Origin of the sequence: Bdellovibrio sp. NC01, from assembly GCF_006874625.1 — a bacterium.
Taxonomy (GTDB): Bacteria; Bdellovibrionota; Bdellovibrionia; order Bdellovibrionales; family Bdellovibrionaceae; genus Bdellovibrio.
In genome coordinates this window covers 807,043-864,713 of the sequence record NZ_CP030034.1, presented here as the reverse complement: position 1 = coordinate 864,713, position 57,671 = coordinate 807,043, and the positions used below count along the sequence as shown (strand labels likewise).

Below are 57,671 nucleotides of genomic sequence, written 5' to 3'. Positions count from 1 at the left end.
AGAACTTCACTGGGGAACATCCCACGTAAAGTCCGACAACAAAGGACATAGCTGCGAATTTAGTAAGCGCTTTCATAAGACACCTCTCCTGCCTTCTTATATCCAACCTTGATGCCAGATTTTAACGATACGGCTAAGTTATTGAATTCATTAGATATGTCACAGGTTACGAAAAGGAAGGGTGACGAACAGAACTGTAGATCCTTTAGACAGCAGCCCTCAAAAAGGCCCTTTTACTTAAGAATTTCAACTGCTTAGATTTTTAAGAGGACCTAGCCCGAAGGAGCGATTTTGGGCTAATCTGCGAAAGCCTTTGAGCGCCTCCTCTTTGTTTCTAATAATATTCCTACAGCCACCAGCGAGGACATCATGCTTTATAAACTCATCGGCGCCTTAGTTATCATTTCAGCAGCAGCCATTGCATTTCTAACGTTGAACGAAGAAGGCATGCAAATCGCGAAGAAAAAAATCATCGGCAAAAGCGCCGCTACCTGCGTGCAACTAACTCCCGCAGAACAATTAGTAAAACTGATCGATGACGATTTGATCGCCTTGGGAAAAGCAAAACAACTTCCAGCTCAATGGAGCCACATCGCGACTGTAGAATATAGAAATGGTTCTGAACTTGCGCGCGCCATCTTAGGAAAAGCAAAACCCGGCATTCAAAGAGTTAAAGAAGGAACTGCTTACCTCGAAGTAGAAATCATGGATCTACCAGACGAAGAAAACCCAGGCATCATTTTGCAAATGAGTTTGTTCGACATCAAATCCAAAAACAAAATCTTCGAAATCGGTCGCACATACACAATGAACGACCTGAATCATCAGACTCCACCACCAGAAGCCCAACAACAAGGTGGAAACAAAGTTCAACAAGGACAACAAGCACCGACACAAAACCAGCAAGCAAATCCACAACAAAATGCTGCTGAAACAAATCAACAAGTGCAACAACCACAAGCAGCCCAACCACCTCAAGGTATGCAACCAAACCAACAGGGCAATCAAAGTGGCGCTCAAGTAGGTCAACCACCAAACACTCAACAAGCTCCAGCGAACCAAGCACCACCAACACAAAGACAGCAGCAACAACCGAATCAGCAAACTCAGCCGGCACAACACTAAGAAATAAAAAAGGCGCTCGTTGAAGTGCCTTTTCTTTTCCCACGAAAAAAACGATCTAATAAGAACGAAGAAAATCTTTGCTTGAGAGGTATTTCAAGTGAGTAGCGGTTCTCTTCAATGATCAATACTTAAAAAAATCCCAGAACTAATCACCAAGAGACATAAATAATATTTTATTTATAAAAAGGATAATAAAAAACCCGATTAGTTTTAAGGCTAATCGGGTTCGAGTAAAAAAGAGCTGGCGTCGTGCTACTCTCCCACACGGTTGCCCGTGCAATACCATCGCCGCAAGAGGACTTAACTTCTGAGTTCGGAATGGGATCAGGTGTGGCCCCTCTGCTATAAACACCAGCAAAGCGTTTATTAATCAAAGTGGAAGCATTCTTAGTACTTCCTTTTTCGTTTTGCAACTTTCTTCCAATCCAAATGGAGAAGTTACTTTCTTATTTTGATAACTGAATGATTGATTTAGCTGATTTTTAGCGATCGTCTGCACTCTAACTTCGTTAGAGTAGATCGGTTAGTTCCAGATTTAGCTCTCTTACTTATTCAGAGAGATAGTCTCTATTTTCCCGAAGGAAAAGTCTTTGAGACGAAAACTTCGTTAACAATGTTAAGAAGAAAATTTTTTTAAAAAAGCCTCACGACCTATTAGTACGGATCAGCTGAATACATTACTGTACTTACACCTTCCGCCTATCAACCTCGTAGTCTCCAAGGAGTCTTTAGGGGGCCGAAGCCCCAGTGAGATCTAATCTCGTAGTCTGCTTCCCGCTTAGATGCTTTCAGCGGTTATCAGTTCCGAACATAGCTACCCTGCATTGCTCTTGGCAGAACAACAGGAACACCAGAGGTTCGTCCATCCCGGTCCTCTCGTACTAAGGACAGGTCTACTCAAATCTCATACGCCCACAGAAGATAAGGACCAAACTGTCTCACGACGTTCTGAACCCAGCTCGCGTACCACTTTAATTAGCGAACAGCTAAACCCTTGGGACCTGCTCCAGCCCCAGGATGTGATGAGCCGACATCGAGGTGCCAAACTCCATCGTCGATATGGACTCTTGGATGGAATAAGCCTGTTATCCCCGGAGTACCTTTTATCCGTTGAGCGATGGCCCTTCCACGCGGGACCACCGGATCACTTTGGCCTGCTTTCGCATCTGCTCGACTTGTAGGTCTCGCAGTCAAGCCCCCTTATGCCAATGCACTCGACGCCTGGTTTCCAATCAGGCTGAGGGGACCATCGCGCGCCTCCGTTACTTTTTGGGAGGCGACCGCCCCAGTCAAACTGCCCACCAGACAGTGTCCCTCTGCTCGTAAAGAGCAGCAGGTTAGATTTCAAAGGTGCCAAGGGTGGTATTTCAAGGTTGACTCCACAAGGGCTAGCGCCCCTGCTTCAAAGTCTCCCACCTATCCTACACATGCCAACTCTAAAATCACTGCCAAGCTACAGTAAAGGTTCACGGGGTCTTTCCGTCTTTCTGCGGGTACTCGGCATTTTCACCGAGAATTCAATTTCGCGAGGCATTTGGTCGAGACACCGGAGAAGTCGTTACGCCATTCGTGCAGGTCGGAACTTACCCGACAAGGAATTTCGCTACCTTAGGACCGTTATAGTTACGGCCGCCGTTTACTGGGGCTTCGATTCTCAGCTTCGCTTACGCTAACTAATCCTCTTAACCTTCCAGCACCGGGCAGGCGTCAGCATGTATACTTCGTCTTGAGACTTTGCACATGCCTGTGTTTTTGATAAACAGTCGCTACTCCCATTTCTCTGCGACCCGAAAAAGCTTGGGGAGTAAATCCTTACACTCTCGCGGGCACACCTTTTCCCGAAGTTACGGTGTTAAGTTGCCGAGTTCCTTGACCAAAATTCACCCCATCGCCTTAGGATATTCACCCCACTCACCTGAGTCGGTTTACGGTACGAGCTAACAAATCTAAATTTACGAAACTTTTCTTGGATACATGGCTTTTCTCACTTCCGGGACAAGTCCCTCGCATTCACGCCTCAGTGTTATGTGCCGCGGATTTGCCTACGACACCACCTACACGCTTACACCTCAATCCAATAAGAGGCTGAGATAGCCTATACCGTCATTCCTTAAACACAATCTGTTAGGTAACGGAATATTAACCGTTTTGCCATCGATTACGCCACTTGGCCTCATCTTAGGTCTCGACTAACCCTGGGAGGATTATCCTTGCCCAGGAATCCTTGAGTTTTCGGCGCCCGGGTTTTTCACCCGAGTTCAACGCTACTTATGTCAGCATGATCACTTCTAGTTCGTCCAGCTGTCCTACCGGTCAACCTTCATCCTACGCTAGAACGCTCCCCTACCACTAAAATATAAAATATCTTAATCCAAAGCTTCGGTAACACGCTTAGCCCCGTTGTATCTTCCGCGCAGAGTCACTAGACTAGTGAGCTATTACGCTTTCTTTAAAGGATTGCTGCTTCTAAGCCAACCTCCTAGTTGTCAAAGTAACTCCACAACGTTCTCCACTGAGCGTGCATTTAGGGACCTTAGCTGTTGGTCTGGGCTCTTTCCCTCTCGACTCATGACCTTATCACCCTGAGTCTGCCTGCTGAGGAACATATCTGTGGCATTCGGAGTTTATTTGGGTTTGGTAATCCGGTAAAGACCCCTAGCCCATTCAGTGCTCTACCTCCACGATACTTTTTACTCAACGCTATACCTAAATATATTTCGGGGAGAACCAGCTATCACCCAGTTTGATTGGCCTTTCACCCCTAATCACAGATCATCAAAAGAGTTTTCAACCTCAACTTGTTCGGTCCTCCACGAGGTGTTACCCTCGCTTCAACCTGTCCATGATTAGATCACCGGGTTTCGGGTCTATGCCTGCAAACTAAACGCCCTATTCAGACTCGCTTTCGCTACGACTACACCTTCAACGGCTTAATCTCGCTTGCAAACATAACTCGCTGACTCATTATGCAAAAGGTACGCGGTCGCGCATATAAAGCGCTTCCACTGCTTGTAGACTTACGGTTTCAGGTTCTATTTCACTCCCCTCTCGGGGTTCTTTTCACCTTTCCCTCACGGTACTTGTTCACTATCGGTCACTAAGGAATATTTAGGCTTAGAAGGTGGTCCTCCTAGATTCCCACGAAATTTCACGTGTTTCGTGGTACTCGGGATGCCACTAGCGCTTCTGAGGTTTTCGAACACGGGGCTATCACCCTGTCTCGCCAGACTTTCCAGACTGTTGTTCTAACCTCTCGAGTCGCACATTGTGGTCCCACGACCCCTCAATCAAATAAATGATTAAGGTTTAGCCTCTTACCCGTTCGCTCGCCACTACTAGGGTAATCTCGGATTTGATTTCTCTTCCTGAGGGTACTGAGATGTTTCACTTCCCCTCGTTCGCTTCAGACACCTATGTATTCAGTGAATGATACCATTAAATGGTGAGTTTCCTCATTCGGACATCTTCGGATCAAAGTGTGTGTGCCACTCCCCGAAGCTTATCGCAGCTTACCACGTCCTTCATCGCTTCTTAGTGCCAAGGCATCCACCGTAAGCCCTTTGTAGCTTTAAAAAATGGAACTAACCTCGCTAAAAATCAACTAAATCAATCTATTCAATTGTCAAAGAACGAAAAACGTTCACAAGCAAAAATCCTCAAAACATTCCAACAGTCCAACTGATCAATTAGTTGGTGGGCCAGGGAAGACTCGAACTTCCGACCCCACGCTTATCAAGCGTGTGCTCTAACCAACTGAGCTACTGGCCCGTGTTAGATGCTTCGAAGAGTTTTCACTCTTTCAAAACTAAATAGCTAGAAAAGATTTTTGGGACTCACGCTTCCTCGGGAAGAGGAGCGTTGACCTAAGATTGGGTCGTTTTGACTTATCAAGATCAAGTCTTGATGAAGATCGACCGGATAATCCTTAGAAAGGAGGTGATCCAGCCGCAGGTTCCCCTACGGCTACCTTGTTACGACTTCACCCCAATCATCGACCATACCTTGGGCGCCTGCCTCCTTGCGGTTAGCGCAGCGACTTCTGGTACAGCCGACTTTCATGGTGTGACGGGCGGTGTGTACAAGGCCCGGGAACGTATTCACCGCGGCATTCTGATCCGCGATTACTAGCGATTCCAACTTCATGGTCTCGAGTTGCAGAGACCAATCTGAACTTAGATAGCTTTTCTCCGATTAGCTCCATCTCGCGACTTCGCTTCAGTTTGTGACTACCATTGTAGCACGTGTGTAGCCCTAGGCATAAGGGCCATGAGGACTTGACGTCATCCCCACCTTCCTCCGGTTTAACACCGGCAGTCCATCTAGAGTGCCCAACTGAATGCTGGCAACTAAATGCAGGGGTTGCGCTCGTTGCGGGACTTAACCCAACATCTCACGACACGAGCTGACGACAGCCATGCAGCACCTGTGTACCGACCCTTGCGGGCGACGGCGTTTCCGCCAATCTTCCAGTACATGTCAAGCCTAGGTAAGGTTCTTCGCGTTGCATCGAATTAAACCACATGCTCCACCGCTTGTGCGGGCCCCCGTCAATTTCTTTGAGTTTTAATCTTGCGACCGTACTCCCCAGGCGGGATACTTAACGCGTTAGCTTCGTCACTGAAGGGGTCAATACCTCCAACAACAAGTATCCATCGTTTATGGCGTGGACTACCAGGGTATCTAATCCTGTTTGATCCCCACGCTTTCGGGTCTGAGTGTCAGTGCTTGGCCAGTTACCCGCCTTCGCCTCCGGTATTCCTCCTGATATCTACGTATTTCACCACTACACCAGGAATTCTAGTAACCTCTCCAGCACTCAAGCTACGCAGTATCAAATGCACTTCTGGGGTTGAGCCCCAGGCTTTCACACCTGACTTACATAGCCACCTGCACCCGCTTTACGCCCAATGATTCCGAACAACGCTAGGATCCCTCGTCTTACCGCGGCTGCTGGCACGAAGTTAGCCGATCCTTTCTTACAGGGTACATTCATTGTGTTATTCCCCTGCGACAGAGCTTTACGACCCGAAGGCCTTCATCACTCACGCGGCGTCGCTGCATCAGAGTTTCCTCCATTGTGCAATATTCCCTACTGCTGCCTCCCGTAGGAGTCTGGACCGTGTCTCAGTTCCAGTGTGACTGATCATCCTCTCAGACCAGTTAAAGATCGTCGCCTTGGTGAGCCATTACCTCACCAACTAGCTAATCTTACGCGGACTCATCTTAGAGCGAAAAACCTTTGACCCCTTGAACCGCAGTTCTTGTGGTCTTATGCGGTATTAGCTAATCTTTCGACTAGTTATCCCCCACTCTAAGGCAGATTATCCACGCGTTACTCACCCGTGCGCCACTAGTACTCATATTGCTACTTTCCCCGTTCGACTTGCATGTATTAGGCACGCCGCCAGCGTTTGTTCTGAGCCAGAATCAAACTCTCCAGTTTAAATTCTGTTTCATCCCAAACAAGCTAGCTTTTACGCTGTTGTTTGTTCGAATATTTTTTTGAAATTGTGTCCTATCATTGCTGATAGAACTAAGAGCCCAAAAATCTATTATATCTAGCTATTCAGTTTTCAAAGAGCGAACTTTCAAAATTTCTCACCGCTTTTCAGCGGCGCGAGGAACAGATATTACTCTGTATTTTGTCCTCGTCAACATTCTTTTTTATTTTTTCGTCATTTCGACAAAAGTCTTAAAAAGAAAACTTGGTGGAGGTAACAGGGATCGAACCTGCGACCTTCTGAATGCAAATCAGACGCTCTCCCAGCTGAGCTATACCCCCGAAGTGGGACTGGTTTTCGCTCAGGCCCTCAAAAAGGTCAATAGCTTTTTTTCGAAAGTTTAATGAGAACCCTGAAAATGCCCAATAAATAAACGAGGCTGGCTGCCTCGTTTATTTGCAATTTACTTTTAAGTTGTCGATTTTATTTAAATTTAAGCGGAAGCCTTAAATTTTGACGCAAGAAGTCTGTTTAGCCACTTACGTTCTGTCGTTAGGTCAAACCCAACCTTCTCACCACCAGAAATAATCGCCAAATAGACCTTTTTAAGGATCTCAACCTCTGTATCAAGGCCGTTATCAGCGCCCATAGACTCTTCGATAGCTTCAAACACACTTACTAGATCTGGAGTTGTCACTACTTTAGGAATGCGACCCATATCTAAACCAAGTGTTTCGATTGGTTTGAAACCTACGAGAGTTTCAGTCAGCAATACCTTTGAGCCATTCTTGAAATTCACCTGAATGAAGGGCTTACCTTCAGAGTCTGCACGGTGAAGGACTTCACTCACTTCTTGAGAGCTAAACGTAAATAGTTTGCCATCAAGATCTTGGCGAATTTGCACTCGACCCGACTCATTGATCTTCGCACGAAGACCTTTCGATGAATCGACAAAATTCAAGATGTGATCTAGTTCCGCATGTGTCGATTTAGATTTAGAATTGCTCAAAATATCCCTCCCCTAATACTTAGGGTCCTTCCAACAATAGAGGTATCGACAATCTGTTGTTGGACTTAATGAAAAAACATAAAAAGATGTTGAATCAGGTCTCTTGCCCGGCAGAGGTTGTCTCATCACGAGAACATCCGCGGTGTGACTTGTTTCTCGCGTTTCGATTTGAGATAGTAAGTCCGAAAGCGAAGGCGAATATTTATGATCATCACACGTTGGCAAGCACCTATCATTCCGAGCAAAGCACAAGTAAATCTGATTCTTGAATCAGAAGGTCTTGAGCCGTACGAGGAAGTGTATGAGCCACAAACGAAAATTCCAGATCATCGTCATCCGTTCGCTGAAGTGCGTATCGTTGTAGAAGGCGAAATGCTCTTTAACATCTCAGGGAATCAATTTGTATTGAGACCCGGTGATCGCGTAGAGATTCCCGCTAATACAAAACACGCACATACCGCTCATGGAACTGTTCCATGTGTCTGCATCTGTGCTCAAAGAGCTATATAATAGAAAATCTTTTTCACATTCGCCGTTGAAATACGACATTTGAAGAAATCTTGAGGCCGCTGCTGGCCTCTTCACTAGTTTTTATTCTGATTTGCGGTTCTTCATCCAATTGAGATATTCACGAATGGTTTTTTCAAAGCCGTGAGTCGTTGGCTCATAGAGTTTTGCGTCTTTAACTTCTTCAGGAAGATAGCTTTGCTCTGTCCAACCGGTTGGATAGTTGTGTGGATACTTATAGTCTTTGCCGTAACCAAGATCCTTTGCCAGAGCTGTTTTTGCAGATCTTAGATGAAGCGGCACTGGCAGAGTACGCGTTTGCTCAACTAAGGCGCGCGCATTATTGAGAGCCATGTAAGCCGCATTTGATTTCGGGCATGACGCTAAATACGTCGTTACTTGCGCAAGCGTGATTGCGCCCTCTGGAAGACCGATCGCTTCGACGGCTTGTAAACCCGCGATGGCTACGGAAATTCCGCGGGGGTCGGCATTACCGATATCTTCGGAGGCAAGAATGATAAGTCTTCTTGCGATGAAGATTGGATCTTCGCCGCCATCAAGCATTCTTGCGAGATAATAAACTGCTGCATCTGGATCGCTGCCTCTGACACTCTTGATGAATGCGGAGATCAGGTCGTAGTGCATCTCTGAGGCTTTATCGTAGCCCAGTGGATTTTGTTGAAGGAGCTCGCGCATTTCTGCCATGTCCATCAACTCGCCATCCATGTCTTTAGAGAAGTTGTACAGGATTTCGAGACTGTTGATCAGTCTGCGCGCATCGCCGTCTGAATACTGCAGTAAATTTTCAATCGCCTCTGGAGTTAGAATTTGATCGATGGATTTTTTGTAGTGAGCGCCGGCTCTTGTTAGAATTTGTCTTAAGTTTTCCTCTGTCAGGCGTTCAAATACGACGACACGACAACGGCTAAGCAAGGCGCGATTTAGCTCGTAGCTTGGGTTTTCTGTCGTTGCACCAATCAGGACAAGATCGCCTTTTTCCACGAATGGCAGAAGGACGTCTTGTTGGGATTTATTGAAACGATGAATTTCGTCTACGAAAAGAACTGTCTTTTGCTGGAATTGAATGCGACGGTCGCGACCTTGCTCGCCCACTTCTCGGAGTGCTTTGGCACCTGTGTCTACGGCATTGAGATTTACGAAGTGTGCGTTAAAGTGTTGCGACAGAGCCAGTGCAAATGTCGTTTTGCCCGTGCCCGGAGGCCCCCAGACAATGAGACTTGGCAAATAGCCTTTGCGGAGCATTTGTCCCAGCTTTGATTGCGGGCCCAGAGTTTTTTCTTGGCCAATAATCTCGTCGAGATTTTTCGGGCGAAGAATCTCGGAAAGTGGCGAAGAACTGTGGGCTGCGGCAGAGGCTGAGAATAGGTCCATGCCTGGTTTTATAGTCGATGAGCCCGCAAAAAGATACTGTCCTCGCACAAATACATTGCCTATTTAATGCGCATTGTTGCGACCAATCTGGCAAAATAGATTGTGAGGAATTTACTGGGAGGAATTATGAAGTCACTCTTATTTGCTTTGTCTATTGCTGGAATCGGTTCGCTAGCTTCCGCTGCTGGGAATACCGTTACTTTTTCAGATAATACGAAGGTGGAAGTGTTGGCGCTGCCTACAGGTACAGGAATTCCAACATCGACAAGCGTTGTACAGATTAAACAAGCTGACGGAACTGTTTGTTATTCAATTACTCAAAGCGGAAACTCAGCAAGCTTTCCCAATTCGATTTCTTGCATCAAGCCATAAATAAAAAAGGCGCAATTTCTTGCGCCTTTTAAATTCAGTTTTACAAATCCGTTAATCGTTGATGACTGTAAAATACGTTGTCGTACGAACTGGATTTTGTTCATCGCTGCCCGGAGCTTGTTCGTACCCACGGATCTCCATCGTTGCTGTAGCAGAAAACAATTGAGTTGTATCAATACCACCACAATAAAGCGCACAATCCGTCGTCATGCTTTCAGTTCCTGCAGGAATATAAGCTTGATGGCCCGAAGTGTTGCTTCCGTACCAAGTAGCGTTTAAGGCCGCCAAGGCATCACCACCCACAGTACAAACATACTGACTTGAGATTCCTGGGATATCGACCGTGATCCTAACCAGGTCAATATACATGTCATTTGCTTTATTCTTTTTCGTAAACGTCAACTTAGCTACACGGAAGTAAGACGCGCTTACATCCGAAGTTGGCGTCGTTCCCGTGCTTGCCTGACGTTGAGCTAAACAACTTGTTGCAGAGGCAGGAATCAATGGCACTGATTGAGCTGACGCAGCCACTTCCAAGTTTTGTTCTCCGGGACTGCACGAAAATAGGTAAGGTACTGTGAGTAATACAAAAATTAACTTCTTCATACTTTACCTCTCCTTAGATGTCTTTCGAAACGCTGTCTACTTGCCCCATAATTCTTGGAGTTAAGAAGATCAACAATTCCGATTTCGTTTTACGAATCGTTTTAGTCTTAAACAACCAGCCCACAACAGGCACTTCACGGAACCATGGAACACCCGTTTCGCCATCTTGGATATCGTTTTGATAGATACCACCGATAACCGCCGTCTGACCGTTTTTCACTAGCACACGAGTATTCGCTTCACGAGAGTTCACTTGGAAACTTCCCAATTGAGCGTCCACAACCGCGCCTTGGAACTGTCTGTTCACGGACACCTTCATTATAACAGATCCATCAGACGTAACTTGTGGAGTTACCTCAAGTTTTAACGTCAATGGCTTAAACTGGAACGAAGTCTGGTTGGACGTACCATTTACAGTCACTTGTTTAACTGGAACTTCAGTCGTTTGATTAATGTCAGCTTTTTCATTACTCATAGTGAAGATACGTGGGGAAGCCAAGACCTTCACTTTATTCTCAGATTCAGACAATGCCAAAGCCGCAGAGATCGAACCGAAAACATCGAGCGTTCCGATATCTAACCCGAAGTTGAAGTTAGTACCACCAGTGCCTTTGCCTGGGTTCACACCAAACTTAGGTGTCATGTTTACTGGGCCACGGCTACCGTTACCCAACTTAACCGTCGAACCGCTTGCTGACCAACTCACACCAATATCGCGTGCGAAGTCTTCTTGAGCCTCTACGATCTTACCTTCGATCAAAACTTGCTGTGGTTGCGTATCTAAACTCGTGATCAATTTTGCGATACGATCCAAGTTATCTTCGATGTCCGTTACGACTAAAGCATTCGTGCGCAAGTCACCTACAACTTTACCGCGATCACCCAAGAAATCTTTGATTTTCTTTTCCAATTCATCCACTTTCGCGTAGCTGATTGGAAACATGCGTACTTTAAGTGGCTCTAGATTTTTACGAGCAACCGCTAGTTTATTTGCATCATCTTCTTCGGCCTTCAAATCTGCCAAAGGAGCGATACGAAGAACGTTTCCTTGGCGAGTGTAACCAAGTTTACGTGCGCGCATGATCACAACAAGAGCTTGGTCCCAAGGCACTTGGCGAAGCTTTAAGCTGACATTGCCTTTTACTTCGTCCGAAAGAACCATATTCACGCCGCTTTCTTCTGTGATGAAGTTCAAAGCGTCGCGGATATCCATACTGTTTGTTTCGATCGAAATTTTCTTACCGTAGAACTGACTATTGCCGGCCAAAAATTCAGTCAAGTTTTGGCTTGGAAGAATTTTTGATTCTGTTGTTTCTTCAGTTGCGGCAAGAGTTTCAGGAGACGGAGCACCGGCTCCTGATGCTACGATCAAAAGACTATTGCCCTCTGACTGAACTGCTGGTTCGGAAGAACCCTCACGCATTTGAATTACAAATCGCGCTGTCGTTGATCCCGGATTTTGATAAGCATCGATCGCGCCAACCGCCCCTTTGATGTCGCGAGTGTTTAACGATCTTTTTAATTTCTCAGGCAGAATAGCATTATCAACTTCTACGATATATTGATGAAGATCTGGATTCGCGCGCGTTGTGAACGTCAATGGACGGTCACCTTGAACGATCACAGTTCCACCCGTCTCATTCGCTTTAAATTTTAGATCCGTGATGTTGGCTGGAGATCCTGCCTGTGCAACTTCGTGAACGGCCGGAGCAGATTCTTGCATTGGAGCAGGAATTGTTTCAGCTGGAGCAGCTTCTGGAGCCGGAGCTGGCGCATCCGCAATACCACTGTTCGCAAACGGATCTTCTGTTGGAGAAGTTTCGGCCGGAGGCGCTTCCGCAGCAGGCGGAATTGTCTCTGCAGGAGGAGTTGCAGCCTGTTGACCATTAGCTTGGTTCAACTCATCTTCAATTGCTAAATCTTGGTCGCCAGCTGGCGCCGCAGGAGCAGCTTCTTTCGATGCTTTTGCTTGTTTGTCTGCCGGTGTTTCATCGAAATCAGCAAACTCGTCAGAGTTGCCCGAAGCAGGTGCCGCCGCAGAGTCAGTTGAAACTTCTGCTGAAGCTTCATCATCTAAAGATAGATCATCACCACTGCGAGAAGGATGACTTGCACAAGAAGTCAAAGTGGCAATCATTGCACTTACAATCATTAATCTAATGAATCCGTTCATTAGCTCCTCCTTAAACGTACCCCGAAAAATCAGAGTGTAGGCCTACTTTTTAAATTCCATCACGCGAGTTTCTTTAACAGGTTTTCCTTCTTCGTATTTTGTTTCTACGACGACGATTTCACCCTCGCGAATTGCCGCAACAAATCCTTCGTTACGACCGATTTTAGAGTTCTTAGTAACAGTATACACAGCTCCATCTGGATCACGAACCATCGCTCGTGGAGTTTTGACGTCCCACAAGATTCCGACGATTTGCAGACGATCAACTTCAAATCTTTGTAGTGGTTCTAAAGGGATTTCCGTCTTTTCGTTTTTTGCAATAGGACGAAGTACTTTGAATGGTTTGAAAGGATCCCTTTTACCAGTTGGATCGTAAATATATTCATCTCTCGGCATCGTGTTTGTACCTTGAGACGCTTGCGGCGCAGTCATCGAGTCACCCAATGGCATCTCATCACCCATCGCTGGTGGAGGTGGAGGAACTTGCTGCTGAGCCGGCTGCGTTGGTTGCGCCGCAGTCGAAGAAGGATTGCTTCCCATTTTCGGAGTAGCCGCTGGTGTCGTCACTGGTTGCGCTGATGGCGTTGCACTTGGCGCCGCTTTGCCGCTCGGCACTTGAGTGGCTTCAACTTCCTTCATAAATTCCGGAGGAAGATCGCCATTGCTTGGAGCCTCTTGAGAATGCGCGGGCGCCATGAACTTCATACTCACCGCAAAGGCGAGCCAAAGTCCAAGACTGGCAACTAGAATGTAAGACATCATCCATCTTACAGATTTCACTTAGTCGTCTCCGCTTTCGGTTTTTCAGGAGCAAGCTTGTAACCTACAACTTGTCCTTTAAAACTTAATTTTCTTGATCCACCCGTTGGGGAAGAATCACTGATAGTAATATTCTTAACACGCGACATACGTTCCGCAGATGACACAAGATATACAAATTGAGCCAGCTCGCCGTATGATCCTTCTAATTCAACCTCAACAGGAACTTCTTCAACGACTTCCTTTTTAAGGTTTTCACCAGGTTTCTTCGATTTAATGTTTACGCCTGCATTTCTTCCAAAGCCATCAATAGACTTATTGATGTCGATTGAAAATAAAGCTGAAGGTAAGCGACGTGAAATTTCTTGATACTGCGTACTCAAGCGTCCGACTTTGTCCTGCATCTCTCGTACTTGCTTCAAAGTAGCATCAGTATCTTTTTTCTTAGCTTCTTGCTCTTGTAACTGCTGGTTAATCGTCACCATTTGTGCGTCGATCGAAGAACCGTCATCATAAATCGTGAAATAATAGAAGGCACCAATCGCTAAACCGATTATGAATGCTTTACCAATCGTGTATCCGGAAATTGTCTCAAAGAATTTATTCATTGTGGACGCTCCAGAAGACAACTAATTTCAAACTTCTTCAAGCTAACACCATCGACCGACGTTTCGCTCGAACTTACAAGATTTACGTCCATCAAGAATACACTCTTTGTCAGAGCCTCTAAGAAACTTGAAACTTCAAAATCACTAATCGCGAGACCTTGGACAGTGACTTTTTCAGGAGTGATCTTGATTTGAGTTAACCAAGCTTTCTCTGGGATCACCTGTTGCAAAAGATCCAAGACGCGAATTTCACGATGACGATCTTTAGAGATCTTATCTAAAGCTGCAATACGCGCTTCAATAAGAGCCTCGTCTTCTTTAAACTTTTTAATCTCTGCAACAGAGGCCGCTTGTTTAGAATTGTAATTGCTCAACTCTGCAAGCATTTGTTGTTTCGAATTAAACTCCGCTTGTTTTTGCGGAACATTTTGCTGCTGGTACGCATACAAACCGATTGCTGGAATCAACATCACGATAAGACGCTTAAGAGCCTCTTTACGTACTTCATCTGGCGAAAGATAACCATCAGACGAAATACCCAAAGATGCATTGATTGAAGCGGTTGAGCCGACGCCGGAAGACGCTAGATTGATTTTAATCATGTGTCGTCTCCCATCTCGCGGATGGCTAGGCCGGTTACTACGCCTGCGAATGAGCTGATTTGATCCAAGTATTCTTGAGAGAATTTTTTTGGATTCGCTTTTACTTTGATAAATGGATTGAATTGCTCCATTTGGATGCCTGTTACGCGCGAAACCGTTTCAACCAGTCCCGATGTGACAGAGCTTCCGCCTGTGTAGAAACAGCGATTCAAGATCAAACCGTTCGTCGTTGCACTTAAGAAGTCCAAGCTTGAACGAATCTCTTCAGTCACGGCTTCGTTGGTTGCGCTGATGATCGCATGAACGTCGTCAGGCACTTCGCGTTTTGAAACCGCGCTCAATTTAAGTGCTTCAGCTTCAGGAACTGTCACGCCCATCGCTTTATGGATTTCATTTGTGTAGTTTGCGCCACCCACTGGAATGTCACGACAGAAAATCACTTCGCCATTTTGCAAGACCACGAAGTTTGTGATCGATGCACCGAAGTTAAGGATACCAATGACTTCACCGGGAATGCGGCCATAGTTCATTTCAAACGAGTTCGCCAAAGCGAAACCGCTGACATCTAAAACGCCACAATTCAACCCGCTGACTTCAATAACTTGTGTGTATTGAGTGACAAGTTCGTTTTGGGCAGCAATCAATAACACATCCATCGTGTCAGGAGAGCCGCTGCCCGCAAGAATATGATGGGCCAAGCTGATGTTATTGATATCGAATGGAATATATTGTTCTGCTTCGAAACGAATTTGGTCACGAATCAGTTTTTTATCCATCTTAGGAATTGTGATTTTCTTAACGATAACCGCAGTTCCCCACATCGCTGTGGCAATATTTTTTCTTTTGGATTGAACTTCATTAACCAGTTGTTGAACCGCGACACCGACAGAGGCGATATCGACAATTTCACCACCAGATACGGCGTTGGCAGGCGTTGGTGCAAAACCAAAAGATAGCAGTTGGGCTCCTTTTCCACTGAAGTCCATCTCTGCTAATTTTATAGAGCTCGTTCCGATATCGAGCCCGATAACTTTCTTTGATTTAAAAAACATTCCTAAGTTGCTTTCTCAAGTGATGCCTAAATGCACTCTACAACGACCAACGTCTTTAGACACAGGTCTAACATATTAAAATTATTAGGTGTGTGGGATAGAATGTCAAACGTGCGGTCTAGGCGTTGTCATATAAATTTAGCGCAGCTAAATCCTAAAAACAGTTCGCTTTAAACTTTGATTTATCCGAGGCGAGAGGAGGAAGGCGTACTTTTAGTACGTCGACGACGAACAACGAAGGAGAAATCAAAGTTTAAACGAACCTAACTAATACCTGGGAGAAAAAGGTCTAGGTACCACAGTGCGATTGTCTGGCCACCGAAAAGATAAATAACCGCGCCCAAAGCAAGGTAAGGTCCGAACGGAATCACAGTCTTTAGTCCAGCCTTTTGTTTTCTGGCTGCGACCAAACCAACGACACTTCCGATGATGGCAGAAGACATAATCACGAACGGAATTGCTTTCCAACCAAGAATCGCACCGATCCACGCAAGGAGTTTGATATCTCCCCCACCCATGCCTTCTTGTTTCGTCATCAAATAATAAACGTAAGCCATGCCCCACAAAAATCCGCCGCCCATCAGAACGCCAAAGAAAGCGTCCATGAATTCGCGCTGAGGATTCAACCACGCTCCGATCAAGCCAATCACAATACCTGAAAGAGTAAATTCATCCGGCAAAATCATGTGATCAAGATCAATAAATGTGCACACGACGAGGCCAAAACAGAAAATCAAATATTCAAGCAAAGACCAAGTAAGACCTGCATAATGATAGCTGAGTGCGAACAAAACCCCCGTAATGATTTCAACCATGGGATAGCGGAACGAGAATTTCGCGCCACAGTTGCGGCATTTTCCGCGCAAGATGAACCAGCTTAAAATAGGAATATTATCGAACCATTTGATAGGTTTTTTGCAGCTGTAACAATAACTGCGAGGTTTCACGATACTTTCTTCTTTTGGTAAACGCAGAATAATGACATTACCAAAGCTGCCAAAAATGGCGCCTAAAACAAAGAAAAGAACATAAAATGTGGTATCGAGATCAAACAATGTCTTTTCTCCTAAAGAAGAAGTTCGTAAATACAAGATAGATCAAGAACCAACCCAGCATATGTCCTAACATCCACAGAATTTGGTTACCCGGAATTCCATTTTGCAGGAAGTATTCTGATTTCCAGTTCAGACGATAAAGATTTGGTACCAACCAGTGCAAAACTTTAACGGCCATCACGAAAAATTCTTCTTTGCTTTTTTCTGCGAAGAAGGCCAAGTCAGAAAGCCAGTGTCCTAGAAGAAAGATCACAAATCCAGATGAAAGAGCAAGGACCGGACGAACTACCAAGCTCAGTCCAATCACCAGACATAAAACGACAGCACTTTCCATCCACAGACTGAAACAAATTTCGAAGAAACTTAAAATTTGTGCAGGCGTATTCCACAATCCCAACAGCAGCGCTAATAACACACCCAAAGAAGCGACCAAAATAACGTTCAACGCCAGAACGCCCAAAATTTTTCCTAAGATAAACTGATCACGACTGACCGGTCTTGAAAGAATCAATAAGCACGTCTGCTTTTCAATTTCTTTCGCTAACAAATAAGAACCAGAAAAGAGCGATACGCCTAAGACGGCAACTTGAATTCCCAAGAAACCAAAATCGGCCAGGATTTTTCTTTGCTCTGCTAACGACAATGCTCCTAAAAGAAAACTCAAAGCAAAAAGCAGAACCGCAATCACTACGACAACGAGGAACACTCTTTCTCGGAGCATTTCACGCAATGTTGTTTTTGCCAGAGTTAAAACCTTAGCCACGCGAAGCCTCGCGATTCTTTTGCACTTGGAAGGCTTTTTCAAGACTGTGGAATTCAGACATGAAGGCTTGCAATGCGCCTGTATAAAGAATTTGTCCTTTATTAATAACGACAAGATCTGAGCACAGCTCTTCCATATCTTGCAGCAAGTGACTGCTGAAAAATAAAGTGACTCCCCGCTTTTGCTCTTCTTTAAGGATGTCCTTAACCATCGCGCGACCATCGGGATCTAATCCCGACATCGGTTCATCTAAAATAAGCAAATCAGGACGAGTCAGAATCGCTTGCGCAATTCCAATTCTTTGCAACATACCCTTAGAATAGGTACGCAAACGACGGTCTTTCGCTTCCATGAGGTCGACTTTGCGCAGACTTTCTTCTGCCCGCGCAGAGAAGTCTTTCATATTCGAGCCATAACACAGATTCCAGTGAAGCTTCAGAAACTCGACACCCGTCAGGAATTCGTAGAGGTAAGGACGTTCTGGCAAATAACCAATTCGCGTTTTGACATCACTATTGATCGACTGACCAAAAAATTTAATGCTGCCTGAATCGGGATGGATAAAGTCGAAAAGACATTTAATAGTCGTCGTTTTACCGGCGCCATTGCTGCCCACAAAACCTGTCGTTTTGCCTTCTGCCAAAGAGAAATTAATGTCGCGCAAAACCTGACGGTCTTTTTCAAAAAGTCCGCCACGAAATGTCTTATTCAATCCTTCGACAGAAAGAGCTGCCATTAATAATTTATGGTTTTAACTCGATATTTAGAGCCTTCACCATCTCCTTAACAGGATCATACTGTTTAGAAGTGGCTGGCATCAAGGTTTGAGTCCCCAAAATTTCAGAATATGCGTTTTTGTCTTTCGCCTGATCCATAATATCGATCATCGCGAACATCAAAGTGTGGGTGATTTTAGGATACTCTTCGTAAAAATCTTGGCGAACACAGAATGGATCATTAGGGATCGGTGCACTCATCCAAATGCTACGGTACTTGTCTTTGCCATTACCAAAATGAATCCAGGCACCTTGCGTCCCTTTTTCATCATCACTAAAGACTGCTGCTGCATCGACCTTTTTTTGCTCTAACAATTCGATCGAAGCTTTGTGATTGCCGCTGAAAATAACTTGCTTGAAGCTTTTGTCATCAATGTGCTTCTTTTGTAAAGCTACTTTTGGATACAAATAACCTGAAGAAGATTGCTCATCGACGAAGGCAATCGTTTTACCCTTTAGGTCCTCTAACTTTTTAATCTTAGATTTAGCAGGAACGATGATCGTCGAATAATAGAAAGGGGCATTCCACACTTTCTTCAATAAGACTTTGGCATTCGCTTGTTGTTCCGCAAACACGTAAGTTGATGAAGTAAAGAAAGCGAAATCCACTTTCTTAGATTTCATTGCATCAACTAGGCCCGCATAATTTTTAGAGATATAAATATTTACCGGCAAACCGATTTTTGCCTGCAATTCTTTAGCAAGTTCTACACTTTGCGTTTTTAGAACCTCTGGATTACCGCCGGGGATCAACCCGATCGTAATTTCATTCGGAGCTTTCTCGTTGGCGGCGACAGTTTGCGCCTGACCAACTACAGAAATAAGCAAAGAGGATACAGCTAAAAGAACGAGCTTAATCAAAAGGCCTCCATCGACGGTAATGCTTCGACTGATGATGACTCATTTCTTTCATTTTTCAAAGCAAGAACAAACGCCTCGGCTGCATCACTTTCAGTAATGCATGGAATATTATAGTCCGTACAAGCTCGACGAATGTCGAAGCTAGCCTCGATCGCACGTTTACCCGATGTTGTATTGATAACGAACGCCACTTCACCCGAGCGGATTTTATCCACGCAGTGCGGACGACCTTCATCGACCTTACGAAGTGACAAACAGTTCACACCTTTATCGTTAAAGAATGAGGCCGTACCCGTTGTTGCAGAAACGCCGTAACCCATGCGTTGTAACTCACGCACCAAAGGCAACATCGCTTCTTTATCTTTATCACGTAAAGAGAAGAACACTTGGCCTGTTTTCGGCAAACGAATATTACTTGATAAGAACGCTTTCGCCAAAGCTTCAGAATAGTCTTTTCCGCGCCCCATGCTTTCGCCTGTCGATTTCATTTCAGGACCCAGGATAGAATCTGCCTCTGGGAATTTTTTGAATGGGAAAACAACACCTTTCACGGAAACCGCTGGTGCGTTTCTCCAATTCATATTGTCGAGATGCAAGTCTTTACGTTTTTTACCAAGCATCGCAGCGACACCGAGATCGATCAATGGAATGCCGGTTGCTTTGGCAACAAACGGAACCGAACGCGAACTTCTCGGATTTGCTTCAAGCATGTAAACGATATCGTTTTTCACTGCAAGTTGCAGATTCAAGTGGCCGATCACACCAATACGATTTGCTAATAAAATGCTGAGCTCTTCAATGCGTGCTGATGTTTCTGGTTTCAAACGTTGTGGCGGCAAAACCCCCATCGAGTCGCCCGAGTGCACTCCGGCAGCTTCAATATGTTCAACAACGCCACCAATCAGTGTCCAATCATCTCCACGAATTAAATCTACGTCGACTTCAAGGGCACCAGCTAAGAATTGATCCATCAAACATGGTTTATCTGCAGAGATAAAATCAGCATGACGTTGGAAATATGAAATCAATTCATCACGATTTTCGATCACTTCCATACGACGGCCACCCAAAACATAACTTGGACGACAGATCATTGGATAACCGACTTTTTTCTCGTGAATTAAGGCGTCCTCAAGAGCCCCCGCCATGGCCGAGTTTGGAATCGCAAAATTCAACTCTTGGCAGATCTTTGTGAATAAACCGCGGTCTTCCGCTAAGTCGATTGTTTGCAAAGAAGAACCAAGCAGAGTGTATCCCGCCTTCACCAATTCAGGAGCCAAATTGATTGGCGTTTGACCACCCAATTGAGCAACAAAACCACGCGGCTTCATGAAACGCATGATTTCGCCAAGACTTTCTGCAGTCAGCGGCTCAAAGAACAATACGTCTGACGTGTCATAGTCCGTTGAAACCGTTTCTGGATTCGAATTGACCATGATGACTTTCGTGCCGCTTTTTTGAAAAGCTTTTACACCGCGAACACAGCTATAGTCGAATTCGATACCTTGACCGATTCTGTTCGGGCCACTGCCGATAATCACAACAGCGTCTTTTGCGTTATCAATTGTCGCAGAAACTTGTGACCAATATGTCGAATAGAAATACGGCGTCGAAGAAGCAAATTCCCCCGCGCATGTATCGACTTGCAAGAAGGCCGGGAACAATTTGAACTGCTCGCGCAATTCGCGAATATAGCTTTCACTTTGACCAATCAAGGCGCCTAAGCGCGCATCAGTAAAACCTTTGCGTTTTGCTGCTCTTAGAAGGTCTTCGTTGGATTCTTTAAATTCCGATTTAAATTTTCTTTCAAACTTCACCAAAGCTTCAATGTGCTCTAGGAAGTACGGATTAATCCCCGTCAGATCTTCGATGTCAGCAATAGTTTTTCCATCGCGGAACGCTTGGAAAAGATGGTAGATGCGCTGACTGTTTGGATAAGAAACTTTACCAGTTTCTAATTCAACTTCGCGAATCGCTTCCGGATCTTTTTCAAGACTTGCAAGAGCCTTCATCAAAGATTCTTGCAAAGTGCGACCGATGCCCATCACTTCGCCGACACTTTTCATTTGTGTCGTTAAAGAGTCTTTGGAACCTTGGAATTTTTCGAAAGCAAAACGTGGAATTTTTGTGACGATATAATCAAGTGCCGGCTCGTAACAAGAAGGTGTCACTTTCGTGATATCGTTCGTGATTTCTTCAAGACTATAACCTAAACACAACAACGCTGCGATTTTTGCAATCGGGAAGCCGGTTGCTTTACTTGCAAGTGCTGACGAACGGCTTACACGTGGATTCATTTCAATCACCACGCGTTCACGAGTTGTCGGATGAACAGCGAATTGAATATTCGCGCCACCTGTTTGAATTCCAACTTCGTTAATAATCTTGCAAGCCTCATCACGCATCGCTTGATATTCGCGGTCGCTTAGAGTTTGTTGCGGAGCCACCGTAATACTGTCACCCGTGTGGACACCACACGGATCTAGATTTTCGATACTACAAACGACAACAAATGTGCCTTTGTAATCGCGCATGACTTCAAGTTCGTACTCTTTCCAACCAAGAATGCTGGCTTCAACTAATACTTCCGATGTCGGGCTTTCGTGAAGTGCACCCACCAACATCTTTTTATATTCTTCAGGAGAGTACGCGATACCCCCACCACCGCCACCGAGTGTGTAGTTCGGGCGAAGGATCAACGGGTAACCTAACTCTTCAGCGATCTGCATGCCGTGCTCGAAAGTACGGATCATGTAGCTTTTCGGATAACCCGCACCGATTTTATCAAGAATGCCGCGGAAGATTTCACGATCTTCACCGGCTTTGATCACTTGTGGTGTCGCTCCTAACAATTGCACTTTATATTTTTGTAAAATGCCTTTGCCGTGCAGATCTAACGCCAGATTCAATGCCGTTTGCCCACCCAATGTTGGGATAACAGCGTCGGGTCTTTCTTTATCGATAATTTTTTCGAGATAGTCGACTTTGAGCGGTTCCACATAAACGCGTGTTGCGATTTCTGGGTCCGTCATGATTGTTGCGGGATTGGAGTTCACCAAGATAACCTCAAGGCCCTCTTTCATCAGAGCCTTGCAGGCTTGAGTGCCGGAGTAATCAAACTCACAGGCTTGCCCGATAACGATAGGTCCAGAACCAATAATCAAAACCTTCTTAATATCGGACTTACGCGGCACTCTTCACTCCCTTGTTTTTAAATGCCCAATTTACCTTCGTTCGAGTAAATCATTTCGGGCCTTACGTGTTTATACTGTTCAAATTTATAGCGCATCTTGATCAGACGAAGCATCATCACGTCTGGATCCAAATCCGGATCTTTTCTGTGACGTTTTACTTCGCTCAAGATGAACTTCTTCGCGCTTTCTGGATGGAAGCAGAAGCCGCGTGTGAAGATGAATGAGTCCCCTACAGGAATCAAACGCACTTCAAAAATTTCATCTGGATCAAAACCGAATACATATGGAGATTGCTTCACAATAAGTTTTTTATTCGCAAGCAAGTCTTTGATGTAAACGTCGCCATTCTTAATTTTGATGAACTCAAAAAGAGAATGACGGTGCTGTTTTAGAATCTCAATGATGTCCATTTCTTCTGGAGTGAAACGTAGTTCACGCACCAAGTGACAAGCTTCCAACGGAGTTTGCTTGTAACCCACAAGTTCTCTGGTGAAGAAGTACCAGTCATAGAACTGCGCCATACGAGATTCGTAGTGTTGGGCATTTTCATCCAAAGTTCCCGCATTTTCGAAAAATTCCTTTTTCGCCAATGCTAGTTCGTCCTTAAACGCATCACTTACAAAGTGATTGAGAATCTTTTCAATTATCTTTTCGTATTCGTTCATATCATCCGCTCTACAAAGAAACTAAATAACCCGGACGCTTCATGCGGTCCTGGGCAACTTTCCGGATGATATTGTATTCCCAAACACTTTCTTTTTTCACTATAAAAACCTGCCACAGTGCCATCATTTAGGTTGATGTGAGTGACTTTAACGTCCTCTGGCAAAGTGCTTTGCTCAACAGCGTAGCCATGATTTTGACTGGTCATGTAAATTTGCTGTAAAATCGAGTCCTGAATCGGGTGATTGCTACCGCGATGACCGAATTTCATCTTGTATGTCTTCCCGCCCAAGGCCAATCCCAAGATTTGGTGGCCCATGCAGATGCCAAAGATCGGTTTCACACCCAAAAGTTCGCGAACTGTGCCGATCGCCACTTTGACATCGGCCGGATCGCCGGGACCGTTTGTCAGCATGATACCATCGGGATTGTAGTCCATGATCTCTTGCATGGAAGCGCGGCTATTGAAGATCTTAATTTCTGAGCAGCGCGATTCTAATTCACGCAGAATGTTTTCTTTGCTACCGAAATCTAGTACCGCCACACGCGGCCCCACCATGTTTTGACCTTGGCGAGTTTCCGTTTCCTTACGTGAAGCCAAATAGACCCAGTCTTTATCCAAAGTTTTCTTAGCAGCGATCAATTTTTCAGCTTTTTGTTTCGCTTCTGTTTCACTAGCAGCTTGAACTAAAGCGCCCCAGGGAGTGCCACCGCTACGCAAACGCAAAACCAATTGGCGCGTATCGATTTCAGTGACAAGCGGAATACCGTTATCAGTCAGGCGTTTTTTCCAAGAATGATCGCGTTCTGAATCTTGCAGTTCCAAACAAATGAATCCTTCGATCCATAAACGTTTTGATTCCCACACGGCATCTTCTACGCCATAGTTCCCTTGCATCGGCGCTGTCATCACCACAATTTGAGAAAAATAAGAAGGATCTGTCGCAATCTCTTCGTAACCAGAGTGCGAAGTATTAAAGACAACTTCACCAGCGCGATCTTCACCGCCCTGCCAAACGCCTTTATAAGTTTCGCCACTTTCTAGTACAAGATATGCCGTCATAACTTTCCTTCCAATAAACTATAAAGCAGTGCTTGGCGGACCAAAACCCCGTTAGAGACTTGATCTAAAACTTTGCAGCGCGGATCGTGAAGAACATCGCTGTCCAACTCCGTGCCCTGATTGATGGGGCCTGGATGCATAATTAACGAGTTTGCAGATAAGTGTTGCAGATTCTTTTTCGTAAATCCAAAAAGATCGCGATATGTCTCTAAAGAATATTTTTGTTCGTGACGCTCAAGTTGTACACGCAAGGCCATCGCAGCAGTTGCCCACTTTAAACCTTCATGAAGGCTGGCAAATACTTTTTGTGAAGGATGTTCTGGTAAAAACTCGGAAGGCCCACAGAGCGCCACTTCATATCCAAGTTTTTTCGCAAGCTCGAAGTGAGACGCCGCCACTCGACTGTGGCGAACATCTCCAACGATCAATAGTCGCTGACCTTCACAAGTGCCAAGGTGTTTGCGAATTGTATAAGCATCTAGCAACGCTTGCGTTGGATGCCCTTTCTTTCCCCAACCTGCATTGATCACAGGCATCGAAAGTTTTTTACTTAGATCATTGAAATCAAGTTCGTCACCACTGCGAATAACAATGAACGACGGATTCATTGCCGCGACATTCAGAACTGTGTCTTCGAAAGTTTCGCCTTTTTCCAAACTGCTGCCTGATTTTCCATCAAGCAACAAAGGATAAATTCCCAAGCGCGCAGCCGCCGTTTCAAAGCTCATTCGCGTACGCGTGCTAGCTTCAAAAAACAAAAGGGTTCCGGTTTTGCCGAAGCCCTTTGGGATTTGTAGCGTATTCAAAGAAATCTGGTCCGCAAAAGAGAATAGAATATTGATTTTTTCTTTTTCGAGGGAAACCAGATCAATAAGAGAGTTTGTAGTCCTAGATAACATCTAGAACCTTAGCCTATGGATGCGACCCGATCTTGTCAATGGACTGAAGAAAAAACTCTGCTCCAACGCACTGAAGGATAACGGTTTCCGCCCCATTTCTTTTGCCAATCCAGCGAAAGCCAAATCAAAACGACTTTACCGAGGACTTGAGTGGCAGGAACCGTGCCCCAATAGCGCGAGTCGTCACTTGCATCACGATTGTCACCTAAAAGGAAAACCTCTCCAGGAGGCACAACGATGGGACCAAAATCTTTGTCTTCCGCTTGTTTTTGGAAAATCACCGGCCAGCTAGAGAGTTTGCTCTTCTCGGTATAAATATCGAAAAGTTCTGAGTTGGGATTATCGCGTTTTGCGAGTTCCGCTTTTTCATACTCAAACGGTTCTTCATTTAAAATCAAGCGACCTTGTTTTACCTGCACGCGATCACCAGGCAAACCCACCACGCGTTTCACATAATTGATTTCAGGCTGATTCGGGTAACTGAACACGACAAGATCGCCACGCTCTGGAAAAGAGGTATCAACTTTTTTGGAAGTAAACGGGATCTCTAAACCATACGACATGCGCGAAGAGAAAATAAAATCGCCCGGCTTCAACGTCGGTTGCATCGAACCAGTTGGAACTTTATAAGCTGTGACCACGTACGTGCGCACAAACAATGCAAACAGCACTGCAATTAGCAATGTTAGAAAATACTCACGCCATCGGGTCATAAAGAAAATCTTAACTAAATTTTTATCAAGTAGACCAGAGAATCTTTGCGGTAAAGACACTGGTCCATAAGGTCTAGGTGGGACATCAAACGTGAGGATTCTAAAGATATCAATAAATCGTATTTACCAGATTCATCATGTTGTGAATTTGATTGGCGTTAGCTTTATAAAGAAGGCCCATAAAGCTGTCTTTAATATAGTACTCGACCGGCTGCCCGTTTGCATCGTAAGTCGCCCCGTAAATCAGCATCGAATGCGTGTCCGTTGCATAAGCTGAGGGAATTCCTTTTTGCAGATTCGTCTTAATCAAAGACACGATTTGCTCTAACGGCAGATAAAGAGCTGTTTTTCCAACTGGTGCGCCCACATCGGGATTTTGTCCAAGGCCTTGTTCACCATGACGAGCGACCGCAATATCAGTCCAACGATCTTGTCCTAAAATTTCTTGCGCGAATTCAACCGGAGTCAGCTCGCGCCCCTGCCACTGCACTTTTTCAGGAAGTGGCGCAAACATCGGTTGCACCGCCGCCAAAAATTCCACGGAGTTCGTAAGCGGACGAAGATGATCGTATTTTCTTTTCTTCGCATCCGGATAAGCATCAAACGGAGCCGCACCAAATGTTCTGATTAATTCCAGAGCTTCACCAAAGTACCCATCTTCCGGATCTTTATGTAGAGGTGCCACTGGGTTTTCTTGAGCCTTCAATAAAAAGTGACCGTATTGCAAAATCCCGCGTGAAAGTTCAAATTTTTCACCGGGATGTTGAACCATGTAACGAGTTTCCAAAGCACTCATCATCGCGTAATCCCAACACAGGCCGGTAGAGCCCTGATCGAAATTACGACTGATAGGCAATACCAAAGTTTCAGCTTGCACGACGTGCGCAAAACTCAACAGCAACAATGTAGTTACAAGAAACTTTGGCAATTTCATTTATCTTTTCGTAAGTTCTGGATTGTTTTGTAAATAGAGCTGTACAGCGTGCGCACGCATTGCAAAAGCACTGTCACAGAATTCTTTTTCACGTAGGGAATAACAATCTTTTCTAATTGAATCGAGTGCTGGAATCACTGCCGAAAAATCGCGAACACCCGCTTGGTACATGAGCTCAACCCCGAAGCAGTCCGTTTCAGAATGCCAGCGATTGTAGTTGTCGACGTTACCATCTAAAGAAACCATTTTATGCGGTGTTAGTTTATTTGGATCTTGCGCCTGCCAAATTCCTTGCACCATGTGACCCATCTCGTGCGCCATCGTGAACAGGTGTGCGTATTCTGCGTTATCTAGTTTATTCAGCTCTGCAATCGTATCAGGATAAATACGGATAAGGGGCGTATAGCCTTTTTCAAAACTGATCGAAGCGCCAACAACGAAGTCGTAACCAAGGTCGAACATCTGTTTTTTGAAAACGGTTTTTTCCAAAAGTTTGATCGCCGCAAGATCAATGCGCAAATCCGATGTTTCTTGCTTTGCACGCGATTTGATTTTGTATGGTGTACTTTGCACCGTCTTCTGCGCCAAAGCGATAGCCTGTTGAACTATTGGACGCTGACACACTAAAACAGACGGTTCCTCTGCAGAAGCAGTAACAGCCACAAATAAAATAGAAATGAAAGCTATGATCTTTTCCATACTTAACCAAGCTCCAAAGCGTGTGCCACACAAGGTGTCTTATTCTGAAACGCGGGACTTGGCCTGCCATTGGCCACCCCAGTAAGGGATCATAATTAGATACTAAATGCATATATTAAGACCATATTTGCAAAAAGAGATCGTTTTTTGATACCCTAAAAACACCCATTGAGAGCCCTTGCGATCTCAGGCAGTTTAGGGAAAACAAGGCATGCACGGACAAGCCTGAAACAAAGGGGTTTACGATGAAACAAGTATTTAAAATCTTCGCAAAGGTTACTTACACATTGATGAACGCACGACTTGGGAACTTCAAAAGCCAAAGCTTCCACTCACTTCACCCAATGGGCCGCGGAAGCATCCAAGTTGTTGAACTTTACGATTACTCTGCCCGCTAAGCACGCCGACTTTTGTATCTAAAAAAGGAACTGAACATGAACGACTTCAAAATTCAGCAAATCAAAGCCGCACTAAAAGATCTTTTGAAACAAAAGAAGATGACTTACGAAAACGTGGCAGAGGAATTGGAATGTTCCGTTCCAACCGTGAAACGCATCTTGGGCGACGAAGAATTAACTCTGTCACGCTTGCTGCAGTTCTGCGAAATTTTAGACGTCAATCTGACTGACCTCGAAACGATGACTAAAATGACGACTGAAAAGGCCGAAAAATTCACAGAGGCGCAAGAACAATTCTTAGCAAAGAATAAGGGCTTTCTGTCTTACTTCATTAAGCTGTATGAAAACACGCCGGAGCAAATTGCAGAGAAGTACAAATTAAACCAACGCTCCACAGATAAATACCTGATGGGTTTAGAAAAGCACGGCTTGATCAAGGTGAACGCAAAACAAAAAGTGAAACCTGCGTTCAAATCAATTCCACCCATGGGTGCTGGCATGCTTGCGAAGTCATACTATGAAAACTTCATCAAATCGGGCGCCGACTTCTTCATACAAAATATCTCAGAAGGTTTGTATTCAGCCGCTGACCTAAAAAAACGTGGTATTCGCAAAGGCTGGTCGATGAATTCCGTGCGAGTCACTGAAGCAACCTACAATGCTTTCATTAAAGAACAAGAAGCGGCTTTCGAGGCTTTTGCGAAATTAGGAAGTTATGAAGAAAAAACTCAGCCGCAAGAAAAGTTAAAAACCGCGTTGGTTTTACAAGCCTTCACAATCGAAGAAAACGACTACAAAGGATTCGAAATCCTGGAACGTTCACTAGGTGACATCACAAACATCTAAAAAACAATCACGACGTCGCCAACCAAAACAGCGTTAGCGACGATAAAATCAGTTACATCATACTTTCAAAATCTCGCTAAAATTAAGAATAAAAATTTCTTCGAGGCAAATTCGCTGAGGCTTTAGAATTTTGCCTTTGCGTATGAGGCCTTCGTCGGCGCCACGATGGCGCGAACCGCAGCAAAGCTGCGGCGACGATTGAGCCCGGAAGGTGTGCCGAAGAAGCTAAGGCAAAATTCCAAAGCCTCAGCGAATCCCCGCATTCCGATGAACTCATTTTTATTTTAAGTTTTAGCGCAGAACTTTGAAGAAACGGTCCCAGCGTAGTTGCGAGGGATCGCAAACGAAGGTCATCGTTGGCAGAGTCGATTCGCATGAAAGCCAAATCAGCCAAGCTTTACCGACGATGTAATCGTTCTTAACAAAACCCCAATAACGAGAGTCAGAAGATTGATCGCGGTTATCGCCCATGAAGAAGTAATGACCTTCTGGAACTTTATAGGTTTTCGGATCAACACCATCCACCACTTCCGGAGTCATGAAGCGCACCACGTGTTGTGAAGGTCCTCCGTCAAGGGCCTCATTATAATAAGCAAAACCATTCTCCCCGCCTGGAAAAGACAACGGAGCCAGATTCCACTTTTTACCATTCACCGAGATGTGACCGTCTTGCACGACAACTTCATCACCAGGAATACCGATCAAACGTTTGATGTAATAGACTTCAGGATTTTCAGGGTATTTGAAAACTACGATTTCACCGCGTTCTGGTTTGTGCCACTGGAAAATCCATTTATCGCTAAATGGGAAGTGCACACCAAACGCAAATTTTTCTACCAAGATGTGATCATGAACCAACAGATTCGGGATCATACTGCCGGAAGGAATAACGAAGGGTTCAAATAAAGCCCAGCGGACTCCCAACACCAAAAGAATAGGAAAAAGGAACGTTAGAATCGCCTGATTCCACGTTCCCTTTAAATTTTTTGGTTTATTTTCCGAAGTCATCTATTTAGTTTACTGAATGGAAGAAGCGGCCCCAACGAATTGTCGTTGGATTACACAAGAATGGAAGGGCTGGAACAGTCTCTTCACAAGACAACCATACGAACATCGCACGGCCCAAAATATTCTGCTTCGGCAAGAAACCCCACACGCGGCTGTCCGAAGAGTTCATGCGGTTATCACCCATCACAAACAAATGATCTTCAGGAACAGTCACAGGTCCGAAAGTTTCGTAAACATCACCTTTACGAAGAAGAATCGCATGGTCTTTACCTTTTGATTCGCCTTTGCCAGGAGGAAGAGCTTCAGTGAACTCAACATAGTTGTTCTTCGCATCGTTGATGTTGCCATCACGAGTGAAGTCCGCATCACGCAACCATTCGAAGTCCTCTAGATTTGCAGGAACTTTCTTTTCGACTGGTTTGTCGTTTACGTACAATGTGCCGTTTTCATAATAAATTTTATCGCCTGGTTCACCCACGATACGTTTGATGAAGAACGTGCTCATATCTTTTGGATATTTGAACACGATCACTTCGCCACGTTTTGGTTCGTTGAATTTAACCAACCAGCTTTCAGAGAATGGAACGCGGAAACCGTAAGTCAATTTGTTCACGAAGATATGATCGTGAATCAAAAGCGACGGAAGCATCGAGCCTGATGGAATAACGTAAGCCTCAATGAAACCCCAGCGAATGAACAATGCAATGAACACAGCAAGGAATAAAGATCCCCAACCTTCAGTCCAAAAATGTTTCGTGCGCCAGTCCCAAGGAGCCGGTTTTTGCTGATTCGACATGATGTTAGTCCTCTACTTTCAAGATCGCTAAGAATGCTTCCTGAGGAACGTCGACCGAGCCGACCGCCTTCATGCGCTTCTTACCTTCTTTTTGTTTCTCCAAAAGTTTACGCTTACGAGAGATGTCACCACCATAACATTTGGCAGTAACGTCTTTTCTGATCGCCCCTTGAGTTTCACGAGCGATAATTTTCGAACCGATAGCCGCTTGGATATTGATCTGGAATTGTTGACGAGGGATGAGTTCTTTCATTTTCTCTGTCAACTTACGACCGCGAGTCACAGCTTTAGATCTGTGAACGATCAACGACAAGGCATCGATCGGTTCGCTATTGATCAAGATATCCAACTTCACAAGGTCTGATTCTTCGAAGCCGATGAATTCATATTCCAAAGATGCGTAACCTTTAGAGATAGATTTCAAACGGTCATAGAAATCCATAACCATTTCATTCATCGGAAGTTTGTATTCGATGATCACTTTCTTTTCGTTCACATACTCCATCTTAAGCTGAGCACCACGCTTGTCTTCACAAAGCTTCAAGATGCCGCCGATATATTCAGTCGGAGTATGCAAAGTCACCTTTACGTAAGGTTCTTCGAATTTAGCAATTTTAGATTCATCCGGCATGCCTGATGGATTTTCCAACATCATGACCGTGCCGTCTGTTTGCGTGATTTGATAAACAACCGTTGGAGCCGTCGTGATCAAATCAAGATTGAACTCACGCTCCAAACGCTCTTGAACGATCTCCATGTGAAGAAGACCCAAGAAACCGCAACGGTAACCGAAACCAAGTGCTGCCGATTTTTCAACTTCGAACGACAATGACGAGTCATTCAAACAAAGTTTATCCAAAGCATCTTTCAAACTTTCGTATTCAGATGCAACGACCGGGAAGATACCGGCGAAAACCATTGGCTTAATACGTTGGAAACCTGCCAAAGGTTCTGGTGCTGGATGTTTTGCGCCAGTGACAGTATCACCGACTTTAACGTCACGAATATCTTTGATACCGCAGATGATGAAACCCACCTCGCCTGCTTCAAGAGTGTCTTGCATTGCAGGGAATGGTTTGTATTTACCCATGCGCAGAACTTCGTAATCACGATCTGTCGCCATGAATTTAATTTTGTCGCCACGTTTGATTGTACCATCAACCATACGCACAAGAACGACAACGCCTTGATAAGCATCGAACCACGAGTCGAAAATAAGACCACGCGGAGTCAATGTGCGATCCGCTTTTGGTGGCGGAACTTTTTCAACGATCGCTTCCAAGATATCAGTGATACCGATTTTTTCCTTGGCCGACGCGTGAATGATACCAGTTGTATCCAAACCCACAGTGTCTTCGATTTGTCTTGCAACACCTTCTGGATCTGCAGAAGGAAGATCGATCTTGTTCAGAACAGGAATGATCTCAAGATTATTTTCCATCGCAAGATATACGTTCGCCAAAGTTTGCGCTTCTACACCTTGAGCGGCATCGACAACCAAGATCGCGCCTTCACAAGCAGCGAGTGAACGAGAAACTTCGTACGAGAAATCCACGTGCCCCGGTGTATCGATCAAATTGATTTGATAGTCGTTGCCATCTTTCGATTTGAAATCAAGACATACAGTTTGAGCTTTGATAGTGATCCCACGCTCACGCTCAAGTTCCATGTTATCTAAGAATTGCTCTTTCTTTTCACGATCAGAAAGAGAACCCGTTACAGAAAGAAGACCATCCGCCAAAGTAGATTTACCGTGGTCGATGTGAGCGATAATTGCGAAGTTACGTATAAACTTAGGATCCATTTGCGCCATTATATAAAAGAAGCGCCGAGTTGCTAGAGACAACTCGGCGCACATTGATAAAAAACTTTAAAATTCGAGAACTTAAGCTAGGCCCTTAACAGCGGCTTTTAGCTCCTCAACTTTATTCAAACGTTCCCATGTGAACGTCTCTTCCGTGCGACCGAAGTGGCCGTACGCTGCAGTTGGTGAGTAGATTGGTCTCAAAAGATCCAAATCCTTAGTGATTCTAGCTGGTCTCAAGTCAAATACCTTGCGAACCGCTTGTTCTAGAACCTCTGAACCCACTTTGCTTGTACCGAAGTCATTGATAGAGATGCTTACTGGTTCAGCAACACCGATAGCATAGGCTACTTGCAACAAGCAGCGATCTGCCAAACCCGCACCCACGATGTTTTTCGCGATGTGACGAGCTGCGTAAGCCGCAGAACGGTCTACTTTTGAAGGATCTTTACCAGAGAATGCGCCACCACCGTGGGCACCGTGACCACCGTAAGTGTCTACGATGATTTTACGGCCTGTTAAACCCGCATCGCCCATTGGACCACCCGTTACGAAACGGCCTGTTGGGTTGATGTAGAATTTTGTCTTCGCATCGATCCACTGAGCAGGGATTGATTTTTTGATCAACTCTTCAGTGATGAATTCTTTGATTGTCGCGTTTGAAACATTATCAGCGTGTTGAGTCGAAATAACGATCGCGTCGATACGTTTTGCAACGCCATCAACGTACTGAACAGTCACTTGTGATTTTGCGTCTGGGCGCAACCAATCAACTTTGTTCGCTTTACGAAGAGCAGACAAGTCTTTCACAAGTTTGTGTGACATAGAGATTGATAGAGGCATCAACTCTGGAGTTTCGTTAACTGCGTAACCGAACATCAAACCTTGGTCACCAGCGCCTTGGTCGTCAGAAAGAGTTTCTTTCACGCCCACTGCGATGTCTGGAGATTGTTGACCAACGGCTACAGTCACAGCACAAGTTTTGTAGTCGAAACCTTTATCTGAATGGTCGTAACCAATGCGTTTTACAACGTCACGAGCGATTTCAGAGAAATTGATTTTAGCAGAAGTAGAAATCTCACCCGCTACAACGATCAAACCAGTCGTCAATAAAGTCTCACAAGCAACACGGCCTTTTGGGTCTTGTGCTAGGATTGCATCCAAAACTCCGTCGGAGATTTGGTCTGCCATTTTATCCGGATGTCCTTCAGAAACAGATTCACTCGTAAAAAGATAGTTTTTCACTTCTTTTAGTCCTCTATGCAGGAAAGATTGTTAAGAGCTTGCGCCCTATAGTCTATTAAGAACTCGCAACCTATCAAACTCGCATTTAGGGGTCAACCGGTGACTTGGCTTGGAATCTGTTGTTGTAGAAGAAATAGCCTAGCTCAATAAAGAACAGCGTAAAGCCGCCAACAAGAATAATAAGTCCTAGAGCAATCATGAACTGCACGGTGGCTCTTCCCGACTCCAGAAGCTGATCTGGGGGTATCAAATTGGCCTGTTGTAGATAAAACATCACAACTACGGCGCTAGCCGAAATCATCGTCCACAGAATAGCGTGAGCTTTGCTTGTGAGGATTCCCACGATTAGTGGTAAGACCGCGACCCAAATCAATGTCGGAGAGTAAAAACCACCCGTTCGGTAGGCAAAAGTTGTTTGGAACACAAAGCCGGTTGCAACCACGTTATAGGCCGCAAGCGGCATCGAACGAGTCCAACGATAGATCAGCGGTGAAAACACGTGAAGCACAGAGCAGACGAAGCCAATATAGCCTTCTGTAGAACCCGCGACAAAGAATGAAGCGATGAAGACGTACATCCACATCACCAAAGCCGTTACGAAATTGATCGTTAATAGCAGACGGAATTTATAATTTAAAATTTCTTCGTTTTCCAAAACTGACGAACTGAAGAGCCAATTTCCGGGAACGTCCTGATGCCTTACATTTGTCATAAAGGCATTAATAACAAAAGGTGGTCAAAAGACCACCTTTTATTTCTGACACCAAATAAGTTTAAAAAAATTCTACGCGGCTTTTCTGAAACGAATTGCTGTCTCCAGTCGGCCTTCGCGAGAAAGCTCTGGCTTCTTGTGATCTTTATGCAACTTCGTATTTTTCAAAAATTGCTTCTCGAGTTTTTCAACGACTGAGTCCACTGCTGCGTACACATCTACGCTGAACCCAGAAGCTTTAAAATATTTCTCGCGCGTGTTCACAGAAACTTCCACGCAGAACTCATTTTTCGTTTTGCTGAAGTAAACGTTGCCGTAACCCTCTTTAAGCAAGAATTTCCCGATCTCTTCCATTCTTTCTGCCGTGTAAGTCTCTAGAGAATCCGAGTGATCGAGGTGCTTAAAAGTGTAGTTGAGTTTCATGTTTTTTCTCCTTCAGCCCCTTTCAAGGCCTTTTGTTCTATTGCTCTTATCGGTCCAGCTCGACCAAAGATGAGCCTTATTTTGAGATTCAGTTCGATTTATTTCCGGTTAGTGTTTTTCTCATTTTTTTTAGTTTATTTCGTCTCTTTGAGATTCAATGCTTCCAGCGCACGCTCCGACGCCGGTTGACGGCTGTCACGAGACTCTTTGCAATTGTTATAAATCCACTCTTCGTAAGATTTATTTGTATAGAGGCTGACCACTTTCATGTCTTGATACGCATCAAAACAGCGCCCCTGCGAACTTGCATAAAGAGAATCAAACAGGGAATCCCGCACGGCCGCGGGATACGCCTGATAATCCCACTCGTTCACCTTGGTTTTTCTGCCCTGATTTTTTTTGATCTTGTATTGAGCCATACGACGAATGATTTGCACTTGTTCGTACTCTTTAGAAGTGGACGGAAAATTTTCCGTCAGATCCAATGCTCCTTGATAGTTGCGCATCAGAAAATAAAAATGCGCTTTTTCACGCAACGCCTGCGCTTCGTTCTGAGCAATCTGGGGGGCGGCTTTAGGTTTTCTTCCGAAGGGATTTTGACTGTATCCGATGGCAAGGCCACCAACGGCAATCAGACATAAGAAAACAGTTCGTACAGACATCATAGGAAACTTATCGGCCCCACTAGACTAAAGATAAGGTGTTTGTTTGCATTCTCTTTTTGAGACTGAAACTTAAATTTTTTCGTAAAATTCCGATACATATGACATGAAATACTTGGTCGTTTCTGCCCTTATTTTAATGACTTCTCTGACTTCAATCGCCAAACCATTGGATGCCATCAAAGAGCACAGCTTCGAAAACGTGCGCGAGCTTTATAGCAAGTTTTCGGATGCGGCGATTGTTGGAGCAAGTTTTTCTGCCAGCGACTTAGCGTCGTTGAAGCGTGCAGGTTATGAAGTTTCGGGTTTTACAACACCGACTCTTGCGAAGGTTTCAACGACGGAACAGACCATGGAGTTCTCAATCAACTCACGCAAGTATTCGATCGAATTTAAAGAAAACGGCTCTGCACACGTAAATGGCTTGTTAGTTGACGTGACTCCCTATCGCGACCCGGTTGAGCGTATTAAATACGTTGAGCGTGCTTTGCGTGGTCGCGCTTCATTGTGGTCTTTCATTGTGAATTCGGCTTACGCCGCGACAGAAGGCAGCCCAACGTTTTTAGTGGAACGCTTATTGGAAAAATGGAATCAAGAATCAAAAAAATGGGTGGGTTCGCGTCTGTACGATACCTATGTTAAAAAGGACGGCGTTGCCGAACTTGATAAGACGAGTATCGCAACCATGAAGCAATTGTTTTCAGCTAAAGACTTAGTCGGCATTGAAGTAAAGTGCCAAGGTTCCGCTGGCGATGTTTCAACCGATTCTGTGCAAGAAGGTGGCGCAAGCTATCTTTGTAATGCTGAAGAAAGTGCCCGTGTGAATGCGGCTCTTTATCCACGTGTCGTGAAGCTTTATCATGAAGATGGCAGCGTCACTGAAATCATTGCGGGCGTTAAACATCCCTCTGCGATTTGTACGGCACTATCTGCTGGTAATATGCCGGCCGCGGGTGTGGTTGTGAAAATCAAAAATGGCAAAGTCAGTTCTGAAACGGCTTATTCATTCCCGAAAGATAAAGCCGACCAAATGCAGGAAAAAGCTGTACTTCCTGAAGAGCGTGCTATTGCTGCCGCTTACAAATGTTGTGACAACGATCAAAAGACAAACTGTTTTGATAAAATGGTGCAAGCTGCGGAAAAATCGAAGCTCGCCCCGAAAGGCACTGCCAGCGAAACTTTGCGTGGCAGCGGAAATGGCAGCGGCGTTCGCTAACACCAAGCTTAAACTCCGACTGTGTCGGAGTTCTTTATGCCTCGACCATCTTTTTAAAATACTCTAACAATTTTTGTGAGCCCGGGATTAAATTCGCCGCCCAATCGTTGTGCGCATTGTGATCCGCACCGTCTGTGATGTACTTCAACGAAATCAATTGCACGCCCATCTTGCGGCACACTTTGGCAATCGCGTAACCTTCCATATCAACAAGATCCGAAGGAAGTTTCGGTGTTCCCGTTTCGAAATTATCACCCGTGCTGCACACACCTTGTGGCAATTCTGGGAAATACGGGATCAGGTTGATGGCACCAGGAATCGGATCAAACGGCGTCTCTCCCACTTTGAATCCCAGAGGCGAAATGTCCATATCGCGCTGAACGAATGAAGACACCTCAATCAATTCATGCGTTTTAAATTTACTACTGCCCGCAGTGCCTAAGTTAATAATCACTTTGCATTGAGTTTTTTGAATCACATCCATCGCTGTCATCGCGGCATTCACTTTACCAATGCCCGTGTAAACAACAGGAATGCCTTCTTTTTCAAAAAGACCTTGTGATTCATTTTGTAAGGCCATCAAAACGGCGACATCTTTAATATTGAACAAGGGACAAAACCTCTTTGTTATTAAATTTCATTTTGTTCAAGAACGTCAGATTTACAAGCACGCCCACAGCTTGCACGGTGTAACCAGCCAAATTACTTAAATCGATCGCCGCTTGCAAAGTTCCGCCTGTCGCTAATACATCGTCGACGATCATGATTTTACCATGACCCACAGGAAGTTCGATCTCTGCCGTGCCGTATTCTAAAGCGTAATGAATTCTTTTTGTTGGAGGAGGAAGTTTCCCCGCTTTGCGAATTGGCAGAAAACCTTTCTTGTGAGTCGCCGCCAAGTGCGACGCCAAAATAAAACCACGCGATTCGATGCCCGCAAAATAATCAATTTGCGTAAGATCGACATCTTTCACCAAATTTTGTGAAACAAAGTCCAAAGCTTTTGGATTTTGCAAAAGCGGAGTCATATCTCTGAAAAGAATGCCCTCTTTTGGGAAATTAGGTACGTCGCGAATCAGTGATTTTAAATCCATGCACAAAACTCCTCCCCACCTTTTAATTCATCTTTGCCGCGCGGGCAAAGGCATTTAAAGGGACAGGGCTGAGTTTTTGCTCGAATCGACTAGAAATACTTCTTACGTTGTGATGAAGGCAAGATCTTCAACATGTCACGGTACTTCGCCACAGTTCTGCGCGCGATTTGAATACCTTCGACTTTTAAAAGATCCACGATCTTCTGATCCGAAAGTGGATTTTTTGGATCTTCTTTCGCAACCAAATCTTTGATTTTGATTTTCACAGATTCACTTGCAAGCGAGTCCCCGTCTGAAGAGGCAATGCCCGAATTGAAGAAATATTTAAGCTCGTAGATACCTTGTGGAGTATGCACGTACTTCGCCGTCGTCACACGAGATACCGTTGATTCATGCATACCGATATCGTTAGCGATATCACGCAGAACCATTGGTTTTAGATGCTCAGAACCTTTTTCGAAAAACTCTCTTTGGTGTTTAACGATGGATTCTGCAACTTTATAGATCGTTCTTTGGCGTTGGTGGATGGATTTAATCAACCATACTGCGGAACGAAGTTTTTCCTGGATGTAGTCTTGAGTTTTATCGCCCGTCGACTTTCCACCCTTCAACATGTTTTTGTAGAAGTTAGAAATTTTCAAACGTGGCAAACCGTCTTCATTCAAAGAAACAACGTAATCGTCGCCGACTTTATAAACGTAAACGTCAGGTGTTACATAGTGAGTATCGCTACTTACGAATGCGCGACCTGGTTTCGGATCCATCGCATAAATGATTTTGCAAAGTTCTACGATGTCTTCAACGTCACGGCCCATCGCCTTAGCAATCGCCTCGTAGTTTTTCTTTTCAAGATCTTTTAAGTGATTGTTGATCAAGTTAACAAGATCGTGAGTGTCCTCTTGAAGATGTTTGGCTTGAACAAGCAAGCACTCTTTCAAATCACGAGCGCCCACACCTGGTGGATCGAATTCGTGAATCAAAGTCAGAGTGTCTTCCAAAAGACCCTGATCGATATTTTCTTCTTTAGCAATTTCATCAAGTGGAACTTTGATGTAACCGTCATCATCAATCGCACCGATCAAGGCATCAGCAGCACGCTCTTCTTCTTCAGAAAAGCCGTTCATTTTAACTTGCCAGTAAAGGTGATCGTGCAAAGTTTGAGAAGCCGTGATGACGTTCTCATAGTTCATGATCTCTTCAGAACCGGCCATGCCAGACTGCGGAGGTTTTTGATTCGCTTCAATGTAAGATTCCCACTCAAACTCATCTTGTTTTTGTGGATCTTGAGAATGCTGATCGTTGGCAGCTTCTCCCGATGATGGATCAACTTCAGCAGCAGCTTCTTTCGTGCGCTGAAGATCGTCTTCCTTCAACACTTCCGCTTCTTCAAGAATAGGATTTTCCTCAAGCTCTGAACGAACCGCTGATTCCAACTCCATACGCGACATTTGCAAAAGCTTGATTGCTTGTTGCAACTGCGGAGTGATGACCAGTGATTGGCTCAGGTTCATGGTCTGTCTAAGAGCCATTGAGTTCCCTTTCTTACTAACGCTACTACAGCGAAGGTCTTATGACCTCAAAGCTAAAGTTTAAAGTGTTCACCGAGATAGAATTTACGAGCTAACTCAGAATTAGCGATTTCATGAGAACTTCCGCTAACCTGGATCTTCCCGTCCTTCAGTATATAAGCATAATCGCAAATGCCTAAAGTCTCACGCACGTTATGATCCGTGATAAGAACTCCTATACCTTTGGCCTTAAGCTCGCGGATGATATTTTGAATATCGGCGACCGCAATTGGATCGATACCTGCGAACGGTTCATCCAGAAGAAGGAACTTCGGCGAACCCGCAAGAGCACGAGCGATCTCAACACGACGACGCTCACCACCCGATAGGGCGTAGCCGTAACTGTCGCGAATGTGGTCAACACGGAAATCGCCGATAAGCTGTTCAAGCTTTTCAGCGCGTTGAGCCCCACTGTAACCGTGAGCTTCCAAAGCGACCGTAATGTTTTCAGCGACCGTCAGTTTTCTAAAGATACTTGGTTCTTGCGCCAAGTAACTTAAGCCCACACGCGCGCGCTTATACATCGGTAGGTCTGTGATTTTTTCGTTATCTAAATCAATTTCGCCGGTATCCGGCTGGATGATACCAACAACCATGTAAAACGAAGTTGTCTTACCAGCACCGTTGGGTCCCAAAAGACCTACCACTTGGCCGGATTCCACAGAAAAAGAGGCGCCATCAACAACTTTACGCTTTTTGAAGGCTTTCGAGATTTCTTTGATGGTCAGTAAGCTCATCGCTTTTTGTTCTCCATTTTCGCTCGGACTTTCTCGATCTTAACCTTTTTTCCGCCGTCGAGAAAAACGATTTCTTCACCGCTCAGCTCGTCATTGTTTTGAATGATTTTGGGACGACCTTTAAAGACGTATTTATTCGCAAGAAGGTCTAGGTTCACATTCTCTGCCGTCGCAAATTTGTCGGCGTCACTCACTTTGACGCCACCTTTGACGGCGACAGAGCTTAGCATGGCGGCTCCACTGCTGTATAAAAACGATGCTTCGGGGCCCTCTAGACGCATATTATCGTAAGTCATGCGGACTTTACCCAAGAACTTGGCTTCACGGCTTTTTCCACTGAATTCCGCACCGTCAGCTGCCACTTCGAAGGATTTGCCTTCTTTCATCGGTTTTTTCGCAACGACGTTTTCTTTGATAAACATTTTCGAATCGTCAACCGTCACAAGCATGCGTCGACCTTTCAACAACATGCCTTCGCCCGTGGTATCTTTAGGGCCCTTCATCGTGACTTCTTCAGGGCTTTCAATTTGCCTTTTCACTGAAGAGTAATAAACCGAAGGAGTTTGAAAGCTATAACCATTTTCTGAACGCGTCGTTACATTTCCGATGATGCTTAAGTCTTTTGATTTTGCATCGATGGTCCCCGTGTCACCCGTTACCGTGAATTCTACTTTTTCTTTGTTGTAGAAAAGGACGCGCACTTCATGAAGCTTCCAGTTGCCAGCGTTCTGACTACCTTCTGCAGAAGTTGCAAACAATTCCCAGTCACGCAAACCTTGTTGGCTTTCAACTAAATGCACGCCACCCATGCGTTGTTCAGCAAGAGTTGACGATGGTTCCGGTTCTTTGCCGTTATTCAATTTCTTAAGGGCTTCTTGTTTTGCGATACGTTCACGAACGGCTTTGTCGTCTTCGTGTTCAAGTCTTGAAGGAAATACGATCAGAACCTCTACGAATAGAAAAATGAGCAGACCGATAAAGATGAGGTTCTTGATGTTTTTCATAATAAAAAAGGCACGGCTCCTTTACGCGATCCGTGCCTTGTTATACTAAACGATGATTAGTTCGATGTCGACTCTTGAGGTAGCTTAGTCACTGCGAAATTGATTTCTCCAGCGCCAGCCTCTGTGACAGTGTACAGAACTTTTTTAACAGTTAGGAAATCTACGCCTTTATCTGCTTGAATCGTAACTTTGCTCCATGCATTAGGATCTTCAGTTCCGTCTTGACCCTTTGTTGTTTCAACAACATCGCGGATTTTATTTTGCAATTTGCTTTCTTGCTCCGCTTTAGACTTAGCCAAGGCTTCTGTTAACTGTTCTTTCAATTTCGGAATGTTCCATTCTTCAGCACCCAAAGCTTTTACTTCGTCAAAAGTAGCAACTGGGTCCTTATCCAAAAGGATCTCTTTGTTTGAAATCGTCACCACGTGTGCGGGCTTTAGTTCGCGCACAGAGGCAGCTTTCGGCAAAGTGACTTCCTTTGGAATATAAAGAATTTCACCCGTCGTATTGTAGTTTTGCAAAAGGAAGATCACAAGAACCGTGAACATGTCCACCATCGCTGTCAAAGACAGGATCGCAGTCACACCACGTTTGCTTTTCTTTTTGCTTAAAATATTGTGGTAGCGGTGTCTTTCACCTGGTTTATAAATCGCCATTAGTTCGCCGCTCCTGTTGCTACGGAAATCGCTGAAAAGCCAGAGCTCAAAAGATTATCCATAGCTTTGATTAGCTGTTCATAAGGCATTGCATCTGCCACCGTCACAACTGCATCCACTTTTTCAGGATAAAGCTGTTTCACACGTTGCAATTGCGCGATCAAACCCGCGTCGTCAAATTGGCCGTTTTGCATTGGAAGACTGATCACTTGTTTCCCAACAGTTAAAACATAACCGATCTCTTTTACGTCAACCTTCAATACCACATCAGCCATTGGCGGCGGAGTTGGATTCGGTTGCGTATCAGATTTCTTTCCGTACAAGGAACTGCCAATCTGAATCATAGACACTTGAGTCCATACTGCAGTGATAAGCAAGAACGTGATGAGAACACTCATCAAGTCGATCACGGGCACGAGATTCAACTCGATATTCCGCTCTCTGCCTCCTGAACCACCACTATCTATGTGCGCCATACTCGCCTCTGTTCTCTAAAGCTTAGTCTCTGATTTTTTCGCGGTTAGCTACTACTAGATTCAAAAGAGTCATGCTTGTTTCAACAACTTCGTTTTCAGTTTTTTGAATGCGATGTTGGAACAAACCGTAAGCGATAATACAAGTAATCGCGACACCAAGACCGAAAGCAGTACAATTCAAGGCATGCGAGATACCTTTAGAAAGCTCTAGTGCTTTTGTTGCTGGGTCCGCGGCTGCAACCGCGCGGAATGAACCGATCATACCGATGATCGTACCAAGAAGACCGGCAAGAACCGCGATGTTACCGAATACGGCTAGGAAAGAAACCCAACCTTCAACTTTCGGCATTTCTCTCATGACTGCTGCATCCATTGCCACTTGAATTTCTTCGTCTGGGCGTTTGTTCATCGCTTGAACCAAACCTGCTTTCACAGTGTTCGTCAAAGGAGCTGGGCGCGCATCACAGAAGCTCACTGCTTGACGAAGATCGCCAGCAACAACCATACGGAAGATTTGATCTGTGAATTCTTTTTTATCTACTGAAAGGTTTTTCAGTTTCATCAATCTGTCGACGATCACGATAATCGCAAGAATAGCGATAACCGCTATGATGTACATGACGAAACCGCCCTCAGCGAACGCACGCTGGATGAAGTTCATGTTGTCTGCTGTTACTGTTGGGTTCATGGTATCTCCTTAAAACTTTCTATTCTTAAAAACTAATTCTGTTGATTGAAAACAAATGGGTACGCCTTCACCTCGGCCACAAGACCTGGAGGAGGCTCTGGGAACGTCCAACTTGCCAAACGATCGCGAATACAATTCTCAACCGTTGGATTGTTCAAAGACGAACTCTTCACGCTGACGTTACGAGCTTGTCCTTTTTCGATGATTTCCCATCCCAATACGATCTTACCTTCAAGCTTGCGACCTTTTTCCAAAGTATTAAGTGCTCTTTCGTAGCAGCTTTTTACTTCGTGAAGTTTCGCTTTAATCACGCGACGGATCGCTTCCTTATCGATTGTGGCATCGAATGATTCTTCCATACCGCCACCCGCGATTGCGACTGTCGATTTCGAACCGAAACCATCCGCAGCACCGTAAGCAGATTGACCTGACCCACGACCTTTTGTACCGATACCAGCGATACCTTGTGTCGCCGTACCTTTACCACCTGCGCCTGAGTCTTTAAATTTAGAACCCAAGTCATCGCCTGCACGGTTTTCATTGAAGCCCGAACTTCCGGAAGCTTTATCAGCCATACCAAGAACTTCGCCGGCGCCAGAGTAAGCTTTGTCGATATTCGCGCGACTGCCACCGCCACCAAAGGCACTGAACAATCCCACTTTCGAAAGATCTTTGTTCCCTGACTGTGCATTTGCACCAGCCGTCTCGCCCGTTTTCACTGCGCCACCTTGACGAGTCGAAGTGAATTTTTTCGTACGATCTTTTGCATTCGGTTTCGGAGCCACTTCATTGGCACGAGCCGCCACTTGCGCTTTCGCTGCTTGCGGAGCTTGTGGGCCTTTACGAGAAGCATCTTTGTTTTGATCCGCAACAACAACTTTCTTCTCTGGTGGAGGAGGAGTTGGCGTCGCCACTGGTGGTGGCGGTGCAGGCGGCTCTTTCGGCGCTGGAGGCGTCGGCGTCGGAGTTGGCGTAGGTGTCTTATTGAAAATAACCTGCGCAATTCTTTGCACGTCTTCCTGTTTATTTTCCTGCCAATCTTTTGGAATTGTCGCAGAAATATAAAGAGCCAACAACGCAACCATTACAATCGACATCACCAAGCCTGTTAACTCAGACCCTGACAACATCATCGGTGGAAGCATCGGTACGACTGGAGCAGACGGCACGTAGCGGATATACAATGACAAATATCCACCAGGCAAAGTCACGACCAGCATTTCATTTTGATCGACACGAACCGTGTATCCCTGGCCACCGCGCGAAGCTTTCCCCGCGCGAGTCAAATCTTCAACCGGTTGCAAACCTGCCGAAGAGACCATTTCAACATTCATGTCGCCAGAAGTATTAACTCGCAAACCTGCGCTCAAATCGATAATTGAAAAACCTTTTGGTGCTAAACCATCAGGAAGTGCAATAGAACGATCTTCACCTACGTTTACTTTTACAGGTTTGTTGCCTTTAAAGTGGTAAGTGTTAATGATGCGCTCTTTCCAAGCGACGATCACTTGTACAACATTGCCTTTTGTCGGCTTCAAATAAGTTTTCAAATCCTGCACTTCGCTTGGAGGTGCAAAAGTTTTTCTAGATTTCGTTTTCTTAAAGCTCACTTTTCCTGATTTAATCTCGGGACGAGCCGGAGAATTCGGAATAGCAGCTTTGTCTTCAATCTTCGGTGTTTCCGTTGGGATTGAAGGAGTCACCTTAATCTCTTCTGTTTTTACAACAGCAGCTGGCGGCATGTTAGGTTCTGCCTTGGCAACTGGTGCGACAGGAACAACAGATACTGGTGCTGGAGTCGGAGCTTCAGGAGTTGCACCCGGAGCCGCCTTCGGTTTTGGTACTCCAACGAAGAATGAAATTTTAAATGGACCGATTGTCAGCTCATCACCAGATGAAATGCTTTCATCAAGAACAGCGTTGCCGTTTTTGAAAGTACCTGATTGAGAACCCAGATCGCAGATATAGTAACCGCTATCACGACGTTCAATCATACAGTGAATTGGTGAAACCTGATCGGAATCAAGATCCACATTCACGTCAGCATTATGCCCGATCACGATTTGATCTTGATCGAACTGCTTAACACCTACGAGCTGATTGTTTTTGAAAATTCTAAATATTAATGGCGATCTCAATTACCACCCCGAACCCGCTGTACATCTTCTGCTGATCTTCTCATCTCGGGTAAAAAGTTTTCTCTAAGCTTAATCAAACGTTTGTAGTTGAAGTTCTTTTTCTGGAACAAATAAAAAAGTTCTGGCTTCTGCGTAGAACCTTCGACCAATTCGTCCTCGAAGTTCAACTGGGCACGACGCTCTTTGCGAACCGTGCTTGTCGTCGTTTTTGTACCAAGTGTTGTGCTGGTAGTTGTTTGAGTCAGCATGGGTTCATTTTGGGCAAAGCCAAACTCGCAGACAAAACTGACCGCTAACAAGACTCCCATGAACTTTAAACTTTGCAACATAGTCTCTACCTGACCCTTCGTTCTATTTTAAACCAGCTTTCGCCTTATTTTCCAAAGCAATAATTTTATTGCGAGTATCTGCAGGCCCACCTACAAACTTTAGTCTGTTAATGACCTCTAAGCCCTCTTGGAATTTTCCCATGCGATCCACCAACAGCACCGCATAGTTGTACATCGCTTCTTTATTATTTGAGTTGTCCTTCAAAATGTTTTTGTAAAGCTCTTCTGCTTTGTCCAACTTCGAAGTGGCACTCAATGCAATCGCATAATTGTTCAACACGCGAGGATCGCGAACGCCTTTTCTGTAGGCGATTTCAAGAACAACAGATGCTTTGTTGTAGTCTTTTTCTTGCACGTAAACGGCACCCAAGTTTGCTGCCGCAACCGGGTCATCGTTATTGATTTCCAAAGCTTTACGGAAGGACTTTACGGCCTCTCTGCGTTCGTTCTGCGCAAGTTGAACTATACCAAGGTTTGAGTACAGCTCTGCCATCTTCGGACTTGCTGCGATGGCCTTGTTCAAAAGAAAGCGTGACAGTTCAAAGCGACCTTTTTTGTAGTGATACATTGAAAGCGCATTCAATGCTTTCACGTCATTCGATGACTGCGTAAGAATCGCTGTCGCCGTTTGATAGATTCTTTCGTCACTTTGCGCTTTGATCGCATCATTTAAAGCCGCGTACTGCGAAGGCACAACCGGTGCTTTCGGTTTTTCTGGTTCAGGTTCGCTGACCGTTGGCGTTGGTTCTTCTTTTTGAACCGTCGGTGCCTCGGTCACTCTTGTTTCTTCAGCCATAGAATCGGTTTTCGATTCTTTCTTTGTCGAAGAAGAACACGCTGCTAGAAAAACTAATGCTGTAAGAATTAAACTCTTCTTCATCATTACTGACCTATCCAGTTCACAAGACGAATATCAGAACCGATCTCGCCACCGTTGTAGTAAGTTTTAGGATCAATTCTATTCATGTACTCATACGCTTGACGGTAAGAATCGTTATACACTTCCAATTCCCAACCGCGCTCTACTGCAAGCTTGAATGAATCTTTCGCTTTGGCATTGAACGGTTCTGCGAACTTTTCAACACCCGCTTTATATTGTTTTGTTTCTTCCGCGTTCAAGCCCGGAGGAAGTGGCGCATTCAAGATCGCTGACGCCATGTTTTGATTTGCATCTCCCAAGACCGTCAATGCGCTTACGATTTCTTCAGCACTGTCGAATTTGATCACTTCCGCAAGCTCACCCGTTAGTTTGGTTAACAATGAAACTTTTTTGTCAGCCGCAGCTTTTTGTTTTGCTGGATCGCGAGGGAACGTGATGGCTTTCATCTCTGCGTAAGTTGCCATGGCATCATCCAACTTGATCTTTGCTGCGTAAGCCGCACCAGGACCTTTTTTGTTCGGAGCCAAACGACGCTGGATAGCCAAAGTCTTTTGTTTCCATTCATTAGATTTCGTCACAGCTCTTTGTTTGCCATAAAGTTCACTGACCCAGTAAGCAGCTTCGACCACTTTTTCTGGGCTCTTACCGCCACCTTCAACATATTCTGTATAGCGTGCGATGGCGGCACCGTTTTGACCAGCTTTGCGGTGAATTTGCGCCATGCTGAAAGTCGCTTCGATGTTATCAGCATGTTTCTTATTCATTTTCGTAAATTCAGTGTAAGCGCGAATCGCTTCATCCGATTTACCTAGAGCTTCATAAAGAACCGCGGCATTAAACATCAAGTTTGCAGCCAACGGATCATTTGGATTTTCTTGAGCAGCTTGTTTGTACAATTTTGCCGCTTCTTCAAACTGCGCCGAATCTTGATATTGTTTTGCCAACAAACGACGTGCTTTCGATTTGATTTTATCAGCAGCTGGATCTTTCGAAGCCAACACACCTTGATAAGATGCAATCGCTGGAGCCGTCATGCCCGCACGTTCATAGTTCACACCGGCATTGAACAACGCTGTCGTTGCTAAAGTCGATTTCGGGTTTTGTTTCGCGAAAGCATCGAATACTTGCGCTGACTCGCCATATTTCTTTTCAACTTCCAAATCCTGACCACGCTTGAACGATGCTTTTTCAAGAACGCCGCGGATATCTGAACCCGCTTTTGAAGACGCGATCGATGGCACGGCCAAAAGCTCTGTGCCCGTCTTTTCAAGACCGACGTAGTCTTTTTTCAAGTTGTAAATATCAAGAAGCAAGTTCGCAGAATATTCAGCATATTTTGTATTAGGATTTTGCTGAACGATCTCGCGGAAGTATTTAGTCGCTTCATCAAAGTGGTTGCTTTGATAGTAAAGACGACCGATACGGAATTTGATCTCAACCGCTTTTTCAGAAGTTGGGAATTTTTCAACGTACCATTTGCCTGCCGTGATGAATCTTTCAACTTTCGGTTCTAAAGGAACCGGGTCGACAGAATTCCCTACACGTTTTTGCATCTCTTGATCTGAAGGGATGCTGCGCTCTACTGCCAAGATCAAGTTCTGCGCGGCTTTGCTATAGAATTTGTTTTGTTGAGCATTATCAACAACCCATTTGTACTGCATCGCTGCTTCGTCGTACTTTTGCATATCGTACAACAACTCACCATAATAGAAGTGCATGTCGCCAACAGCCGCAGAATCTGGGAATTCTTTAATATAAAGTTGATAGCCTTCGTTCGCTTGCGCTTGCGAATAGGGCGCACGGGAATTCTGTGCCGTTTGATGCTGTTGCAATACGTAGTTTCTTAGCGTCGTTTCGCGAAGTTTGTACGAATTATCTGTCAGCTCTTTATTGTTCTTATTGGCCGCATACCATGCACCGGAAGTGTCATAGTCTTTAACCCAGCCATACAATTCATCTTTAAAACGAGTATTGTTCTTACCGTAGTAATAGTTTTGTACGATCTGATATTGATATTCGAAAGCTTTAGGCGAAGTCGGATTTTGCGAAATCAAAAGTTTAAAGACGTCACGAGACGCGTCTTTATTACCGCGATCGGCATATTGATACGCCAGTTTCTCGAGGTACGAATTGATATTGTCGTTACCGATTAGGCTCTTAAAGTACGAAGCAGCTTTAGCAGGATCACCGCCTTCAGCATAGAACACCACGATATCACGAAGGGCTTCCCCTTCAAGACGCGTACGGTTCACCACTTTTCCACCAGCGACATTTTCACCCGTTTCCGCACGTCCCGATTTAATGATGTATTCAAGATAACTCATACCTTGATTCACACGGTCCAAACGGAACAAACACCATGCGCCTTTATACAACGCAAATGTGTGTAAGCGATGTCTCTTATCTTTAATTAAGAAAGAGTACTCTTTATAAGCTTGTGACCATCTTTCGTTTTCGAAATAGTACTCTGCCAATGCAAAGTGCGCTTCACCAACGAACGGAGAATTTGGATAACGTTTTGTCAGTTCTTCGTAATAGTGCGCACCCTTTTGGACTTCACCCAATTCGAAGTAGTTGTAACCCAAGAAGAACAACGCTTGGCTCATCTTCTCGTCACGAGGGAAATCACGTTGGAACCACTCGTACAACTGCACTGCTTTTTTATTGTATTCACGAGCTTCCACTGTATTCAAAACCGGCTTCTTTTTGATTTTACCAGCTTGGAATGCGCGAAGCTTTGCATCGTATTCGTCTTGCTTACGGCCGTCGATCAAGCTTGCTTTTTCAACGTAAAGCTCTGCCAAACGCAGCCATAACTCACCACGATTTGGAGACGATTTAAATTTTTGCGTTAATTTGTACAACTCTTGAATCTGTTGATCCAAGATGCGTTCGTACTTCACTTTATCACTGCCACCCGTGTCGCGAGTCATGATGTCTGACGAACGCGGAGGTTTCACTGACTCAAGATTTACAGAAGCTGCGGGTTGCTGAAAACCAAGGCTTGCAGAAGGAAGCGAAGTGTCTGTTTTAGACATCTGCGTTTGCCCACCGCCACGGCTGCTTTGGTTTGCTTGAGACAACAGTTCACCGACTGTCTTTTTCTTCGCATGAGCCATCGGGCCCATAAAAAGCACAGAAAGAATACTTGGAGCTAGAAGTAGATGCCTGTTGAATTTCATAATTACTCGCAACTTTGTTTCCCAAGATAGTGATAGTTACCAACTTCATCCAACCAGTATTCGCCTTGGAATGGATAATACTGATAACCATTTTGGATATAGAACTGACGATCTACATTTTCGTCGATCTGTCCTGTTCCGATATCTTTACCAGCAATTTTCTTCTTAATGCTTTCCTTACGACCATTGATCATTTCGTAACGGATGAAGCCCGCTTGTTCGTACAAATCACGAAGTTCTACACGCATGTTCAACAAATGCGCTTTGACCATATCGCCGATTGCGATTTTCGTGTTCTTGCTACGATTTGCGATAATCTTTAAAGAGTACTGACCCAGCGCTGACGCTTTAAATGCGTAATTCGCATCAACACGTGCTTTCTCAGACGCTAGTTTTTCCAGGTAATGCATCGAACGCTTCACATCACCTTGATCCAAAACATTTTTAAGAACGATGTAAGGCAAACGCAAAGTCGCCGTCTTATCCGTATTTTTCATCAGATAAGCTTTTTCCACTTCTGCGTAAAACATCATTGGATCTTTTGTTGAACTCAAGAAGTCGCCAATCTTCGTGCGCACTGGTCCGTATGTTTTTTCAAACAAACTAAGGACCTTTTCCATCTCATCGTACTTACAGATGTAGAGGTAAACGATAGAGCGCAGAAGTAAACTCTCCGGCATATAAAAGTCTTCATAATACGCCGAGTGGAGAGTTTGGAAATTACTTAGTGCAGAACGGAAACGAGCCGCGCGAAGCATTGCCCATGATTGTTCAAAAACCGCATCATGCCACATCACTGTGTCGCGAGGGATCTGCGAATAAGCTTCGATGGAAGCTTCCCAATCTTGTTTTTGATAAAGTGCACGGGCCAAAGCCAATTGCGCTTCAACTCTGTTCACGTCAGTAACAGGAGCTCTTCCGCGTGCTGCCAACATTTTTTGATATGTGCCAACTGCGATTTGCGGTTGATTTGCTTCAAGCTCTGACAAACCTTTGTTGTAAAGAGCTTGGAAGTAATAGCTGCTGCCCGGGCCCACGTTATTGAACAACTGTTGAGCTTTAGGATATTCGCGGTTACGCAATTTGATCTCACCCAAACGGTAATAGATCATGTCTTTCAAATTCGGCGGAATATCGTTCACATCCACACGTGAAATCGCGTAATTCAAAATCGTGTCATCACCCAACGTATCGGCAACGATAGAAAGTTTTTCGATCGCTTGCTTTGAGTACTTGGGATGATTCATGCGAATCACATCGACGAATTGGAAGGCCGCTGTTTGATTCAGCTTAAGCTCCATCAACATCGTACCCAAAATATACTTAATTTGTGGTCTTTCAGCAGCCAATTCAGGACGACGAGCTAACGAAAACAATTGGTTCGCCGCTGCTTCATATTGGCCACTTTGTGCGGCACGAAGTGCATTGCTCAATTGATACTTCAATTGGCTTTCACGCGAGTTACCCTGAAACGCTGAAGAAGACGATGCTTTCTTCGGAGCTTGCTTTAATGATTTTTTCCCTGGTTGCGCTTCCGCTACCAAAGGCAAAGCCATGCTTGTCGCAACTAGGAATGGTAATAGTTTTCTCATCGGTAACTAGCCTCCGGGAAGAACCAGCTCATACCCACAGTAAGGAACAGGTTATTAAATGAATTCGTTTCTTTAACATTGTTTTGGTCGACAACACTGGCATTAAAGAAGTTCCAGCTAAAGTCCCAACGAAGAGCCACTGATTTCGTCAACGCGAAGATTTGTCCCGTCGCCAAGTGCACAGTGCCTGAATTTTCGTTCGTTGAAGTTTGAGTCGTGCCGTAACCCGCAGAGAAATACATATCGAACGGCAAGATTCTTTCGTTGAACCAAGTCATTTTACCGTAGATCGGTACGTACATCACATCAACACCGATGTAAGATTTTGGATACGCCAAACTTTCAGTCTTCACGTTATTGTTATCTTGAAGCTCTTTAGTCGACTGACGTTCTGAAGTCGTTAAACCAAAGTAATTCAACTCAAGACCCCACGTTTCGTTCAAGAAGTAAGCGGCTTTCGCGACGCCCCCGAACGTGTTGAAGAATGGATCGTTCGTAACAGTCGTGATACCACCAAACAATTGGAAGCGACCTGTTTTTGGCAGATAACGTTTTTGTACGATCGAAATCTCTTTAAACGGCGCGAGCGTGCCAAGACCTTTGAAGTCCGTCAAAGTATTATCTTTAGCGCTGTCTTCTTGATTGTATGAAGGTGCCGCCGTTGCAGGCTCCGCAGGTTTACCTGGAGCCGACTTATCAAGCTCCAACTCAATTACATCAAGATCGTCGCCTTCTGCTTTTTGTGCTTGCGCCTTTGCGATTCCTGGAACCGCAAAACTGATAAGGAGCAAAGCTGTCAGTAGATTCTTGTTCAACATCTTTTAACCCCTCTTAAAACAAGTAAGACAACCCAGCATCCAGGGTTGTTGTGAAAGTCAGACGATCTTCAAAATCACCGTAAGCCGGTACTGGATCTGAAGGCTTCAAACCATTTTTTAAGAATGGGATCGGCGCTTGGTTCGCATACAAGCGAAGGTCAAAACGCAAAGCCCATTGTTTTGTGAAATAAAATTTTTGGCCCAAGCCCACTGAAACACCTGGATATGATTTGTGCTCATACTGAATCATGCCCGCTGCTGCTGAACCATAAAGAATCGTGTTGAACACAACCGATTTCGTTAAACTCATTTTTCCGTAAAACGCCTTGATGTTGTAATCAAGGAACACTGAATTCGTCGGTTGTGGAGCACGGCTGAAATCCAAGTTGTATTGGCTATCTAATTGCTCTGCGTACTTTGAAAGACCCGAAAAGTTTTTCGCGTACATCAAACCAAGTGCGTGATCTTCATTGAAGTTATAATAAAGCGCCACACCCAGTTTGCTGACGTTCGCAATAGGTTCTGTCATCGCATAACTATAAAATACGTCTGCGTCCCAACGTTTTGCCGTCATCACGTTACGATTTTTAACGCTGACTGCTTTATCAAATACTGGAAGTACAGATTCCGTTGCCAACTCTTCTTGAGGAAGCTCTACGACTTCTGCTGCAAATGCCGTCTTATGTAATAGGAAGGCGCACACAATAACGATCACTGCTTTAAATGCATTCTTGAGCATGAATTACCTACCCGCAAAGGCCCCATGTTTATAAATGTAATCACAAACTTCTCGAACTGCCCCGCAACCACCAGGTCTGCGAGTCACATAATCCGCGATTTCTAAAACTTCATCGACAGCTTCAGGAACAGTGGCCCCAAAGGCCGCTTCTTGAATCATTGGAATATCGAAAATGTCATCGCCGATGTAAGCCATCTCATGCGGCGCAATTCCTGATTCTTTTTGGAGTTGAAGGAATGAAGGCCCTTTATCAAGTGCCCCTTCATAGAAGTAATGAATACCAAGAGATTTCACTCTGGCACGAATGTCTTCAGCCTTACTGCCAGTAATAACCGCAGTCTTATATCCAGAGTCGATAAGACGTTTGATCCCTACACCATCACGGATAGAGAAAAACCTGCGCCACTCTTTGCCATCGAACCATAGGCGAGTGTCAGTTAAAACGCCGTCCACATCGAGGACCAACATCTTGATATTTTTCAATTTTGATATTTCTATTCCCACTAAATCATTGTGGAAAATTATAGGCAATGGGGCAAGCGCCCCATCTGGATACAGGACTTAAGGTCAACAAGACCTAAGTCGTGCGAGGTCGACGAGCTTGGCGTTTTTTCCACCAAATATAGAAACCAGTGAAGTAAAAAAATGCGGGCAAAATTCCCGAAGCAAAGATCAAAAACTTACCGAACCAATCCCAAAAATCACCTGCATGAAGATCATGATTGATCGCGCGAGCATTGATTTCTTTCTTTTTAGGACTGTCTGGAACGATCTCAGATGAGTTCGCATCGATTTTAACTGCGACTTCGCGTCCCTCTTCCACTCCACGGAAATTCAACATCCCACTGCGTGGATCAATACGTAAAGATGCCGGTCGAAGTTGCATCTGCTTTTCTTGGAGCACCTTTTCGATCTTCGCAAAGTCAAAAACAACTGGACCTTTTTGTTCTCCGCCACGTCGCTCGAAACCGCCTTTTTCTTTTTTAGAAAAGGTAAACCAATCGGAACGTGACAGATAAACGCCGGTAACTGTGACAAGTAACATCAGAATCAAAGTATAAAAACCAGTGAAACGATGCCATTCAAAGTTGTATTGAAAGAAATTTTTCGTTCTTTTCCAGCTTAGCGCCTTTTTAAAATTCAAATTTTTTGGCCACCACAAGTACAAACCTGTCAGCAACAACAACGTCATGATAATTCCGCACACCGCCATGATCGTGTGACCAAGTGGTCCCATGAATAAATCGTGATGGAAACGGAACATGAAACCCGTCAAAGTTTCGGTGAAAATCTCTTGCCCTTTGAATTCATTATTTACCGGATCAACGAATGCCGTCACAAAGCGACGTGGTTGACCTTCAGTCGGCAAATTGAAACCGATTACGGCATTCGCGCGTGGATCTTCAGGAATAGAAATACGCATCGGTGGTTTATCAGTGCCAACGCCCTTTTGAGCTGAAGCAATCAATGCCGATAGCGAAAATGAATTTGAACTCGTGACAGATTTGCGAAGAGCGGGATTAAGCCATTCATCAATTTTATCGTCATAAACTAAATAACTGCCGCTTAACCCTAGAAGAACAAAATAAAGACCCGCAGTTAAACCGAACCAACGATGCAAGAAAAGGAACAAAGATTTCATCATGCGTTTTCATAGAATTCTCTAGAACAAAAGGCAAACTTCCAGAGTGAAAAGCATGATTTGAAAAAGAAATGATAAGGCTATTTCGACGACCTAACTTTTAATTCCGCTTCTAATTTGGAAACTCGCTTTTCAAGTTCGTCTATTCTCTTTTGTGAAGCTTCATCGACAGTTGAACCACCTAACATCGAAGCACCAAGTTCCATGCGCTGTAAGTTCAAAGCTTGTAGATGATCGACGTCCTCTTGATTCACGTTCCCGGTTGTCGCGTATTGTTTTCTTAGACGAACATCTTGATCGTGAATTTCACGACTGACTTGCGCCATCTTATGAAGATTTTGATAGCTACCCTTTAATCTCTTTAAGTTTGGTGGGAATTCGCCAGTCATAACCGAATACATAATCACAAACAAAACAATAGAGACGATCAAACTGGTCAAAACAGAATTAATAATCTTGCCGAGAGTTTCCAAAAGTCTACCTTCTGTAAATTTGGTCTTGGTCCTGAAGAATTCTCATCTTATCATTGAGCAAACTTTAAGAAAAGGCTTCCCAATGAAATGGCTTCTTTTTGCGACAGTTTCAGTACTAACGTTCTCTGCAATGGCAGAAGAAACACTCAAAGTCCCGGTTGAAGAAGGCTTCGCGCCATTTAAAATGGAAGAACAACCTGAAGAGTACAAACCGAAAAAACAAAAACAAGTCATGCATATCAGCTGCCAAGACGCCAGCGGCCGCGAAATCAAAAAATCGGATCCCGCTTACCAAACATGTTTACAGAAGGCCCACGATCAGTTGAATAAAGACGGCCACAAAGTAAACTTCGGTTTCGGCGACGAGGACTAAATTTTATGTCACGCAAAATCCTGCTAACAGGATTTAAACCTTTCAACAAAGAACCAATTAATCCGGCAGAGATTCTAACAACGAATCTTGCAGGCAAGTTCGCAAACGTAACACCCTTAGTTTTACCAGTAAGCTACGAAAGATCTTTCGAAGAGTTAAAAAACTTCTGGCACAACGAAGGCCCCTTCGACGCACTCTTAATGTTAGGCCAAGCCGGAGGCAGACAAGCAGTGTGCCTAGAAAGAGTCGCCCTCAACTGGAGCGAAACCTCCCTCCCCGACGAAGACGGAAACAAACTAGCTCCACAAAAACTCATCGAAGAAGCGCCAACGTCCTACATCAGCGATTTCTTCAATCAAGACTGGATCACCGACCTCAACAAAATCGGCCCAACAACAACAAGCTTCAGCGCAGGAACCTACGTGTGCAACTCATTATATTTTAAATCACTACACCACATCACTCAGGCAAAAATCCCAACCCTGTTCGTCCACGTCCCCTACTTGCCAGAACAGGTCCAAGAAAAACCAAACACAGCCTCGATGAAACTAGAAACCCAACAAAACATCATTGAAAAACTCATCACACTGATCACTGAATTAAAAACTTAATCAGCCAACTTTAAAAAATTAATCTGAAACAATTCAAGCGAATCCAATCATCACTTCAATGATTGGATTTTTTTATTCTTCTTTCGAAGCACAATTTGCCGAGGCTTTGCATTTTAGCTTTTGCGTATGAGGCCTTCGCGGGGCCTGGATGGCCCTCGACGCCTTTGGCGTCGAAGCGACGAGGCAGGATGCCGTGCCGAAGCAGCAAAAGCTAAAATGCAAAGCCTCGGCAAATCCCCGCACTCTCAAAGAAAGAAGAATAAAAAAAGCCCCACTTCGTTGAAAGTGAGGCTTAGGAGGGATGGGAACTTTGGGTTGGGACTTAATTATTTAGAAAGTTGCGCTTGAAGAAGTTTGTAACCTTTCAAGTATGCAGCGTATTCGTTTGCGATCGTTGTTGTTTTGTTTGATTCGCGCAAGTTTTCAACTTTGCATGAACCAGATTTCAACAAGTTCACAAGAGGGATACGTTCACATGTGAATTTCGCCTTACAGTTTTTGAAGTCACATTGAAGTGATTTGCCACCGTATGGATCGTATTCCATGTTGCCAGTTTTAACAGCGTTCTCAAGAGCCGCACGGCACTCAGTACGTTTGTTAGCTGGGCACAAGAAATCAAGAACTACGTCTTTATAATCTTCGATTGAAGAGTTATCTCTCAATGGTTTGATTGAGACGTAAGACAATGCCGCGCGAGCCATTGCTGTGAAACATCTGTCAGAAGTGATGTTCGAACCAGCACAGATCCATTTATAGAATCCAAGACCGCCTTCAGTGAACTCACCCCAGAAACCGTGGTAAGCGAAGTTGTCTGGCATTAGACGAGAACACGCGCCAGTGTAGCAACCGATGTTTTTCTCGTAACCGATTTTGTTGATTTTGACTTTGCTTGCATCTTTAGGTGCACGGCCGTCGTCATTGAAGAAGCCTTTACCTTCATAGATGTATTGGAAGTCAGTACCTGTGAATGAACCAGCTACTGGGATACCCCATTGTTTAGAGAATACACCAGCCAAGAATTGACCGCTGTTGCAACCATGAAGGAATGCATAAGCGTCAGAAGTAAAGTTCTTCGCAAGTTTGTCGTAACCATCAGCCAAAGGATCAAGACGGTTCAATTTACCATCAAGGATCACGCCGTAGTAAGCAACGCTATGAGAGAATACGTCGAAAGACGCGATCTTAGAGAATTGAGACATTTCGTTAAATACGTCTTTCGACTTAAACGATTTGCCCTTCTCTTCGATGTTATAATAACCGAACTCTTTAAGTTCAGCTGTGTCTTGATCTTTACCCGTCTCGTTCACAGAGATAAGATAAACTTGTTCGTTCGGATAAAGCTCTTGATACTTCTTTGCTTGAGCAGTCGCTGCTTGAGTCAAAGCGTTACCAAGGTCAGTACCGTTACCAACGATAAGGATGTGAGTTCTTGTGTTCACATCAATTGGTTTGTTAGCAGCTGTTGCCGTGATATAGGCAAATGCCGGAGCAGCAGCAAAGAAAGCTAACATAGACGTCAATAAGTGTTTCATTGGACGTTCCTTCTTAAGTAGTTAATAAAAAATTATTGTTGTTGTGAAGCCAAGATCTCGATGATTTGCGCATCAGTTAGATCTTTAGCAGAAGCATCGTTTTGGCGAACGATAGCGATTGATTGCTGAAGAACAGCAGACAATTTACCTTCATCACCAGAAAGAACACGGCTCAACGCCTCTTGGCGGCCCATATCCAAAATCAATTTCTGGCAAGTATAGTCTTCCATTGAACACTCTACTTTAGAGTAAGAAGATGAAGATACGCTCTCAAGCACTTGAGTAGAAACAGATTTGTTAGCTGCAAATGCAGAAGTTGCCGAACCCATAACTAAAGCCAATAGTAATACCTTTTTCACAATAACCTCCTAATGTGTCGCAGAGCCATAAAGCAACGGGTGTGCCGTCTCAGTTTGATCCTATTCAATTTGAGACGCGAAACACTCAAAAGCGACAACAATTGTCGGTCCGTGTGTTGATGAAATAGACGACTTAGATGCTCAAAGCTTCTTAAATGCGTGAATCGAAAAGCAAACTGGGTGCGATCTTTGCTCTGATATCTATATATGAAAGCACTACTGTCTCTATTTATAGTTATGGCGGCTTCGATTTCTTGGGCGAGCGGAAACGTTCAGCCACGTTTTTCCGTTTTTGGAGGAACCAGCAAACAAAGAGATCAAGTGGCAACCGCTTTCTTAGGCGCTTACAATCTTTTACCCCCAATCATGCGCATTCGTTTAGAAGGCCGCGTGAAGTTCCCTGC

56 protein-coding genes, 2 tRNA genes and 3 rRNA genes (2 of these 61 only partly in view) are annotated in these 57,671 nt (G+C 44.6%); 9 read left to right on the top strand and 52 right to left on the bottom strand.

Features of this window, described 5'->3' with window-relative positions:
* A protein-coding gene (locus DOE51_RS04205) for a hypothetical protein (RefSeq protein ID WP_142695322.1) crosses the window boundary here: on the bottom strand, nucleotides 1-76 show its beginning. 1,082 nt of this gene lie to the left of the window's left edge; 76 of the gene's 1,158 nt are visible here — the first part of the coding sequence; the start codon lies at nucleotides 74-76; its stop codon lies off the left edge, out of view.
* Nucleotides 77-369: 293 nt separating this feature from the next.
* Between DOE51_RS04205 and DOE51_RS04200 the strand changes: the two genes are divergently transcribed.
* Complete coding sequence (locus DOE51_RS04200) at nucleotides 370-1,125, top strand: hypothetical protein (protein ID WP_210415560.1); 756 nt, start codon at nucleotides 370-372, stop codon at nucleotides 1,123-1,125.
* Nucleotides 1,126-1,364: 239 nt separating this feature from the next.
* Here DOE51_RS04200 and rrf read toward each other — a convergent pair.
* The 6 genes from rrf to DOE51_RS04170 all read right to left on the bottom strand — a co-directional run bounded on the left by rrf (nucleotide 1,365) and on the right by DOE51_RS04170 (nucleotide 7,575).
* A 5S ribosomal RNA gene (rrf, locus tag DOE51_RS04195) occupies nucleotides 1,365-1,481 on the bottom strand.
* A gap of 277 nt (nucleotides 1,482-1,758) precedes the next feature.
* Nucleotides 1,759-4,698: ribosomal RNA gene (locus tag DOE51_RS04190) — 23S ribosomal RNA — on the bottom strand.
* 118 nt (nucleotides 4,699-4,816) lie between these two features.
* Nucleotides 4,817-4,893: transfer RNA gene (locus DOE51_RS04185), tRNA-Ile, on the bottom strand.
* A gap of 161 nt (nucleotides 4,894-5,054) precedes the next feature.
* Nucleotides 5,055-6,568, bottom strand: a 16S ribosomal RNA gene (locus DOE51_RS04180).
* Together the 16S, 23S and 5S rRNA genes with 2 tRNA genes alongside form the textbook arrangement of a ribosomal RNA operon.
* Before the next feature lie 263 nt (nucleotides 6,569-6,831).
* Nucleotides 6,832-6,907: transfer RNA gene (locus DOE51_RS04175), tRNA-Ala, on the bottom strand.
* 152 nt (nucleotides 6,908-7,059) lie between these two features.
* Entirely contained in the window at nucleotides 7,060-7,575 is a 516-nt protein-coding gene (locus tag DOE51_RS04170; RefSeq protein WP_142695321.1) for a hypothetical protein, read from the bottom strand.
* Nucleotides 7,576-7,779: 204 nt separating this feature from the next.
* Here DOE51_RS04170 and DOE51_RS04165 point away from each other — a divergent pair, with 204 nt between their 5' ends.
* Complete coding sequence (locus tag DOE51_RS04165) at nucleotides 7,780-8,085, top strand: cupin domain-containing protein (RefSeq protein ID WP_142695320.1); 306 nt, start codon at nucleotides 7,780-7,782, stop codon at nucleotides 8,083-8,085.
* Nucleotides 8,086-8,166: 81 nt separating this feature from the next.
* Here the strand turns inward: DOE51_RS04165 and DOE51_RS04160 are convergent, their stop codons facing one another.
* Entirely contained in the window at nucleotides 8,167-9,474 is a 1,308-nt protein-coding gene (locus DOE51_RS04160; protein WP_142695319.1) for a replication-associated recombination protein A, read from the bottom strand.
* A 126-nt stretch (nucleotides 9,475-9,600) separates the two neighbouring features.
* Between DOE51_RS04160 and DOE51_RS04155 the strand changes: the two genes are divergently transcribed.
* Nucleotides 9,601-9,846, top strand: a complete 246-nt coding sequence (locus tag DOE51_RS04155; RefSeq protein WP_142695318.1) for a hypothetical protein — start codon at nucleotides 9,601-9,603, stop codon at nucleotides 9,844-9,846.
* A gap of 51 nt (nucleotides 9,847-9,897) precedes the next feature.
* Here DOE51_RS04155 and DOE51_RS04150 read toward each other — a convergent pair whose 3' ends face one another.
* The 17 genes from DOE51_RS04150 to DOE51_RS04070 all read right to left on the bottom strand — a co-directional run bounded on the left by DOE51_RS04150 (nucleotide 9,898) and on the right by DOE51_RS04070 (nucleotide 27,266).
* Nucleotides 9,898-10,452: a hypothetical protein gene (locus tag DOE51_RS04150; protein ID WP_142695317.1), complete on the bottom strand. Its 555-nt coding sequence runs from the start codon at nucleotides 10,450-10,452 to the stop codon at nucleotides 9,898-9,900.
* 13 nt (nucleotides 10,453-10,465) lie between these two features.
* Entirely contained in the window at nucleotides 10,466-12,625 is a 2,160-nt protein-coding gene (locus DOE51_RS04145) for a type IV pilus secretin PilQ (RefSeq protein WP_246845355.1), read from the bottom strand.
* Between the two features lie 42 nt (nucleotides 12,626-12,667).
* Nucleotides 12,668-13,405: a pilus assembly protein PilP gene (locus tag DOE51_RS04140; RefSeq protein WP_142695316.1), complete on the bottom strand. Its 738-nt coding sequence runs from the start codon at nucleotides 13,403-13,405 to the stop codon at nucleotides 12,668-12,670.
* The gene (locus tag DOE51_RS04135) at nucleotides 13,402-13,992 is read right to left on the bottom strand and encodes a type 4a pilus biogenesis protein PilO (protein WP_142695315.1); all 591 of its coding nucleotides are present in this window, start codon (nucleotides 13,990-13,992) and stop codon (nucleotides 13,402-13,404) included. Before DOE51_RS04135 ends, DOE51_RS04140 begins: the two co-directional genes overlap by 4 nt.
* A complete protein-coding gene (locus DOE51_RS04130; RefSeq protein WP_142695314.1) occupies nucleotides 13,989-14,594 on the bottom strand; it encodes a PilN domain-containing protein in 606 nt (201 codons plus the stop codon). Before DOE51_RS04130 ends, DOE51_RS04135 begins: the two co-directional genes overlap by 4 nt.
* Nucleotides 14,591-15,646: a type IV pilus assembly protein PilM gene (gene pilM / locus DOE51_RS04125; RefSeq protein ID WP_142695313.1), complete on the bottom strand. Its 1,056-nt coding sequence runs from the start codon at nucleotides 15,644-15,646 to the stop codon at nucleotides 14,591-14,593. The genes DOE51_RS04130 and pilM overlap by 4 nt, the downstream gene beginning before the upstream one ends.
* Before the next feature lie 263 nt (nucleotides 15,647-15,909).
* Complete coding sequence (locus DOE51_RS04120; RefSeq protein WP_142695312.1) at nucleotides 15,910-16,701, bottom strand: A24 family peptidase; 792 nt, start codon at nucleotides 16,699-16,701, stop codon at nucleotides 15,910-15,912.
* Nucleotides 16,694-17,464, bottom strand: a complete 771-nt coding sequence (locus DOE51_RS04115; protein WP_246845354.1) for an ABC transporter permease — start codon at nucleotides 17,462-17,464, stop codon at nucleotides 16,694-16,696. Before DOE51_RS04115 ends, DOE51_RS04120 begins: the two co-directional genes overlap by 8 nt.
* Nucleotides 17,457-18,200 carry an ABC transporter ATP-binding protein gene (locus DOE51_RS04110; protein ID WP_142695311.1) on the bottom strand — a complete coding sequence of 248 codons (744 nt, stop codon included), beginning with the start codon at nucleotides 18,198-18,200 and terminating at the stop codon, nucleotides 17,457-17,459. Before DOE51_RS04110 ends, DOE51_RS04115 begins: the two co-directional genes overlap by 8 nt.
* Before the next feature lie 7 nt (nucleotides 18,201-18,207).
* Nucleotides 18,208-19,101, bottom strand: a complete 894-nt coding sequence (phnD, locus tag DOE51_RS04105; protein WP_142695310.1) for a phosphate/phosphite/phosphonate ABC transporter substrate-binding protein — start codon at nucleotides 19,099-19,101, stop codon at nucleotides 18,208-18,210.
* A complete protein-coding gene (gene carB, locus DOE51_RS04100; RefSeq protein ID WP_142695309.1) occupies nucleotides 19,098-22,295 on the bottom strand; it encodes a carbamoyl-phosphate synthase large subunit in 3,198 nt (1,065 codons plus the stop codon). Before carB ends, phnD begins: the two co-directional genes overlap by 4 nt.
* A gap of 17 nt (nucleotides 22,296-22,312) precedes the next feature.
* Nucleotides 22,313-22,960, bottom strand: coding sequence for a hypothetical protein (locus DOE51_RS04095; RefSeq protein ID WP_142695308.1), 648 nt, complete (start codon nucleotides 22,958-22,960; stop codon nucleotides 22,313-22,315).
* Entirely contained in the window at nucleotides 22,957-24,021 is a 1,065-nt protein-coding gene (gene carA / locus DOE51_RS04090; protein ID WP_142695307.1) for a glutamine-hydrolyzing carbamoyl-phosphate synthase small subunit, read from the bottom strand. The genes DOE51_RS04095 and carA overlap by 4 nt, the downstream gene beginning before the upstream one ends.
* The gene (locus DOE51_RS04085; RefSeq protein ID WP_142695306.1) at nucleotides 24,018-24,920 is read right to left on the bottom strand and encodes an aspartate carbamoyltransferase catalytic subunit; all 903 of its coding nucleotides are present in this window, start codon (nucleotides 24,918-24,920) and stop codon (nucleotides 24,018-24,020) included. Before DOE51_RS04085 ends, carA begins: the two co-directional genes overlap by 4 nt.
* A gap of 35 nt (nucleotides 24,921-24,955) precedes the next feature.
* Nucleotides 24,956-25,633 (bottom strand): signal peptidase I, encoded by a 678-nt coding sequence (gene lepB / locus DOE51_RS04080; RefSeq protein WP_142695305.1) that lies wholly within the window; start codon nucleotides 25,631-25,633, stop codon nucleotides 24,956-24,958.
* A 109-nt stretch (nucleotides 25,634-25,742) separates the two neighbouring features.
* A complete protein-coding gene (locus DOE51_RS04075) occupies nucleotides 25,743-26,567 on the bottom strand; it encodes a hypothetical protein (protein ID WP_142695304.1) in 825 nt (274 codons plus the stop codon).
* Complete coding sequence (locus DOE51_RS04070; protein WP_142695303.1) at nucleotides 26,568-27,266, bottom strand: hypothetical protein; 699 nt, start codon at nucleotides 27,264-27,266, stop codon at nucleotides 26,568-26,570.
* A 245-nt stretch (nucleotides 27,267-27,511) separates the two neighbouring features.
* Between DOE51_RS04070 and DOE51_RS19130 the strand changes: the two genes are divergently transcribed.
* Nucleotides 27,512-27,664 carry a hypothetical protein gene (locus tag DOE51_RS19130; protein ID WP_168196387.1) on the top strand — a complete coding sequence of 51 codons (153 nt, stop codon included), beginning with the start codon at nucleotides 27,512-27,514 and terminating at the stop codon, nucleotides 27,662-27,664.
* Between the two features lie 36 nt (nucleotides 27,665-27,700).
* The gene (locus DOE51_RS04065; RefSeq protein ID WP_142695302.1) at nucleotides 27,701-28,510 is read left to right on the top strand and encodes a helix-turn-helix transcriptional regulator; all 810 of its coding nucleotides are present in this window, start codon (nucleotides 27,701-27,703) and stop codon (nucleotides 28,508-28,510) included.
* A gap of 291 nt (nucleotides 28,511-28,801) precedes the next feature.
* Here DOE51_RS04065 and lepB (DOE51_RS04060) read toward each other — a convergent pair whose 3' ends face one another.
* From lepB (DOE51_RS04060) to DOE51_RS04030, 7 genes are all read right to left on the bottom strand, one after another.
* Nucleotides 28,802-29,518, bottom strand: a complete 717-nt coding sequence (gene lepB, locus DOE51_RS04060; protein ID WP_142695301.1) for a signal peptidase I — start codon at nucleotides 29,516-29,518, stop codon at nucleotides 28,802-28,804.
* A 4-nt stretch (nucleotides 29,519-29,522) separates the two neighbouring features.
* The gene (gene lepB / locus DOE51_RS04055; RefSeq protein ID WP_142695300.1) at nucleotides 29,523-30,314 is read right to left on the bottom strand and encodes a signal peptidase I; all 792 of its coding nucleotides are present in this window, start codon (nucleotides 30,312-30,314) and stop codon (nucleotides 29,523-29,525) included.
* Nucleotides 30,315-30,318: 4 nt separating this feature from the next.
* Nucleotides 30,319-32,118 carry a translation elongation factor 4 gene (gene lepA, locus DOE51_RS04050; protein WP_142695299.1) on the bottom strand — a complete coding sequence of 600 codons (1,800 nt, stop codon included), beginning with the start codon at nucleotides 32,116-32,118 and terminating at the stop codon, nucleotides 30,319-30,321.
* Nucleotides 32,119-32,199: 81 nt separating this feature from the next.
* Nucleotides 32,200-33,363, bottom strand: coding sequence for a methionine adenosyltransferase (gene metK, locus DOE51_RS04045; RefSeq protein WP_142695298.1), 1,164 nt, complete (start codon nucleotides 33,361-33,363; stop codon nucleotides 32,200-32,202).
* Between the two features lie 85 nt (nucleotides 33,364-33,448).
* Nucleotides 33,449-34,075 carry a hypothetical protein gene (locus tag DOE51_RS04040; RefSeq protein WP_142695297.1) on the bottom strand — a complete coding sequence of 209 codons (627 nt, stop codon included), beginning with the start codon at nucleotides 34,073-34,075 and terminating at the stop codon, nucleotides 33,449-33,451.
* A 72-nt stretch (nucleotides 34,076-34,147) separates the two neighbouring features.
* Nucleotides 34,148-34,498, bottom strand: a complete 351-nt coding sequence (hpf, locus tag DOE51_RS04035; RefSeq protein WP_142695296.1) for a ribosome hibernation-promoting factor, HPF/YfiA family — start codon at nucleotides 34,496-34,498, stop codon at nucleotides 34,148-34,150.
* A gap of 134 nt (nucleotides 34,499-34,632) precedes the next feature.
* A complete protein-coding gene (locus tag DOE51_RS04030; RefSeq protein ID WP_142695295.1) occupies nucleotides 34,633-35,163 on the bottom strand; it encodes a hypothetical protein in 531 nt (176 codons plus the stop codon).
* A 103-nt stretch (nucleotides 35,164-35,266) separates the two neighbouring features.
* On the opposite strand from DOE51_RS04030, the gene DOE51_RS04025 reads away from it, so the two are divergent.
* Nucleotides 35,267-36,376 carry a hypothetical protein gene (locus DOE51_RS04025; RefSeq protein ID WP_142695294.1) on the top strand — a complete coding sequence of 370 codons (1,110 nt, stop codon included), beginning with the start codon at nucleotides 35,267-35,269 and terminating at the stop codon, nucleotides 36,374-36,376.
* Nucleotides 36,377-36,410: 34 nt separating this feature from the next.
* Here DOE51_RS04025 and DOE51_RS04020 read toward each other — a convergent pair whose 3' ends face one another.
* From DOE51_RS04020 to DOE51_RS03935, 18 genes are all read right to left on the bottom strand, one after another.
* Complete coding sequence (locus tag DOE51_RS04020; RefSeq protein ID WP_210415588.1) at nucleotides 36,411-36,956, bottom strand: 5'-nucleosidase; 546 nt, start codon at nucleotides 36,954-36,956, stop codon at nucleotides 36,411-36,413.
* Between the two features lie 16 nt (nucleotides 36,957-36,972).
* Entirely contained in the window at nucleotides 36,973-37,470 is a 498-nt protein-coding gene (locus DOE51_RS04015; protein WP_142695293.1) for an adenine phosphoribosyltransferase, read from the bottom strand.
* 89 nt (nucleotides 37,471-37,559) lie between these two features.
* Nucleotides 37,560-38,999 (bottom strand): RNA polymerase factor sigma-54, encoded by a 1,440-nt coding sequence (rpoN, locus tag DOE51_RS04010; RefSeq protein ID WP_142695292.1) that lies wholly within the window; start codon nucleotides 38,997-38,999, stop codon nucleotides 37,560-37,562.
* Nucleotides 39,000-39,052: 53 nt separating this feature from the next.
* Complete coding sequence (gene lptB, locus DOE51_RS04005; RefSeq protein WP_142695291.1) at nucleotides 39,053-39,775, bottom strand: LPS export ABC transporter ATP-binding protein; 723 nt, start codon at nucleotides 39,773-39,775, stop codon at nucleotides 39,053-39,055.
* Entirely contained in the window at nucleotides 39,772-40,779 is a 1,008-nt protein-coding gene (gene lptC / locus DOE51_RS04000) for an LPS export ABC transporter periplasmic protein LptC (protein ID WP_142695290.1), read from the bottom strand. Before lptC ends, lptB begins: the two co-directional genes overlap by 4 nt.
* A 56-nt stretch (nucleotides 40,780-40,835) precedes the next feature.
* A complete protein-coding gene (locus DOE51_RS03995; protein WP_142695289.1) occupies nucleotides 40,836-41,435 on the bottom strand; it encodes a biopolymer transporter ExbD in 600 nt (199 codons plus the stop codon).
* A complete protein-coding gene (locus tag DOE51_RS03990; protein ID WP_142695288.1) occupies nucleotides 41,435-41,911 on the bottom strand; it encodes a biopolymer transporter ExbD in 477 nt (158 codons plus the stop codon). The genes DOE51_RS03995 and DOE51_RS03990 overlap by 1 nt, the downstream gene beginning before the upstream one ends.
* A gap of 22 nt (nucleotides 41,912-41,933) precedes the next feature.
* Entirely contained in the window at nucleotides 41,934-42,599 is a 666-nt protein-coding gene (locus tag DOE51_RS03985; RefSeq protein WP_142695287.1) for a MotA/TolQ/ExbB proton channel family protein, read from the bottom strand.
* Between the two features lie 32 nt (nucleotides 42,600-42,631).
* A complete protein-coding gene (locus DOE51_RS03980) occupies nucleotides 42,632-44,737 on the bottom strand; it encodes an AgmX/PglI C-terminal domain-containing protein (protein ID WP_142695286.1) in 2,106 nt (701 codons plus the stop codon).
* Nucleotides 44,734-45,066, bottom strand: coding sequence for a hypothetical protein (locus DOE51_RS03975; RefSeq protein ID WP_142695285.1), 333 nt, complete (start codon nucleotides 45,064-45,066; stop codon nucleotides 44,734-44,736). The genes DOE51_RS03980 and DOE51_RS03975 overlap by 4 nt, the downstream gene beginning before the upstream one ends.
* A 22-nt stretch (nucleotides 45,067-45,088) precedes the next feature.
* Nucleotides 45,089-45,949: a tetratricopeptide repeat protein gene (locus DOE51_RS03970; protein ID WP_246845349.1), complete on the bottom strand. Its 861-nt coding sequence runs from the start codon at nucleotides 45,947-45,949 to the stop codon at nucleotides 45,089-45,091.
* A complete protein-coding gene (locus DOE51_RS03965) occupies nucleotides 45,949-49,128 on the bottom strand; it encodes a tetratricopeptide repeat protein (RefSeq protein ID WP_142695284.1) in 3,180 nt (1,059 codons plus the stop codon). The genes DOE51_RS03970 and DOE51_RS03965 overlap by 1 nt, the downstream gene beginning before the upstream one ends.
* A gap of 2 nt (nucleotides 49,129-49,130) precedes the next feature.
* On the bottom strand, nucleotides 49,131-50,720 hold the full coding sequence (locus DOE51_RS03960; RefSeq protein ID WP_142695283.1) for a tetratricopeptide repeat protein: 1,590 nt from the start codon (nucleotides 50,718-50,720) through the stop codon (nucleotides 49,131-49,133).
* Nucleotides 50,717-51,538 (bottom strand): outer membrane beta-barrel domain-containing protein, encoded by an 822-nt coding sequence (locus DOE51_RS03955; protein ID WP_142695282.1) that lies wholly within the window; start codon nucleotides 51,536-51,538, stop codon nucleotides 50,717-50,719. Before DOE51_RS03955 ends, DOE51_RS03960 begins: the two co-directional genes overlap by 4 nt.
* A 13-nt stretch (nucleotides 51,539-51,551) precedes the next feature.
* Nucleotides 51,552-52,277 (bottom strand): outer membrane beta-barrel domain-containing protein, encoded by a 726-nt coding sequence (locus DOE51_RS03950; RefSeq protein WP_142695281.1) that lies wholly within the window; start codon nucleotides 52,275-52,277, stop codon nucleotides 51,552-51,554.
* Nucleotides 52,278-52,280: 3 nt separating this feature from the next.
* Entirely contained in the window at nucleotides 52,281-52,760 is a 480-nt protein-coding gene (locus tag DOE51_RS03945) for an HAD family hydrolase (protein WP_246845347.1), read from the bottom strand.
* Nucleotides 52,761-52,854: 94 nt separating this feature from the next.
* Nucleotides 52,855-53,922, bottom strand: a complete 1,068-nt coding sequence (locus DOE51_RS03940) for a PepSY domain-containing protein (RefSeq protein ID WP_142695279.1) — start codon at nucleotides 53,920-53,922, stop codon at nucleotides 52,855-52,857.
* Nucleotides 53,923-53,999: 77 nt separating this feature from the next.
* Entirely contained in the window at nucleotides 54,000-54,392 is a 393-nt protein-coding gene (locus tag DOE51_RS03935; protein WP_142695278.1) for a hypothetical protein, read from the bottom strand.
* A gap of 82 nt (nucleotides 54,393-54,474) precedes the next feature.
* Here DOE51_RS03935 and DOE51_RS03930 point away from each other — a divergent pair, with 82 nt between their 5' ends.
* Nucleotides 54,475-54,765, top strand: coding sequence for a hypothetical protein (locus DOE51_RS03930; protein WP_142695277.1), 291 nt, complete (start codon nucleotides 54,475-54,477; stop codon nucleotides 54,763-54,765).
* 5 nt (nucleotides 54,766-54,770) lie between these two features.
* A complete protein-coding gene (locus tag DOE51_RS03925) occupies nucleotides 54,771-55,376 on the top strand; it encodes a pyroglutamyl-peptidase I (RefSeq protein WP_142695276.1) in 606 nt (201 codons plus the stop codon).
* Between the two features lie 326 nt (nucleotides 55,377-55,702).
* Here DOE51_RS03925 and DOE51_RS03920 read toward each other — a convergent pair whose 3' ends face one another.
* Complete coding sequence (locus DOE51_RS03920; RefSeq protein WP_142695275.1) at nucleotides 55,703-56,908, bottom strand: hypothetical protein; 1,206 nt, start codon at nucleotides 56,906-56,908, stop codon at nucleotides 55,703-55,705.
* Nucleotides 56,909-56,940: 32 nt separating this feature from the next.
* Nucleotides 56,941-57,267, bottom strand: coding sequence for a hypothetical protein (locus tag DOE51_RS03915; RefSeq protein ID WP_142695274.1), 327 nt, complete (start codon nucleotides 57,265-57,267; stop codon nucleotides 56,941-56,943).
* A gap of 207 nt (nucleotides 57,268-57,474) precedes the next feature.
* On the opposite strand from DOE51_RS03915, the gene DOE51_RS03910 reads away from it, so the two are divergent.
* On the top strand, nucleotides 57,475-57,671 hold the 5' portion of the coding sequence (locus DOE51_RS03910) for a DUF4105 domain-containing protein (protein WP_142695273.1). Its footprint extends 1,705 nt past the window's final position; the window shows 197 of its 1,902 coding nt (coding positions 1-197); it begins with the start codon at nucleotides 57,475-57,477; the stop codon falls past the right edge of the window.

Coding starts and splice junctions, on each gene's coding strand:
- DOE51_RS04200 (WP_210415560.1), top strand. CDS start 370: ATGCTTTATAAACTCATCGGCGCCTTAGTTATCATTTCAGCAGCAGCC.
- DOE51_RS04165 (WP_142695320.1), top strand. CDS start 7,780: ATGATCATCACACGTTGGCAAGCACCTATCATTCCGAGCAAAGCACAA.
- DOE51_RS04160 (WP_142695319.1), bottom strand. CDS start 9,474: ATGGACCTATTCTCAGCCTCTGCCGCAGCCCACAGTTCTTCGCCACTT.
- DOE51_RS04155 (WP_142695318.1), top strand. CDS start 9,601: ATGAAGTCACTCTTATTTGCTTTGTCTATTGCTGGAATCGGTTCGCTA.
- DOE51_RS04150 (WP_142695317.1), bottom strand. CDS start 10,452: ATGAAGAAGTTAATTTTTGTATTACTCACAGTACCTTACCTATTTTCG.
- DOE51_RS04145 (WP_246845355.1), bottom strand. CDS start 12,625: ATGAACGGATTCATTAGATTAATGATTGTAAGTGCAATGATTGCCACT.
- DOE51_RS04135 (WP_142695315.1), bottom strand. CDS start 13,992: ATGAATAAATTCTTTGAGACAATTTCCGGATACACGATTGGTAAAGCA.
- DOE51_RS04130 (WP_142695314.1), bottom strand. CDS start 14,594: ATGATTAAAATCAATCTAGCGTCTTCCGGCGTCGGCTCAACCGCTTCA.
- pilM (WP_142695313.1), bottom strand. CDS start 15,646: ATGTTTTTTAAATCAAAGAAAGTTATCGGGCTCGATATCGGAACGAGC.
- DOE51_RS04110 (WP_142695311.1), bottom strand. CDS start 18,200: ATGGCAGCTCTTTCTGTCGAAGGATTGAATAAGACATTTCGTGGCGGA.
- DOE51_RS04095 (WP_142695308.1), bottom strand. CDS start 22,960: ATGAACGAATACGAAAAGATAATTGAAAAGATTCTCAATCACTTTGTA.
- carA (WP_142695307.1), bottom strand. CDS start 24,021: ATGACGGCATATCTTGTACTAGAAAGTGGCGAAACTTATAAAGGCGTT.
- DOE51_RS04085 (WP_142695306.1), bottom strand. CDS start 24,920: ATGTTATCTAGGACTACAAACTCTCTTATTGATCTGGTTTCCCTCGAA.
- lepB (WP_142695305.1), bottom strand. CDS start 25,633: ATGACCCGATGGCGTGAGTATTTTCTAACATTGCTAATTGCAGTGCTG.
- DOE51_RS04075 (WP_142695304.1), bottom strand. CDS start 26,567: ATGAAATTGCCAAAGTTTCTTGTAACTACATTGTTGCTGTTGAGTTTT.
- DOE51_RS04070 (WP_142695303.1), bottom strand. CDS start 27,266: ATGGAAAAGATCATAGCTTTCATTTCTATTTTATTTGTGGCTGTTACT.
- DOE51_RS19130 (WP_168196387.1), top strand. CDS start 27,512: ATGAAACAAGTATTTAAAATCTTCGCAAAGGTTACTTACACATTGATG.
- DOE51_RS04065 (WP_142695302.1), top strand. CDS start 27,701: ATGAACGACTTCAAAATTCAGCAAATCAAAGCCGCACTAAAAGATCTT.
- lepB (WP_142695301.1), bottom strand. CDS start 29,518: ATGACTTCGGAAAATAAACCAAAAAATTTAAAGGGAACGTGGAATCAG.
- lepB (WP_142695300.1), bottom strand. CDS start 30,314: ATGTCGAATCAGCAAAAACCGGCTCCTTGGGACTGGCGCACGAAACAT.
- lepA (WP_142695299.1), bottom strand. CDS start 32,118: ATGGATCCTAAGTTTATACGTAACTTCGCAATTATCGCTCACATCGAC.
- DOE51_RS04040 (WP_142695297.1), bottom strand. CDS start 34,075: ATGACAAATGTAAGGCATCAGGACGTTCCCGGAAATTGGCTCTTCAGT.
- hpf (WP_142695296.1), bottom strand. CDS start 34,498: ATGAAACTCAACTACACTTTTAAGCACCTCGATCACTCGGATTCTCTA.
- DOE51_RS04030 (WP_142695295.1), bottom strand. CDS start 35,163: ATGATGTCTGTACGAACTGTTTTCTTATGTCTGATTGCCGTTGGTGGC.
- DOE51_RS04025 (WP_142695294.1), top strand. CDS start 35,267: ATGAAATACTTGGTCGTTTCTGCCCTTATTTTAATGACTTCTCTGACT.
- DOE51_RS04020 (WP_210415588.1), bottom strand. CDS start 36,956: ATGGCCTTACAAAATGAATCACAAGGTCTTTTTGAAAAAGAAGGCATT.
- DOE51_RS04015 (WP_142695293.1), bottom strand. CDS start 37,470: ATGGATTTAAAATCACTGATTCGCGACGTACCTAATTTCCCAAAAGAG.
- rpoN (WP_142695292.1), bottom strand. CDS start 38,999: ATGGCTCTTAGACAGACCATGAACCTGAGCCAATCACTGGTCATCACT.
- lptB (WP_142695291.1), bottom strand. CDS start 39,775: ATGAGCTTACTGACCATCAAAGAAATCTCGAAAGCCTTCAAAAAGCGT.
- lptC (WP_142695290.1), bottom strand. CDS start 40,779: ATGAAAAACATCAAGAACCTCATCTTTATCGGTCTGCTCATTTTTCTA.
- DOE51_RS03995 (WP_142695289.1), bottom strand. CDS start 41,435: ATGGCGATTTATAAACCAGGTGAAAGACACCGCTACCACAATATTTTA.
- DOE51_RS03990 (WP_142695288.1), bottom strand. CDS start 41,911: ATGGCGCACATAGATAGTGGTGGTTCAGGAGGCAGAGAGCGGAATATC.
- DOE51_RS03985 (WP_142695287.1), bottom strand. CDS start 42,599: ATGAACCCAACAGTAACAGCAGACAACATGAACTTCATCCAGCGTGCG.
- DOE51_RS03975 (WP_142695285.1), bottom strand. CDS start 45,066: ATGTTGCAAAGTTTAAAGTTCATGGGAGTCTTGTTAGCGGTCAGTTTT.
- DOE51_RS03970 (WP_246845349.1), bottom strand. CDS start 45,949: ATGATGAAGAAGAGTTTAATTCTTACAGCATTAGTTTTTCTAGCAGCG.
- DOE51_RS03965 (WP_142695284.1), bottom strand. CDS start 49,128: ATGAAATTCAACAGGCATCTACTTCTAGCTCCAAGTATTCTTTCTGTG.
- DOE51_RS03960 (WP_142695283.1), bottom strand. CDS start 50,720: ATGAGAAAACTATTACCATTCCTAGTTGCGACAAGCATGGCTTTGCCT.
- DOE51_RS03955 (WP_142695282.1), bottom strand. CDS start 51,538: ATGTTGAACAAGAATCTACTGACAGCTTTGCTCCTTATCAGTTTTGCG.
- DOE51_RS03950 (WP_142695281.1), bottom strand. CDS start 52,277: ATGCTCAAGAATGCATTTAAAGCAGTGATCGTTATTGTGTGCGCCTTC.
- DOE51_RS03940 (WP_142695279.1), bottom strand. CDS start 53,922: ATGATGAAATCTTTGTTCCTTTTCTTGCATCGTTGGTTCGGTTTAACT.
- DOE51_RS03930 (WP_142695277.1), top strand. CDS start 54,475: ATGAAATGGCTTCTTTTTGCGACAGTTTCAGTACTAACGTTCTCTGCA.
- DOE51_RS03925 (WP_142695276.1), top strand. CDS start 54,771: ATGTCACGCAAAATCCTGCTAACAGGATTTAAACCTTTCAACAAAGAA.
- DOE51_RS03920 (WP_142695275.1), bottom strand. CDS start 56,908: ATGAAACACTTATTGACGTCTATGTTAGCTTTCTTTGCTGCTGCTCCG.